This is a genomic window from Tractidigestivibacter sp. (genome assembly GCF_057241865.1).
The window spans coordinates 1-56726 of record NZ_DBHHPX010000014.1 but is presented as its reverse complement, the minus strand read 5'-3'; the positions used below and the strand labels follow the sequence as shown (position 1 = coordinate 56726).

The 56726-nt window shown below is 62.2% G+C and carries 53 protein-coding genes (1 of these 53 running past the window's edge); 28 read left to right on the top strand and 25 right to left on the bottom strand.

All coding sequences use genetic code 11. The annotated features are described in order from the left end of the window. The 3 genes from ACO59D_RS06420 to ACO59D_RS06410 form a co-directional block, all read right to left on the bottom strand. On the bottom strand, positions 1-393 hold the 5' portion of the coding sequence (locus tag ACO59D_RS06420) for a YbaK/EbsC family protein (protein ID WP_485126265.1). The gene continues 99 nt to the left of window position 1, outside the view; the window shows 393 of its 492 coding nt (coding positions 1-393); the start codon lies at positions 391-393; its stop codon lies off the left edge, out of view. Between the two features lie 77 nt (positions 394-470). Further along, positions 471-1196, bottom strand: a complete 726-nt coding sequence (locus ACO59D_RS06415) for a metallophosphoesterase family protein (protein ID WP_485126264.1) — start codon at positions 1194-1196, stop codon at positions 471-473. Then, positions 1193-3103 (bottom strand): BMP family ABC transporter substrate-binding protein, encoded by a 1911-nt coding sequence (locus ACO59D_RS06410; protein WP_485126263.1) that lies wholly within the window; start codon positions 3101-3103, stop codon positions 1193-1195. The genes ACO59D_RS06415 and ACO59D_RS06410 overlap by 4 nt, the downstream gene beginning before the upstream one ends. A 488-nt stretch (positions 3104-3591) precedes the next feature. On the opposite strand from ACO59D_RS06410, the gene ilvD reads away from it, so the two are divergent. The 8 genes from ilvD (at position 3592) to ACO59D_RS06370 (ending at position 12054) form a co-directional block, all read left to right on the top strand. Beyond that, positions 3592-5256, top strand: coding sequence for a dihydroxy-acid dehydratase (gene ilvD, locus ACO59D_RS06405; RefSeq protein ID WP_485126262.1), 1665 nt, complete (start codon positions 3592-3594; stop codon positions 5254-5256). Beyond that, a complete protein-coding gene (gene ilvB / locus ACO59D_RS06400) occupies positions 5253-7163 on the top strand; it encodes a biosynthetic-type acetolactate synthase large subunit (RefSeq protein WP_130811038.1) in 1911 nt (636 codons plus the stop codon). The genes ilvD and ilvB overlap by 4 nt, the downstream gene beginning before the upstream one ends. Then, positions 7160-7645 carry an acetolactate synthase small subunit gene (gene ilvN, locus ACO59D_RS06395; RefSeq protein ID WP_242622103.1) on the top strand — a complete coding sequence of 162 codons (486 nt, stop codon included), beginning with the start codon at positions 7160-7162 and terminating at the stop codon, positions 7643-7645. Before ilvB ends, ilvN begins: the two co-directional genes overlap by 4 nt. A gap of 89 nt (positions 7646-7734) precedes the next feature. Beyond that, positions 7735-8739 (top strand): ketol-acid reductoisomerase, encoded by a 1005-nt coding sequence (ilvC, locus tag ACO59D_RS06390; RefSeq protein WP_130811039.1) that lies wholly within the window; start codon positions 7735-7737, stop codon positions 8737-8739. Between the two features lie 101 nt (positions 8740-8840). Further along, positions 8841-9635: an SDR family NAD(P)-dependent oxidoreductase gene (locus ACO59D_RS06385; protein WP_130811040.1), complete on the top strand. Its 795-nt coding sequence runs from the start codon at positions 8841-8843 to the stop codon at positions 9633-9635. Between the two features lie 648 nt (positions 9636-10283). Next, positions 10284-10961, top strand: a complete 678-nt coding sequence (locus tag ACO59D_RS06380) for an AzlC family ABC transporter permease (protein ID WP_485126261.1) — start codon at positions 10284-10286, stop codon at positions 10959-10961. Next, positions 10958-11281 (top strand): AzlD domain-containing protein, encoded by a 324-nt coding sequence (locus ACO59D_RS06375; RefSeq protein ID WP_485126260.1) that lies wholly within the window; start codon positions 10958-10960, stop codon positions 11279-11281. Before ACO59D_RS06380 ends, ACO59D_RS06375 begins: the two co-directional genes overlap by 4 nt. A gap of 23 nt (positions 11282-11304) precedes the next feature. Further along, positions 11305-12054, top strand: coding sequence for an alpha/beta hydrolase (locus ACO59D_RS06370; protein ID WP_485126259.1), 750 nt, complete (start codon positions 11305-11307; stop codon positions 12052-12054). Here the strand turns inward: ACO59D_RS06370 and ACO59D_RS06365 are convergent. The 3 genes from ACO59D_RS06365 to ACO59D_RS06355 form a co-directional block, all read right to left on the bottom strand. Beyond that, positions 12051-13466, bottom strand: a complete 1416-nt coding sequence (locus ACO59D_RS06365; protein WP_485126258.1) for a DHA2 family efflux MFS transporter permease subunit — start codon at positions 13464-13466, stop codon at positions 12051-12053. The two genes, ACO59D_RS06370 and ACO59D_RS06365, sit on opposite strands and share 4 nt — an antisense overlap. 140 nt (positions 13467-13606) lie before the next feature. Next, entirely contained in the window at positions 13607-14308 is a 702-nt protein-coding gene (locus ACO59D_RS06360; RefSeq protein WP_485126257.1) for an MBL fold metallo-hydrolase, read from the bottom strand. Positions 14309-14346: 38 nt separating this feature from the next. Then, positions 14347-14871 carry a nitroreductase gene (locus ACO59D_RS06355; protein ID WP_130811047.1) on the bottom strand — a complete coding sequence of 175 codons (525 nt, stop codon included), beginning with the start codon at positions 14869-14871 and terminating at the stop codon, positions 14347-14349. A 992-nt stretch (positions 14872-15863) separates the two neighbouring features. Here ACO59D_RS06355 and ACO59D_RS06350 point away from each other — a divergent pair. The 6 genes from ACO59D_RS06350 (at position 15864) to ACO59D_RS06325 (ending at position 26069) form a co-directional block, all read left to right on the top strand. Further along, complete coding sequence (locus ACO59D_RS06350) at positions 15864-16436, top strand: hypothetical protein (RefSeq protein WP_485126256.1); 573 nt, start codon at positions 15864-15866, stop codon at positions 16434-16436. A 59-nt stretch (positions 16437-16495) separates the two neighbouring features. Further along, positions 16496-17053 carry a tryptophan transporter gene (locus ACO59D_RS06345; protein ID WP_485126255.1) on the top strand — a complete coding sequence of 186 codons (558 nt, stop codon included), beginning with the start codon at positions 16496-16498 and terminating at the stop codon, positions 17051-17053. A gap of 72 nt (positions 17054-17125) precedes the next feature. After that, complete coding sequence (locus ACO59D_RS06340) at positions 17126-18949, top strand: ABC transporter ATP-binding protein (RefSeq protein ID WP_485126254.1); 1824 nt, start codon at positions 17126-17128, stop codon at positions 18947-18949. Then, on the top strand, positions 18942-19688 hold the full coding sequence (locus ACO59D_RS06335) for an energy-coupling factor transporter transmembrane component T family protein (protein ID WP_130811050.1): 747 nt from the start codon (positions 18942-18944) through the stop codon (positions 19686-19688). The genes ACO59D_RS06340 and ACO59D_RS06335 overlap by 8 nt, the downstream gene beginning before the upstream one ends. 187 nt (positions 19689-19875) lie before the next feature. Beyond that, on the top strand, positions 19876-20808 hold the full coding sequence (locus tag ACO59D_RS06330) for a carbon-nitrogen hydrolase family protein (RefSeq protein WP_485126253.1): 933 nt from the start codon (positions 19876-19878) through the stop codon (positions 20806-20808). 623 nt (positions 20809-21431) lie between these two features. Beyond that, the gene (locus ACO59D_RS06325; protein WP_485126252.1) at positions 21432-26069 is read left to right on the top strand and encodes an InlB B-repeat-containing protein; all 4638 of its coding nucleotides are present in this window, start codon (positions 21432-21434) and stop codon (positions 26067-26069) included. An 86-nt stretch (positions 26070-26155) separates the two neighbouring features. Here ACO59D_RS06325 and ACO59D_RS06320 read toward each other — a convergent pair whose 3' ends face one another. Then, on the bottom strand, positions 26156-26782 hold the full coding sequence (locus ACO59D_RS06320) for a response regulator (protein ID WP_485126251.1): 627 nt from the start codon (positions 26780-26782) through the stop codon (positions 26156-26158). 2 nt (positions 26783-26784) lie between these two features. After that, on the bottom strand, positions 26785-27939 hold the full coding sequence (locus ACO59D_RS06315) for a sensor histidine kinase (protein WP_130811054.1): 1155 nt from the start codon (positions 27937-27939) through the stop codon (positions 26785-26787). An 88-nt stretch (positions 27940-28027) separates the two neighbouring features. Between ACO59D_RS06315 and ACO59D_RS06310 the strand changes: the two genes are divergently transcribed. The 3 genes from ACO59D_RS06310 to ACO59D_RS06300 are packed head-to-tail and all read left to right on the top strand — an operon-like array spanning position 28028 to position 31334. Further along, positions 28028-28981: an ABC transporter ATP-binding protein gene (locus tag ACO59D_RS06310; RefSeq protein ID WP_485126250.1), complete on the top strand. Its 954-nt coding sequence runs from the start codon at positions 28028-28030 to the stop codon at positions 28979-28981. A gap of 9 nt (positions 28982-28990) precedes the next feature. After that, positions 28991-30160, top strand: a complete 1170-nt coding sequence (locus tag ACO59D_RS06305; RefSeq protein WP_485126249.1) for an ABC transporter permease — start codon at positions 28991-28993, stop codon at positions 30158-30160. After that, entirely contained in the window at positions 30147-31334 is a 1188-nt protein-coding gene (locus tag ACO59D_RS06300; RefSeq protein ID WP_485126248.1) for an ABC transporter permease, read from the top strand. Before ACO59D_RS06305 ends, ACO59D_RS06300 begins: the two co-directional genes overlap by 14 nt. Before the next feature lie 313 nt (positions 31335-31647). Here ACO59D_RS06300 and ACO59D_RS06295 read toward each other — a convergent pair whose 3' ends face one another. Continuing rightward, entirely contained in the window at positions 31648-32469 is an 822-nt protein-coding gene (locus ACO59D_RS06295; RefSeq protein ID WP_485126247.1) for an HAD family hydrolase, read from the bottom strand. Positions 32470-32593: 124 nt separating this feature from the next. On the opposite strand from ACO59D_RS06295, the gene ACO59D_RS06290 reads away from it, so the two are divergent. The 7 genes from ACO59D_RS06290 (at position 32594) to ACO59D_RS06260 (ending at position 37795) form a co-directional block, all read left to right on the top strand. Then, on the top strand, positions 32594-33370 hold the full coding sequence (locus ACO59D_RS06290) for a GntR family transcriptional regulator (protein WP_485126246.1): 777 nt from the start codon (positions 32594-32596) through the stop codon (positions 33368-33370). A gap of 155 nt (positions 33371-33525) precedes the next feature. Further along, a complete protein-coding gene (locus ACO59D_RS06285; RefSeq protein ID WP_485126245.1) occupies positions 33526-34158 on the top strand; it encodes a TetR family transcriptional regulator in 633 nt (210 codons plus the stop codon). Between the two features lie 222 nt (positions 34159-34380). Then, a complete protein-coding gene (locus ACO59D_RS06280) occupies positions 34381-34809 on the top strand; it encodes a PTS sugar transporter subunit IIA (protein WP_485126244.1) in 429 nt (142 codons plus the stop codon). 84 nt (positions 34810-34893) lie between these two features. Then, entirely contained in the window at positions 34894-35391 is a 498-nt protein-coding gene (locus ACO59D_RS06275) for a PTS sugar transporter subunit IIB (protein ID WP_485126243.1), read from the top strand. Between the two features lie 32 nt (positions 35392-35423). Beyond that, the gene (locus tag ACO59D_RS06270; RefSeq protein ID WP_130811063.1) at positions 35424-36293 is read left to right on the top strand and encodes a PTS mannose/fructose/sorbose/N-acetylgalactosamine transporter subunit IIC; all 870 of its coding nucleotides are present in this window, start codon (positions 35424-35426) and stop codon (positions 36291-36293) included. A 2-nt stretch (positions 36294-36295) separates the two neighbouring features. Continuing rightward, positions 36296-37189, top strand: a complete 894-nt coding sequence (locus tag ACO59D_RS06265; protein ID WP_207302622.1) for a PTS system mannose/fructose/sorbose family transporter subunit IID — start codon at positions 36296-36298, stop codon at positions 37187-37189. Positions 37190-37327: 138 nt separating this feature from the next. Continuing rightward, positions 37328-37795: a hypothetical protein gene (locus ACO59D_RS06260; RefSeq protein ID WP_485126242.1), complete on the top strand. Its 468-nt coding sequence runs from the start codon at positions 37328-37330 to the stop codon at positions 37793-37795. A gap of 94 nt (positions 37796-37889) precedes the next feature. On the opposite strand, the gene ACO59D_RS06255 is transcribed toward ACO59D_RS06260, so the two are convergent. From ACO59D_RS06255 to ACO59D_RS06235, 5 genes are all read right to left on the bottom strand, one after another. Next, positions 37890-39503 carry a peptide chain release factor 3 gene (locus ACO59D_RS06255; protein WP_485126241.1) on the bottom strand — a complete coding sequence of 538 codons (1614 nt, stop codon included), beginning with the start codon at positions 39501-39503 and terminating at the stop codon, positions 37890-37892. 281 nt (positions 39504-39784) lie between these two features. Beyond that, the gene (locus ACO59D_RS06250) at positions 39785-40633 is read right to left on the bottom strand and encodes a hypothetical protein (RefSeq protein WP_485126240.1); all 849 of its coding nucleotides are present in this window, start codon (positions 40631-40633) and stop codon (positions 39785-39787) included. Next, positions 40630-40860: a hypothetical protein gene (locus ACO59D_RS06245; protein ID WP_485126239.1), complete on the bottom strand. Its 231-nt coding sequence runs from the start codon at positions 40858-40860 to the stop codon at positions 40630-40632. The genes ACO59D_RS06250 and ACO59D_RS06245 overlap by 4 nt, the downstream gene beginning before the upstream one ends. A 201-nt stretch (positions 40861-41061) precedes the next feature. Continuing rightward, entirely contained in the window at positions 41062-41418 is a 357-nt protein-coding gene (locus ACO59D_RS06240; RefSeq protein ID WP_485126238.1) for a hypothetical protein, read from the bottom strand. 631 nt (positions 41419-42049) lie between these two features. Further along, entirely contained in the window at positions 42050-42190 is a 141-nt protein-coding gene (locus tag ACO59D_RS06235; protein WP_242622105.1) for a DUF6290 family protein, read from the bottom strand. Positions 42191-42368: 178 nt separating this feature from the next. Here ACO59D_RS06235 and ACO59D_RS06230 point away from each other — a divergent pair, with 178 nt between their 5' ends. Beyond that, the gene (locus ACO59D_RS06230) at positions 42369-42614 is read left to right on the top strand and encodes a hypothetical protein (RefSeq protein WP_485126237.1); all 246 of its coding nucleotides are present in this window, start codon (positions 42369-42371) and stop codon (positions 42612-42614) included. A gap of 21 nt (positions 42615-42635) precedes the next feature. Next, positions 42636-43340 (top strand): DNA alkylation repair protein, encoded by a 705-nt coding sequence (locus ACO59D_RS06225; protein WP_485126236.1) that lies wholly within the window; start codon positions 42636-42638, stop codon positions 43338-43340. Between the two features lie 139 nt (positions 43341-43479). Here the strand turns inward: ACO59D_RS06225 and ulaA are convergent, their stop codons facing one another. From ulaA to ACO59D_RS06205, 4 genes are all read right to left on the bottom strand, one after another. Next, positions 43480-44871, bottom strand: coding sequence for a PTS ascorbate transporter subunit IIC (gene ulaA / locus ACO59D_RS06220; RefSeq protein WP_485126235.1), 1392 nt, complete (start codon positions 44869-44871; stop codon positions 43480-43482). Between the two features lie 55 nt (positions 44872-44926). After that, the gene (locus tag ACO59D_RS06215) at positions 44927-45202 is read right to left on the bottom strand and encodes a PTS sugar transporter subunit IIB (protein ID WP_130811071.1); all 276 of its coding nucleotides are present in this window, start codon (positions 45200-45202) and stop codon (positions 44927-44929) included. Between the two features lie 73 nt (positions 45203-45275). Continuing rightward, a complete protein-coding gene (locus ACO59D_RS06210) occupies positions 45276-45731 on the bottom strand; it encodes a PTS sugar transporter subunit IIA (RefSeq protein WP_130811072.1) in 456 nt (151 codons plus the stop codon). 9 nt (positions 45732-45740) lie between these two features. Next, complete coding sequence (locus tag ACO59D_RS06205; RefSeq protein ID WP_485126234.1) at positions 45741-46445, bottom strand: transaldolase; 705 nt, start codon at positions 46443-46445, stop codon at positions 45741-45743. A gap of 282 nt (positions 46446-46727) precedes the next feature. Here ACO59D_RS06205 and ACO59D_RS06200 point away from each other — a divergent pair, with 282 nt between their 5' ends. Beyond that, a complete protein-coding gene (locus ACO59D_RS06200; RefSeq protein ID WP_485126233.1) occupies positions 46728-47594 on the top strand; it encodes a DeoR/GlpR family DNA-binding transcription regulator in 867 nt (288 codons plus the stop codon). 129 nt (positions 47595-47723) lie between these two features. On the opposite strand, the gene ACO59D_RS06195 is transcribed toward ACO59D_RS06200, so the two are convergent. Then, a complete protein-coding gene (locus ACO59D_RS06195; protein WP_485126232.1) occupies positions 47724-48932 on the bottom strand; it encodes an MFS transporter in 1209 nt (402 codons plus the stop codon). Positions 48933-49352: 420 nt separating this feature from the next. Between ACO59D_RS06195 and ACO59D_RS06190 the strand changes: the two genes are divergently transcribed. Beyond that, positions 49353-49946, top strand: a complete 594-nt coding sequence (locus ACO59D_RS06190) for a DUF2798 domain-containing protein (protein WP_485126231.1) — start codon at positions 49353-49355, stop codon at positions 49944-49946. A 33-nt stretch (positions 49947-49979) separates the two neighbouring features. Here the strand turns inward: ACO59D_RS06190 and ACO59D_RS06185 are convergent, their stop codons facing one another. From ACO59D_RS06185 to ACO59D_RS06160, 6 genes are all read right to left on the bottom strand, one after another. Then, the gene (locus tag ACO59D_RS06185) at positions 49980-50348 is read right to left on the bottom strand and encodes a VOC family protein (RefSeq protein ID WP_485126230.1); all 369 of its coding nucleotides are present in this window, start codon (positions 50346-50348) and stop codon (positions 49980-49982) included. Positions 50349-51009: 661 nt separating this feature from the next. Beyond that, positions 51010-51681: a DUF3800 domain-containing protein gene (locus ACO59D_RS06180; protein WP_485126229.1), complete on the bottom strand. Its 672-nt coding sequence runs from the start codon at positions 51679-51681 to the stop codon at positions 51010-51012. 485 nt (positions 51682-52166) lie between these two features. Next, positions 52167-53621 carry a PTS transporter subunit EIIC gene (locus tag ACO59D_RS06175; RefSeq protein WP_485126228.1) on the bottom strand — a complete coding sequence of 485 codons (1455 nt, stop codon included), beginning with the start codon at positions 53619-53621 and terminating at the stop codon, positions 52167-52169. 236 nt (positions 53622-53857) lie between these two features. Then, positions 53858-54964 (bottom strand): neutral/alkaline non-lysosomal ceramidase N-terminal domain-containing protein, encoded by a 1107-nt coding sequence (locus ACO59D_RS06170; protein ID WP_485126227.1) that lies wholly within the window; start codon positions 54962-54964, stop codon positions 53858-53860. Beyond that, complete coding sequence (locus ACO59D_RS06165; RefSeq protein ID WP_485126226.1) at positions 54961-56283, bottom strand: hypothetical protein; 1323 nt, start codon at positions 56281-56283, stop codon at positions 54961-54963. The genes ACO59D_RS06170 and ACO59D_RS06165 overlap by 4 nt, the downstream gene beginning before the upstream one ends. A gap of 13 nt (positions 56284-56296) precedes the next feature. Further along, on the bottom strand, positions 56297-56671 hold the full coding sequence (locus ACO59D_RS06160) for an amidohydrolase family protein (protein ID WP_485126225.1): 375 nt from the start codon (positions 56669-56671) through the stop codon (positions 56297-56299). Between the last annotated feature and the right edge of the window lie 55 nt (positions 56672-56726).

Here is a 56726-nt window from a genome sequence, read left to right as displayed (position 1 = left end):
CGCGCTGTTCTCGCTTCCCGCTGCAGGAAACACGAGGTCAAAACGGCGCAGCGAGACGTCCGGGTACGTGCGCACGCCGGGCTTTACGGCAAACGGGCAGATGCCGCCCATGGGGTGGCCCACCACCTGGGGTAGGTCGTCGGGCGTCACGAAGCGCGGCTTTGTCCCAAACTCACGCTTGAAGGCCGAGCTCCAGAGCTTGGCGTCGTCCGCGCACACCGCGAGGACGGCGCCCTCCCCCGCCACGCATGCCATGGTCTTCGCGATGCGCGCGGGCCCGCACCCCAGGTCACGCGCCGCCAACTCGACCGTGGCGCTCGACTGGTCGAACTCGATGATCTTATCGGCAACGCCAGAGGGCGCAAGGTAAGTCTGGACGTCCTGAACTGACATGCCCAGTGTCTCCCCTCGAAAGGCGCCCATCGCCAGGCGGCGCCCAGAAGGGTAGCCCATCACCGCCTGCCGCAGAACTACCACCGCTGGCCATAGGACTGCCCTGCGCCGAGAAGTCCTTCCTCCTGCGAGGCAATGCCGTCGCTCTCGCGCAGCGCACGCCTGTTTACCAGGTGTTCCTTCCAGCCGTACGAGAGCTGCCGCGGTACGGGGGCGTCCAGCTCAACGTGGCCGAAGGCGTTCACGACTCGCGTCCCGCAGGGAAGCTCCCGCTCGCGCGAGAAGTTCGTGAGGTAGTTCGCGTGCACGTGGCCGTGGACCATAAGGGCGGGCCGCCAGCGCTCGGCCAGGTCGTTGAAGCACTCGAAGCCCCGGTGCGGCAGGTCGTCGAGGTCGCCCATGCCACGCGCAGGCGCGTGGGCGAGCAGCACGTCGAAGCCGCCTAGCAGGCGGATCCGCGACTCAACCTTACGTATGCGCTTGCGCATCTCGCGCTCGGTCGACATGTAGGTGCCATCCTTGTAGCGCATGGAGCCTCCCAGCCCCACGATGCGCAGGCCCCGATAGATGTAGACGGAGCCGTCCACGCAGATGCAGCCCAGTGGCGGCTTTCGGCGGTAGCCCTCGTCGTGGTTGCCATGGACATAGAGCACCGGGCACGAAAGCATCGTGACGAGAAACTCGAGATAATCCGCATCAAGGTCACCTGCGGCAAGGACGAGGTCGACATCCTCGAAGCGGGAGCGGCAAAACCCCTCCCAGAGGGCACGCTCCTCAACGTCGGCAACAGCGAGAATCCTCATGAGGCCAAGCCTCCGCCCACAGACGTCTCGTCAATGGGGTGCCAGTTTTCGGGAAGGGTGCCCTCTATGTTGTCGTTGAGCCAGCTCATGGACACAACGTCTTGCTCCTTCAACCTGGGCGACCCTGCCGGCTGCACCACGCCCAGCTGGCTACGAAGCTCCCCCGCAAAGGGGTCAAGCACACCTTGCTCGATGCCATGCGTGACCTGCTCGACAAGCTTACGCGAATAGTAGGGCAGGTCATCCGAGAGGCGTAGCCCGATGACCCCCGCCGACATGCCGTACCAGTAGCTTACCGCCCACGGACGCCCCTCTCCATCGGTGTCCTGCCACGAGCCGTTGAGCAGCCCCTGGACGATAAGCTCGTAGTAGCGGCCCCAGTTCCACACCGGCAGCGCGAGGTTGTGCACGCGGCCGTTCACCATCTGGTAGAGGCCCAGCGCGCAGGAATCGTCCCACGGCGCCGTGACATCAGAGCCCGACATCACGGTGACGCCCTCGTCTGCCATCCTGTGATAGAGGGAGTCGCCGCCACGCGTGGAACAGACCAGGCGAACCTTGACCTCGGGGTCCACAAGCGCCGCTCCTATGGCAAAGGCATTTATCTCGGCAACCGACCCAAACATAGGGACGTTTGCCTGGTAGCCCACGCGATGGTTGGTCGAGAAGCTCGCAGCCAGGGCGCCGGTCACAAACTTGGCCTCGTACATGCGCCCATAGTAGGAGCGCACGCGGCTGTGCGGCAGGTTGCACGAGCAGTTGAGAAAGCGCACCTGTGGGTGGGCGATGGCCGCCTTGGCTGTGCTCGTCATGAGCGTGGGCGAACAGGAGAAGATCGCCTGCGCGCCATGCTCGACGGCCACGTCGACCACGGCCGAGAAGTCGCCCGGGGAGGCGCAGGCGTCAAAGGCTGTGGTTTGGACCAGGCCATTGAAGCGCCTCTCGACCCCGAGGCGACCGGCGTCGTGGGCGCGGGCCCAACTGGAGGTTGTAAGGGGCTTCTCGTAGAGAAAGGCAAGGCGCAGCGGGTTTGCCTGCGAATAGGGCGTACGGAACGAGAGACGCGAGAGGACACCGTGCGAGGACGGCTCCGCGCTTGGCTCGCTCACGAGCACCACGTCCTCACGCGGGCCCGCCAGCGCGAGCTCTGACCACAGGCGGCCGATGCGCTCCACCACGATGGAGGGCGGCGTGTCGAGCAGCCGCTCGTCCGGGAAGTAGCTCAGGTACGCAAGGAGGGCGTCACCACAGGTGATATCAAGGTGTGAGCCGCCAGCACGCTGGTAGAGGGAGCGGAAGTACTCGTATGTCGAGGTGAGACCGCAGACGGCGTCATCGGACCAGGGCTTGTCGAGGTCACGGCCCATAAGGGTGGCAAGGCGCCGGTAGGACCCCTCGCGGGAGAACTCGATCTCATAGGTGGGCACAGCACGCCAGAACTCGAGGAACTCTCCGTAAAGGCGGCGCTCGGGAGCGTCCCACTGACGCGGGAGAAGGCGCGTGACCTCGGCCTCGATGGAGTAGGCCCCCACGTAGCTCATCACCGAGACGCGCTTGTTCCCCTCTTGGACGTAGAAGCGGTGCATGTACTCGTAGACCTTGACGGGGTCGCGGAAGCCCTCGGAGGTCTGGATGTCGTAGAGACGCGACCACTTGAAGGCGAACTCCGTGGTTGGTGCGAGCACAGGCATGAAGGTGCGCGAGAAGGTGCGCTGGCGGCCCTCGGTGCGGGTGCCGACGACCATCTCGAGCGGAATCTCCATCGTGCCCAGGCGAACCTCGCCAACCGTGTCCCCCGGCGCAAGGACGGAGTCGAGCGCGGGAAGGTAGGGGTAGACGCCAGCCGACGCGTCATGCCGCAGGTCACGCTCGCCGCGACGGAGGGCCTTTCTGTACTCCTCGCCCATGATGGCTAACGCCTCCTTTCGGGGACGGTGGCACGGGACCGGACCAGCCGGGAACCACTTGTCTAGGCAAGTATACCGTGGCCGGGTGCAGCCGAGAGGGACGACACGTGGGGCGCGGCCTCTCGTGCATTCTCGCCGGAAAAGCTGCCCCCGCGCAAGGTGTGGAATTTACCTCCTCGTTACCGTACGCACCCAACCGATGGCGTAGAATCGTCCACACAGTTTCAGAGCAAATGTGATGACAGGGCGAGTACTTGCCACGCCATCCCACAGCAAGCGGGACCGCTGAGAACCCGCGGTGGGTGGCAAGGAACATTCCCTCGAGCTGCTCGGGCGAACGCACGCCGCCTCTGGGCCACCCCCCACCAGGCGATTCGCAACTACCTCGGGCCGGAGTCCACCGTAACGGGCATCGGGAGAACGCACCACTCTCGCCTGAAGTCGCATTTCTCGCACGCAGCAGGTTGCACAGGAAGCGAGAGGTGACCATGGGACTTCGAAGCGATGCCATAAAACGGGGCTTGGCCCGTGCTCCACACAGGAGCCTGCTCAAGGCCGACGGCCTCACGGACGAGGAGCTCGACCGGCCGCTTGTGGCGGTCGTCTCGTCTCAGAACGAGGTCATCCCCGGCCACATCCACCTGGACAAGATCGCCGACGCCGTCAAGGCCGGCATCCGCATGGCGGGTGGCACCCCACTGCAGGTCAACACCATTGGCGTGTGCGACGGCATCGCCATGAACCACGAAGGCATGCGCTTCTCGCTTACCAGCCGAGAAGTGATTGCCGACTCCGTCGAGTGCGTCATCCAGGGCCACCAGTTCGACGCCATGGTCCTGATCCCCAGCTGCGACAAGGTCGTTCCCGGCATGCTCATCGCCGCCTGCCGCCTGGACATCCCCACCGTGCTGGTCTCCGGCGGCCCCATGCTTGCCGGTCGCGGTCGCCACGGCGAGCAGACCGACCTCAACACCCTCTTTGATGCCGCAGGCCAAGTCACCGCCGGCACCATGACCGAGGAGGAGATGCACTGGCTCGAGAACACCGCCTGCCCCACCTGCGGCAGCTGCTCGGGCATGTTCACCGCCAACTCCATCTGCTGCCTCTCCGAGGCCCTGGGCATTGCGCTTCCCGGCAACGGCACCATCCCCGCCGTCTACTCCGAGCGCATCCGCCTTGCTAAGCACGCCGGCATGAAGGCCATGGAGCTCCTCGAGAAGGGCATCACCGCTCGCCAGATCATCGATGAGCGTGCCGTTCGCAATGGCATGGCACTTGACCAGGCCTTTGGCGGCTCGACCAACACCATGCTTCACCTCACGGCCATCGCACACGCAGCCGGCTGCCCCGTGACCATGGACGACTGGGACAGGGCCTGCTCGGCAACGCCCAACATCGTGCGCCTGGCGCCTGCCGGCCCGCTCCACATCCAAGACCTGAACGACGTGGGCGGCGTCCCGGCAATCGTCGGCGAGCTGGGTCGCGCCGGCCTTCTCGACCTCACGGCCAACACCTGCCACGGCACCATGGGCGAGTGGGTCGAGCAGTGCCCGCCCGTCGACGGCACGGTGGTCCGCCACATCGACAACCCCTACTCCCCCGACGGCGGCCTCAAGGTCATGCACGGCTCCCTCGCGCCGGACTGCGGCGTGGTCAAGAAGAGCGCCGTCGACCCCAGCATGTACAGGCACACCGGCCCGGCGCGCGTCTTCGACTCCGAAGAGACCGCCTGCGAGGCAATCTTTGGCGGCAAGATCAATCCCGGCGACGTCGTGGTGATTCGCTACGAGGGCCCCGCCGGCGGCCCCGGCATGCGCGAGATGCTCACGCCCACCTCGGCCATCTGCGGCATGGGGCTTGCCAAGTCCGTCGCGCTCATCACGGACGGCCGCTTCTCCGGCGCGAGCAAGGGCCCCTGCGTTGGCCACGTGAGCCCCGAGGCCGCGGCCGGCGGCCCCATCGCCCTTGTGCACGAGGGCGACCAGATCGCCATCGACATCGAGGCCGGCACGCTCGACCTGCTCGTCGAGGAGGACGAGCTCGCGCATCGCCGCGCCGCCTGGGAGCCGCCCGCACCCAAGTATGCCACGGGCGTCCTCTCCCGCTACGCCAAGCTCGTCACCAGCGCAGACAAGGGGGCATACCTGTCATGACGAACACCGACAACCACGCGGCGTCCGTTGCCGAGAAGCTCGCACGCAAGCAGACCGCCATCGAAGGCAAGCCCTTTGGCATGGGCTCGCACTCCGAGTACGAGGGCAAGACCATGACCGGCGCCCAGGCGATCATCGCAAGCCTGGAGTGCGAGGGGGTCGACACGATCTTTGGCTACCCCGGCGGACAGGCGATCAAGATCTATGACGCACTCTATGATTCCAAGCGCATCCACCACGTGCTGGCCAGGCACGAGCAGGGTGCCGCACACATGGCCGATGGCTATGCCCGCGCCACGGGCAAGGTTGGCGTTGTTCTCGTCACCTCTGGCCCTGGTGCCACCAACACCGTGACCGGCATCATGACCGCCTACATGGACTCCGTGCCCATGGTGGTCATCACCGGCCAGGTCACGCGCGGCGTCATTGGCACCGACTCGTTCCAGGAATCCGACATCGTGGGCATCACCATGCCCATCGTGAAGCACTCGTTCCTGCTGCAGTCGACCGACGATCTCACGCGCACCTTCCGCGAGGCGTTCTACATCGCCTCCACCGGCCGCCCGGGACCCGTCCTCATCGATGTCCCCAGCGACCTCTCCGGCACGCAGATGGTCTTCCGCTACCCCGACTCCATGAGCATTGCCTCCTACAAGCCCACCTACCGTGGCAACGCGCGGCAGGTCAAGCAGGCAGCCCAACTCATCATGAGGGCCAAGCGCCCGCTCATCTACGCCGGCGGCGGCATCGTGACCAGCCACGCCTGCCAAGAGCTGGTCGACCTTTCCGAGACCATGGACATCCCCGTGGTGACCTCGCTCATGGGCAAGGGTGCCATGCCCTGCTCGAACACGCACAACCTGGGCCCCGTGGGCATGCACGGCTCGAAGTACGCCAACATGGCCGTCATGGAGTGCGACCTGCTCATCGCCGTGGGTGCGCGCTTCTCCGACCGCGTGACCGGCAAGGTCTCCGAGTTCGCCCCGCACGCCAAGGTCATCCACATCGATATCGACCCGGCCGAGATCGGCAAGATCGTGAACCCCACGGTGCCCATCGTGGGAGACGCCAAGGTGGTTCTCGCCTCGCTCAACGAGCGCCTGCACAAGGAGGGCGCCAAGCCCGTGGACGACGGCTGGTTTGCCGAGGTCTGCTCGTGGCGCGAGCGCTGGCCGTTCTACACCGAGGACTTCGCCAGCACTGTGGACTACCCCGACAAGATCGCGCCCGAGGTCGTGCTCTCCATGCTCTCGGACAAACTCGACCCCGAGGCATCCATCGTTACCACCGAAGTGGGCCAGCACCAGATGTGGGCGCACCAGAACATCCACCGCGAGCACGCACGCACGTTCATCTCGTCCGGCGGCGCCGGCACCATGGGCTTTGGCCTCCCTGCGGCCATTGGCGCCAAGATCGGCTGCCCCGACGACGAGGTTGTGTGCGTCGCCGGTGACGGCTCGCTCCAGATGAACGTGCAGGAGATGGCCACAGCCATCCAGGAGGGTGCACCGATCAAGGTACTGGTCATCGACAACCGCGCCCTCGGTATGGTCTACCAGTGGCAGAAGCTCTTCTACCACAAGCGCTACTCGTTTACCCAGCTACCGCCCGTCCCCGACTTCGTGAAGCTGGCGGAGGCCTACGGCTGGCACGGCAGGCAGATCTCTCGCCCGGAAGAGGTCGAGGGCGCACTGGACGAGATGCTCGCATCCAAGGGACCCTACCTTCTCGACGTCTTGATCCCTACGGACCAGACGGTCTACCCCATGGTTGCTCCCGGTGCGCCCATCGACGACATCATTGGCGCCCTGGACGTGACGCTGGGTGGCGTGCGCATAAGCGGCAAGGGCTTTGGCAAGGACGGACACCCCGCCATCACGGATGGCGAGAAGGACGGTGACGAATGATGAAGCACATCCTCTCGGTGCTGGTCGAGAACAAGCCTGGCGTGCTCTCGCGCGTCACCGGCATGATCAGCCGCCGCGGCTTCAACATTGGCTCGTTGACCGTGGCGCCCACCGAGGACGAGAGCCTCTCGCGCATGACCATCATCGTCGAGGCCGACGACGTGGGCTTCGAGCAGATCACCAAGCAGCTGCACAAGCTCGTCTCGGTCTTCAAAATCTCCGACCTCACCGAGGATGACGCCATCGAGCGCGAGCTGGTGCTCTTCAAGGTGCAGTGCACGCCGGAGCGCCGCCACGAGATCATCGAGATCGCAGGCGTCTTCCGCGCCAACATCGTGGACGTGGGCAAGAACACGCTCACGGTGGAGGCCACCGGCACCGAGAGCAAGCTCGACGCGCTTGAGGACCTCTTCCGCTCGTACGGCATTCGTCAGCTCACGCGCACCGGCAAGATCGCGATCTCGCGCGGGCATGACCAGTAGCCCAACGGCAATCCGGACACCACGCGGTTCAAACCGCCAGCTGGCGGATGAACATAGCAGGAAACGGCACAAACGAAAGGAAGTACGACATGGCCGTCACCATCTACTACGAGAAGGACTGTGACCCCTCGATCATCCAGGGCAAGAAGGTCGCCATCATCGGCTATGGCTCCCAGGGCCACGCCCATGCGCTGAACCTCATGGACTCCGGCGTCGACGTGCGCGTTGGTCTGCGTGAGGGCTCCAAGTCCGCCGAGAAGGCCCGCGAGCACGGCCTCAAGGTGACAGACATGGCGACTGCCGCCAAGGAAGCCGACGTCGTGATGATCCTGACCCCCGACGAGACCCAGCCGGCGGTCTACAAGGAATTCGTCGAGCCTAACCTCGAGCCGGGCAACACCCTGGCCTTCGCCCACGGCTTCAACATCCACTACGGCTACATCAAGGCCCCCGAGGGCGTCAACGTGATCATGGTTGCCCCCAAGGGCCCGGGCCACATCGTGCGCCGTCAGTACACCGAGGGCTCCGGCGTGCCTGACCTGGTCTGCGTTGAGACCGACGCCACCGGCGACGCGTGGGCGCTGGCCATGTCCTATGCGTGGGCGCTGGGCGGCGCTCGCTCCGGCCTCATCAAGGCGACCTTCGCCGAGGAGACCGAGGAGGACCTCTTTGGCGAGCAGGCCGTTCTCTGCGGTGGCCTGGTCGAGCTGGTCAAGGCTGGCTTCGAGACCCTCACCGAGGCAGGCTACCCCGAGGAGCTCGCCTACTTCGAGTGCTATCACGAGATGAAGATGATCGTGGACCTTATGTACGAGAAGGGCATCCACTTCATGAACTACTCCATCTCCAACACCGCCGAGTACGGCGAGTACTACGCCGGCCCGCTGGTCATCAACGACAAGTCACGCGAGGCGATGAAGCACATCCTCAAGCGCATCCAGGACGGCTCGTTCGCCCAGGAGTTCGTTGACGACTGCAACAACGGCCACAAGAAGCTGCTCGAGGAGCGCGAGAAGATCAACACCCACCCCATCGAGACCACTGGCGAGCGCGTGCGCTCCATGTTCTCCTGGCTCTCGAAGGACGAGGACTAATCGAGTAGGCCAAGCGATTCTCGCTTCCTGCGGTTGGTTGCCTCGCAGCCCTGCCGGACACGCTTCCGGCGGGGCCGCCTCTTCGATGGAAAGGCCTCGCCATGCGCATAGCGTTGATCACTGGTGCGTCAAGCGGCTTGGGGCGCGAGTATGCGCGCTGGGCAAGCGAGGAGGGCGCATACGACCAAATCTGGGCTGTGGCCAGAAGGCGCGAGCGCCTGGAGGAGCTTGCGGAGGAGCTTGCGACCCCCGTGCGGGCAGTCGCTCTCGACCTCACCGAGAAGGCATCGATTTCGCAGCTCAAGGGGCTTCTCGACCAGGAGGCGTCGCAGAGCGGGGCGCATGGCGAGAAGTTTGGCGTGGGCCTTCTCGTCAATGCGGCCGGCCTGGGGAAGTTTGGCACGTATGCAGACATGACCTGCGATGAGGTCGACACGATGGTCGACCTCAACTGCCGCGCGCTCGTCGATGTGACACAGGTGGCGCTGGGGTACATGGGGCGTGGTGGACGCATCATCCAGATCGCGTCCAGTGCGTCGTTCCAGCCGCTGCCGGGACTCAACGTGTATGCGGCGAGCAAGGCGTTTGTCCGCAGCTACTCGCGGGCGCTTCGCTTTGAGTTGCGCGGTCGCGGCATCTTTGTGACCGCCGTGTGCCCGCTGTGGGTGAAGACCGAGTTCATCGGTGTCGCAAGGCAGACGGCCAACGGGCAGACGGTGCGCCATCCCTTCCCGGTGCTGGGGGCGCGTCGGGTGGTGAGATGGTCCATGCTCGTCAATTCCGTGAACTACCCCATTGCCACCTGTTGCGTCACCGGCCTACTTATGAGGATTGCCGACAAGATCATCCCCGCACCGCTCATCATGTGGATCTGGGAGGGCGTTCGCCGGATGTGACGCCCAAAGGGCATGCTCGTACGCACTTGCTGCGCAAACGCGCACTGCGGCGTCACTTCGGCACCGGAGGGGCCCCTTCCTAGTGCGGGCTGCCGCCGGGGCCGCCACGATGACCAGGACGGCCATGTCTCCCGGCCCCGCCAGGGCCCGGCCCCATATCGCCGCCGTAGCGTGGGCCTCCCCAGCCGCGTCCCCAACCATCCCACATGGCAGGGCCTCCAAACCAGCCTCCCCACATGGGACGGCCCCAACCAAGTCCGCCAAAAAGAATCCCCCGGAACAGCCTTGCTACAAGCGCGACCAGTAAGACGACCACAACCAGAAAGAGGATCATCGAGCTCACCTCCAAGCGGCATGCAGCTGGACTACCGTGTCCGTCCCACATTGAGGTACAACTGCCGTGCCGTTGAGCGAGAAAATACCCGTCCCCCTCGCCCCAATCACCATCGCAAACGACCATCACACACCTGTCCCAACGCTCCAACGAACCTGAAGCCTGCGGAGAGGGGCTGAGACAAAGGGACCGTCCCTTTGTCTCAGTGCGGTGCAATCGCCTGCACCAATTACAGCCCAGGAGACACCGTGCAAAAAGCGCCACGGACAGCGAGAGATACAGCCCGAGAGGTTTTATTGGTTGCTTGGCCAGTCATGCTCTCGTACGTGGCAGTCGGGCTTCCCTGCGGTGTGCTTGCCGCCAAGGCGGGTATGACGCCGCTCATGAATTTTGTTCTCGCCCTCACGTACCTCTCCGGCGGCGGGCAGTTCATGATGAGCAACCTCTGGCTGGCAGGGACACCCATGGTCTCGATCATAGCCTCTGTAGCTGCCATCTCTACGCGCTTTGCGCTCTACTCGGCCTCTCTTGCCCCGTACCTTACGCGATTCGACCACAAACAGTCGCTCACCATCGCCTGCACCTATACCGAAGAGGCTTACGGCATCACGCTTTCTCGCCTGACCTCGGGTAACGCATGGACGGCGAGACACGCGCTGAGCCTTAACGTATGCGTGCAGCTCACATGGGCCATATCCTGCGCGGCTGGGGCCGCCCTGGGCTCCGCAATCGACATCCCCACCGCCATCGCTGGCTTTGCGATGACCTCGCTTTTCCTCTACCTTCTCTACGCGCAGCCCCACACCCGCGGCACTGCCTGCGCGGTGCTAGGGGCCACGACAACGGTCGCGCTCTGCAAGTGGAACGGACTGAGCGGTGTCGCCGTTCCGTTGGCTGCCCTCGTTGGTGTCGCCGCAGGAATGGCATCAGGGCTCCTGCCGCGGCAAATGCCGGCATCAAGCTCTACAAACGCCAGAGGTGACACACGGTGAGCACCGCTCAGTTCCTTGTGCTGTGGCTGTCCTCGTTCGCGTTCATTCTCGCCTGTCGCGCGGTCCCCGTGGTAGCGTTGCGCAGACGTCCCCTCTCGCCACGCGTGGTGGAGGCGCTTGGCTACATCCCGCCGGCCGCCTTTGCCGCGCTCGTCGCAAACGACTTGCTCTCCCCCACCATGTTCGACGCTGGCCTATGGACGGGCATTATGCCCATCTTGGCGGCAGACATTGTGGTCTTCGTGGCATGGCGAACCCGCTCGATGCTATGGTGCTGCGTGTCGGGAGTCCTGGCCTACGTGCTGCTCTCCCTTATATAACGCCGAGGACAGCGGAGACGGACATGGCCAAGCACACCTTTGGGGCCGAGGGCGAGAAGGTCACTGTTCACATTGCCGATCTGCCTGATCGCGCGAGCGGCTCACCAGCCCTCATCCCCATGGTCTACCTGCATGTATTTGAGGGCGATGGCACTGGTGTGTGGCAGCGCCTGGAGGAAGAGGGGGACCAGCCTCGGATAGCCCTTGCTGCGATAGCGCCCAGGAGTTGGGACAACGACCTCACGCCGTGGCCATGCCCTCCCGTCTTTCGTGGCAATCGCCCCTATGAGGGACTTGCGCTTGTGCAGCTGCACCTTCTCGAATCCCAGATTGTGCCCCAAACCCAGGCACTTCTCACGCAGCGCGGCGTAGCGCCGTCCTTCTCGGCGCTTGTCGGCTACTCGCTAGCCGGGCTCTTCTCGGTGTGGGTAGCTACACGAAGTGCGGCCTTCGAGCGCGTGGCTAGCGTGTCCGGCTCGCTTTGGTATCCGGGCTTCTCCAAATACGTCGCAGGTCACATACACCCATCCGTAAGGCGTGCATACTTCTCGCTGGGGGACAAGGAGTCCCATACGAGAAATCCCGTAATGAAGACCGTCCTTGAGAACACCCAACAGGTCGTGGAGAAGTTCGAGCAAGCCGGTGTAGACACATGCTTTGAACTCAACCCCGGCAATCACTTTGTGGACGAAGACCTGCGCACGGCGCGGGGCATCCGTTGGCTGCTAGGGGGCGGCCCTGCCGCCGCCGTCCCCACTGGCGAGAGGCCCTAGGCCGCCTGGGTCGGGCGCGACGTGACCCACGCCATCGACACCAGGGGCACCACAGCCACGCAAGCCAGAAGCAGATACGCCTCGCGCGTGCCAACCATGGTTGCCCAAGCCATGTCTGTGGCCCCTACCTGCACCGCATTGACCACCGCCGTCACCACGCTGGTACCAATGGCACCAGCCAGCTGCTGTAGCGTATTGATCACGGCATTGCCATCGGCCTTGATGGCCGCCGGCAAAAACGAGAGCGACTCGGTCATGGTGTTGCCCACCATGAGGCTCTGGCCAAAGGCAAAGCACACGTAGATGGCGATGGCAACCGCCGTTGCCAGGCTCTCGGAAAGCGCGGCGAAGAGCGCCGTGCCGAGAAGTGCGCAGGAGGCGCCCACAAGGATGGGTCTTCTCGGCCCAAAGCGGTCGAGAATCTGACCCGAGAGCGGTGCCATGCAGGCACCCACCACGCAACCGGGAAGCAGGATCGAACCGGCCTCGGTCTCGCCGGTACCCATCACGAGCTGCGAGTAGTTGGGGATGAGAAACGATAGTCCCAGCACCACAAACTGCAGGCACACCAGCGCAACCACGCCCATCACAAAGCGCCTATGCGAGAAGACCGCGAGCGAGATGAGCGGGTGCCCTGCTCGCCCTTCTCGCCGCATAAAGACGACGAGAAGCACCGTGAAGGCCACAAGCAGGCACAGCTCTGCAGGGCTTGTCCAGCCCATGCTCGACCCCAAGTCAACGGCAAAGACGAGCGAGGCGAAGGCTGCGGCGATGGCAAGCCAACCCGGGACATCAAAGGGGTCACGCGAAACCTCGTGGCTCTGGCGTATGGAGAACACGCCCAGGACGAAAGCCACGCCCAGCACGGGAAGGAGCGCTGCAAAAATCATGCGCCAGCCGAAATTCTCGGCAAGCCAGCCACCCACAGAGGGGCCGACCGCCGGCGCCATGGCCGTGACCAGCGTGCCGATACCCATCATGACGCCCATGTTCTTCTTGGGGGCCTGCTCGGTGATGACATTGAACATGAGTGGCAGCGCGATGCCTGTGCCCACGCCCTCGAGGGTGCGCCCGCACAAGAGCATGGGAAATGACCGGGCGGTAAATCCGCACATGATGCCCGCGATGTAGAAGGCCATCGCCGCAATAAAGACGCTCTTGGTTCGGAAGCGCTTGTTGAGATAGGACGACGTTGGCACGACGGTGGCAAGGACCAGGAGGTAGGACGTGGTCATCCACTGGACTGTCGAGGTGGTGATGTTGAACTCGGACATGAGCGAGGGGAACGTGACGTTCATGGCGGTCTCAACGGTGACGCCGGAAAAAGACATGATGCCTGCGGCGACAACAGACATGACGAGACGGGCATCGAGCACGTGCTCGAAGCCTTGGCTGGCAGTGCTTCCGTTCATGAGCAACTCCCTGGATTGGCTGGTCCCGACGGAGATGTCTCTGGTTCCGTGCGGGACAGAGGCACTATAGCCAAATCAGGTGGAGAGCGCTTTCAGTTTCAGACGGCACGGACTTGTGGCGAGGAGCAACCTTGGCTTCCTCAAGCCGGGTCTGGCAGCTCACAGACGTCCTCAAAGTGCGTGATGCCTGCATAGGGCGCAAGTCGCGAGTCCGACATGAAGGAGCGAGCCTCGGCACCCCTATCCCCGTAGTGCATGGGGAAGAGCGCGCGGGTGCCCACAGCTTCCATAAAGTCCTCAACACCTGCAGCGGGGTCCTTGAGGCGCGGGTCTAGCGGGACAAACGCAAGGTCAACGGGACCCGGTGCAATGCGCGCAAGCTCGCCGCGGAAGAACTGGTCCGACGCCTCGTTCTGCTCGCCTGGGCGTTCCCACTGCCACGAGTTGAGGTCGCCGGAGAAGTAAATCGAGATACCACACGCGTGGACGAGAAACGCCACGCCTTCATCGTTGGACTCGAGGGTCTCGACGGACAGCGGCGCGGGGGCGATGCCGGCCAGCGGCAGGTCATAGGCCTCGTGCGGCTCGACGGTGGTCACGTTGGCATCTACCGGAGCATCTACCGCCACGTCCTTGTCCAGCACGTAGCGCACGTCGGGAAACTGCTCGCGCAGCGGCCAGATGCAGCGCCCGTAGTGGTCAGAGTGCTCGTGCGAGACAAACACAACGAGCGGCTTGTCGCGCGGGATGCCCGGGAGCTCGCCCGTATACCAGTCAAAAAGTAGCGTGCAGGCAGAAAGCTCGACGGCAAAGCCGCTGTGGTAGATGTGCGTGACGCGCATGGTTCCCCTTTCGATGCGTATGCGCCGAAGCGGTGTAGCTACTCGGCCCAGAAGACGCGGCCACCCTTGCGCGCGGGCTGGGCCTTCTCGGCGTCGGGGTAGCCAATCACCACATGGCCAATTCCCTCATAGTCACCCTCCACGCCAAGGCGCGCGAGCAGCTCCTTGTAGCGCGGCTCCTCAAACTCCTCCTTGGCACGGTGGATCCAATGGCCACCCAACCCAAGCGACTGTGCTGTGAGCAGCATGTTCTCGATGGTAGCCGAGCCGTCGTACACGCGCGTGGGCACCGAGGCCTCGGCGAGAACCACAAGGACGACAGGTGCGCCGTAGAAGGGGTCCATGCCCTCGCGCGCACCCATGATGCGACGGTTCTCCTCGGCAAGCTCGTCACGAAGGGCGCGGTTGGTCACGGCCACGATGATTGGCGACTGCTTGCCCATGCCAGAAGGAGCCCAAAGCCCTGCCTCGATGACGCGCTCGACAAGCTCGCGTGCCACCGGAACCTGCTTGAACTTTGGTGTGCTTCGACGTTCGCGGATGCACTTCTCGACTTCGTTCATGGCTCCTCCAATGCCGACGGCTCAGTTGCAAGGTCCACGCGCGTGACGCGTGGGCCTTGCTCCCCATTTTCTTCCCAAACCAACGTTTTAGGAATCAGGACAGCCTGCCGGGGGGCACAGCGCCATCTCGCAAGGCCCCCAAACACAAAATGACGGTTGGTGGCAGTTTGTGGAAAATCCTTTATGTGAGGTTAACACGGTATCAATTCGCTGACCTGCGAATTATCAAATCTTAAAGGGATTGCTACTTGGGAGCGCCACCCAAAACTGCCACCAACCGTAAATCTGTGCCATTCGATGGGGCACTGCAGCGCTCTGCCGCACCAAATGAGGGACTCTGCCATGCATGGGACCGCCGGATGGCATGTTTTGACGGTTGGTGGCAGTTTTTCGGAGATGGTCCAAGTGTCAAGAGGTTCGATACTTGATGAATCGCAGGTCAGCGATTTGCCACTTCTGTGACTTCATATTAAGAATTTGCCACAAACTGCCACCAACCGTCAAATCGTACCAGCGGGGTCGACGGAGGCATCCCACGAAACCACCTGTCGAGCAAGAAGAGAAGGCGCGGGTCACGCAAAGCCGGAGGGGCCTCGTTCCCCGGCAAGCAGGTGGCACAGCAAGTTGCTCGGGCACCAAAACCCTGCGCCCCATCGCAGCCTCTCGCGTAACGAAGCGTTTACACAATGTGGGTTGCACATCTGGCACGCGAGGGCGTATAGTCCTCCACAACACAGGCACAAGTCGCAGTGCGACAGGGCATCTGAGAGGAGCGCCAGAGATGAACCGCATCGCCACAGTCAACGTATGCATGTCCATAAACTGGTGGTGGCGCGCTTCGCAAGCGGTCGGTCGATCGTGAGTCTCTCGCGCCATATATTCGCGACTTAGGAGGGCTCCCGGTTTGACCGGGAGCCCTCTTTCTTGTGCAGGCACATCCCATGAGCCATCCAAAGCCAGTCACAGCGCCACCAATCAGAAGGGAACCAAGCATGTCCGAGAACACCAGCACCCAGCAGGCCCGCACCATCACCTCCGAGGACCACGGCAAGCTCGACGTCCGCGCTCTTGTCCTTCTCGCCGTGCTTCTCGCGGCAGGATTCATCCTCAACTTCACGGTGGGCAAGGCCATCTCCGGCATCTCCGGAGGCATGATCAGCCCTGAGTTCATCATCTCGGCCTTCTGCCTCACCATCCTGGTCATGCGCCCCAACGTCCCGCAGGCTCTGGTCATCGGCCTCATCTCCGCTGCCGTGATCCAGATCACCACCACCTCGCCCTTTGTCGACTTCGCCGCCGAGGGCGTGGCCGCCATGCTCATGGCCGTCATCGTGAACGCCGGTATGCGTGGCAATGCCAAGAGGTTCGTCCCCGCAATCGGCACCTTCGTGACCACCGTGGTCTCCGGCGCCATCTTCATGATTATCCGCATCGCAATGGTCGGCGCCGCACAGGAGCTCGCCGCTGCCATGCTCCCTGTGGTCCTTGCGACCGGCGTCTTCAACGCCATTCTCGTCCAGGCGCTCTACGTCCCCGTGTGCAAGGCCCTCAAGGTCAACAACTAACAGTTCGTGACCACACCGCCAACCCCTGCCAGCAGCCACCTACCGAAAGGAGCCCCGCCATGTCCGAGCAGAACGCATCCCAGGCACGCACCGTTAACACCGCCGAGCGCTCCGGCAAGGCCGACGTCTCTTCCCTCGTCCTCCTTGCCGTCCTTCTCGCCGCCGGCTTCATCCTCAACATGACCGTCGGCAACGCCCTTGCCATTGTAGGCATCAAGCCGCAGTTCATCATTGCCTCCTATGCACTGGCAATCTTGCTCTCAAACGCCGGATTTGGCCAGGCAGCCATCTTTGGCCTGGTATCTGCTGCCGTCATCCAGCTCACCACCTCCATCCCCGGCCTCAACTTTGCAACCGAGCTCATCGCCGCGCTGGTGATGGCCGCGCTCATCCGTCGTCCCCTCGAGGTTGGCGGACGCAACGTTACCCCGCTTGTTGCCGCCTTTGCGACCACGCTCGTTTCCGGTGCGCTCTTCGCCGTCGCTGGCACGCTCGTCATGGGCGCAGCACTGGGCACCGTGGTCGTGAAGATTCCCATCGTCCTGGGCACCGCCGTCTTCAACGCCATCGTGGTGCAGGCGCTTTACTTCCCCCTGGAGAAGGTCCTCAAGAGGTAGTTCGGCTACCATGAGACAGCTGACAGTCCCCTCGCATGAGACAAGGGGACTGTCCCCTTGTCTCAGAAAGGTATGACAGTGCAGGAAGCAAAGCCCATCATCAAGATGACCCACGTCGCGTTCTCCTATAGCGCCCGCGCCGATGGGGACGCCGAGGACAGTGATGGCTCCGCGCTCCGCGATGTGTCGCTCAGCATCGGCGAGGGAGAGTTTGTGGGAGTCATCGGCCCCTCGGGCGCAGGCAAGTCAACGCTTGCGTCTGTGATGTCGGGTGCCATCCCCCACCACTACCACGGCACCCTCTACGGCGCCACGCTCGTGGACGGCCGCGACACCTGCGACGTCACGCTCACGGATATCTCGCAGGTGGTGGGCAGCGTCCTGCAGGACATCGACACCCAGATGGTGGCTTCGGTGGTCGAGGACGAGATGCTCTTTGGCCTGGAGAACTTCGGTGTACCCCATGACCAAATCGAGGGGCGCATCGCCCGGACGCTCGAGACCGTGGGCATCTCCGACCTGCGTGAACGCGAGATAGCCACGCTCTCGGGCGGCCAGAAGCAGAAGGTCGCCATCGCTGCCATCCTCGCCATGCGCCCGCGCGTGCTGGTACTCGACGAGCCCACGGCCGCGCTTGACCCCGCCTCTTCGACCCTCGTCTTTGACACGCTCCGCAAGGTGCGCGAGGAGGGCGTCACCGTTGTGGTCGTCGAGCAGAAGGTGGCGCTGCTCTCGGAGTACTGCAATCGCATCCTGGTGATGAGCAAGGGCTCGCTCGTACTTGACGGCACACCGCGCGAGGTCTTCTCGCACGGCGATGAGCTGCGGCGCATTGGCGTCGACAGTCCTCGCGTGGCCCGCGTGTACAACTCCCTTGCAAAGGATGGCCTGGTGGCGGGCACCACGCCGTGCCTCACGGTTTGCGAGGCGGAGGGGCTCATCACTGGCCTGGTGCAGCCCACGTCTAAGGCAAGCTGCCATGTGGCAAGCGCCGGGGAGAGCGCACGCGAAGCGAGCTTCCACGCCGGCTCCAAGCACGTGGTGACCCCACGCCCGCACGCCGAGGGTGCCAAGCCCGTGGTGAGCCTCGAAGACGTGAGCTTTGCCTACCCTGGTGGCACGGCCTCCGTCGACCACCTCGACATGCGGATCTTCCCGGGCGAGGTCGTGGGCATCGTAGGCCAGAACGGCGCCGGCAAGACCACGCTCACCAAGCTCCTCAACGGCCTTCTGCGCCCGGCGTCCGGCACCGTGCGGCTGGCCGGACTCGACACGCACGAGGTTCCCACCAGCGCCATTGCAGCGCACTGCGCCACGCTCTTCCAAAACCCGGACTATCAGCTCTGCAAGGACACCGTGCTCGACGAGGTGTCCTTTGGCCTCCTGCTGCAGGGCATAGGCGAGAAGGACGCGCACAGGCGTGCCGGAGCGGTGATCGAGCACTTTGGCCTGCCCGCAGACGAGGCGCCCTTCTCGCTTTCGCGCGGCCAGCGGCAGATGGTGGCCCTCGCCTCCGTGGTGGTGATGGAGCCGGAGGTCGTGCTTCTCGACGAACCCACAAGCGGCCTTGACTACCGCGAGTGCATGACCGTGATGGACACCGTAAGCGACATGGCAGAGCGCGGGAGCGCCGTGGTCATGGTCTGCCACGACATGGAGGTCGTCTCGGACTTTGCCGAGAGAATCGTGGTCATGGCAAACGGCAGGATCCTTGGTCGCGGGGGCACGCTCGAGATGTTCTCCAACGAGAGGCTCATGCGTGAGGCAAGTGTGAGGGCACCGCAGGTCATCGAGCTGTCGGAGCTGCTTGCACGCCAGCTTTCGCCCGAGTTTGCCGGAATCAGCCAGGTCTCTGGCATCGTCGACCTCACCGAGGAGATGGTCCGCCGTGGTTAACGTGATCGACTACGTGCCGGGCGACACCCTGCTGCATCGGTTGAACCCCGTGACCAAGCTGGGCATCGCCGCAGCAATCATCATTGCAATCTTTTTGGCAGATGCCTACCCCATGCTCTTGGGGCTTCTCGCCCTCACCTTTGCGCTGGGTGCCTACGCGCACACCACATCCAAGCTGGTCTCGCTCTTGAAGCTGCTGGTGCCGCTGGCCGTGGTCATGCTTTTGCTGCAGACCGCCTTCGTGCGCGGCGGCAGTCCCGTGTTTGCCTGGATGACCGCAGACGGCCTGGTCACCGGCAGCAAGGCATGCCTGCGCCTTCTGGGCGTGGCGCTGCCGCTCATTCTCGTGCTGAGCGTAACCAAGCTCAACGACCTCGCAAACGCCTGCGTAGAGGTGCTGCATATCCCCTATCGCTACGCGTTCACGTTCACGACCGCGCTACGCTTCGTGCCTGTCTTTAGCCAGGAGATGAACGCGATCATGGAGGCGCAGACGGCGCGCGGCGTTGAGTACGACACCAAGAATCCCATCCGCAAGCTGCAGCTCATGCTGCCACTGTGCGTGCCACTGCTGGTGAGCTCGGTGGGAAAGACCGACGCCACCGCACTTGCCGCCGAGCAGCGCGGCTTCTACCTGCGCACACGCGAGAGCAGCTTCAAGCGCTATCCCATGGTTGGCCGCGACATAGCCGTACTTGCAGCATGCGTGGCGCTCGTAGTGGCGGGTGCGCTGCTGTAAGGGCACAGGTCGGTGGGCCTTCTCGGCGCCTCGGGCCCCTCGGCAGAAGGTCGGTCTCCGCATCCCCTTGGCACCTGTTCCTCGCGGAGTGCCATCATGGCAGTCGCCATGCCCTCCCCTGCACGCCCGGTCAAGCGGCACTACAATACTGCTTGGAAGATACCCCTCCCCCGTAATGGAGACACCGATGCGAGACATCCGAGATACGTGCAAGATTGCCGTGGTGCAGTCGCGCCCGCGACCCTTCGACCGAGACGCGTGCCTGGCAGGGGCCATTGACGCAATACGTCGCGTAGCCGAGGAGCGGCCGAGCGACCTCGTGGCCTTGCCGGAGCTTCTCATCCCCGGCTATCCACATGGCCTGACCTTTGGCTTTGTGGTTGGCGCGCGCAAGGCCGGCAGCAAGGAGCTCTGGAAGCGCTATTACGACGGCTCGGTTGTGGTGGGTGGCCCCGAGACCGAGGCCATTGCTGCAGCAGCGCGCGAGACGGGCACTTGGGTGAGCGTGGGCGTCTCCGAGCGCGATGCCACATCCGACACCCTCTACAACACCAACCTGGTCTATGCTCCCGACGGTCACCTTGACGCCTGGCATCGCAAGCTCAAGCCCACCGGTGCCGAACGCCTGGTGTGGGGTGACGCGCAGGACCGCTTCTTCCCCGTGAGCCAGACTCCGTGGGGCCCCATGGGCACGCTCATCTGCTGGGAGAACTACATGCCGCTGGCGCGTGCTGCCCTGTACGAGAAGGGCGTGGCCATCTACCTTGCGCCCAACACCAACGGCAACCCCGAGTGGCAGGCAACGGTCGAGCACATCGCTATCGAGGGTCGCTGCTTTGTGGTGAACTGCGCTCCCTACCTGCTGCGCGATGACTACCCAGAAGACCTTCTCGCCACAGACGAGGTCGCACGCCTTCCCGAGGTGATATATCGTGGCGGATCGAGCGTGGTCGACCCGTTTGGCCATCCGGTATCCGGTGCCGAGCCGCTGTGGGACACCGACGGCATCCTCTACGCCACGCTCGACATGCAACAGGTACCGGCCTCCAAGTGGGAGTTTGATCCCATTGGCCACTATGCCCGGCCCGATGCGGTGCGCCTTGAGGTGAACGACATCTAGCGGGCGGCCACCCAGCGATCCTAGGATGCCGTACCCACTGGGCTCGCTGGCAGAAAAGCCCCGTCGTGCGTACCCACAAACATAGTTCTCTGCCACCCGGCGCCCCTTGGAGCCCTGCCTTGGCAAAAACGCGCAGTGGTGCGTACCCACAGCGCTGGATTTCTGACATGGTCGCAGCATTTGCCCAGTTGGGCGAGAAGGGCCTGGCAGCAGGCGGGGCTTGTGCGTACGCACGACTCGGGTTTCTCGCCAGCGGACCGCCCCAAGAGGCCCCATCCGCCAAAAAACATGGCCACAGCTAACAGCGATAGCGGCCGTGAATTTTCTTCAGGTTTGTGAGACAAGGGGACAGTCCCTTTGTCTCATGTGGCCACACATGCCTGCGTTGTGCATTTTATAATGCCGGTACATAATAAAAGTTATAAAGTTATTTATCAGTAATTTGTCTCATCTTTTAAAGTGTGAGAGGAGCCTACATGAGGAGGAAACCGGAAGAGCGACGCCGAGGCTTTGGCCTCGGTGCCCGTACGGTGAGAGTCTTTCTCACAGCTGCGCTCGTCATGTCCATGTCGCCCCTTCCCTCAACGGCCGCGTTCGCAGCGGATATGCAGGAGGAGGGTTCCGTGGAAGCACAGACTGCCCCACAGGAGGAGTCTGTCCCAAGCTTGGATGCCCCAAGCGACGACACCAACAACGCTGCAGATAGCACCAACCCTGACCAGGCAGAGCCTGCAACCGTTGCCCCCACAAGTGCCGGCGCAGCAGCAACGCCGCAGGACAGCACTTCTCAGCCGTCCCCTCGTCGCGCGCCCGCGGCGCTGACCGCCGTCTATGTTGACGGCACCAACGGCAACGATGCCAATGACGGCTCGTCGTTCGACGGCGGCGCCGTCAAGACGCTTGCGAAGGCGCTTGAGATCCAGGCGGCCAACGCGTCGGTCACCACCATTTACGTGAGGGGCAATGTCGCCCTTTCCGCGACGGCGAGCATCCCCTCGGGCGTGACGCTTTCCATCGCATCTGATGGCGCGACGATCAGCGGTAGCGGCAACAGCATCGATGGCATCGTGCTCAAGAGCGGATCCACCCTCACGGGAGCAGGCACGCTCACGATGACGGGCTTCAAGACGGCTCTCACCTCCCAGAGCGGCTCGACCATCACCGACGGCACCTACGTGTTCAAGGACAACGCAGGCTCGAACGGCACCAGGGGCATCTTCCTCGCCGGCACCGTGAGGGGCTCCTCCGGCAGGGACAAGCTCACCATCACGGCAGACGACAAGTGCAACACCAACTTCTACGCCTCGGGCATGACGTTCGAGAACTGCACGGTCAACGTGGCCTCCCAGACCCGCACTTGGTTTGACGGGCACGATGTCACCCTCAAGAACGCATCGCTGACCGTCAAGGGCTTCGGGCAGACGTTCTACGTGAACAACCTGAACATGGAAGGCTCCGACCTCACAATCAATCCGTCGTGGTACGGCGCGACGGGCATGACGATTCAGTCGTCCGCGAACATCGTGAACTCTCACATCACGGCAAACGCCGGTTCCACCGCCGGCATCTCGATTGGTGCGGCGGGCGGAACGATCAACGTCACCGACTCCACGCTCGAGTTCACCAACGGCGGCACAGGTGGCCTCAACGTGAACGCGGGCAAGGTCATCCTTACCAACTCCACCATCAAGGGTGATGGAAGGAACAGCGGCGCCCTCTTTGGCGCACAGACCAACGGCTCTATCGAGTTCAGGGAAGACTGCCTGGTCGAAACCCCTGCAGCAGGCAATGCCGACAATGGCGCCGGCCAGACGAAGAAGAACTTCATCGTGACGGGCGGCTCCTACCTCGTGAAGTACGCACCCAACTACAATAGCAGCCTTGGCAGCACCATCCCCACCAACGGCGCTGCTAACGGCGATGAGCAGCTTTCCCTGTTCACGCTGGCCGATTCCTCGGCCACGTCGTTGAGCCCTCTCAACAAGAACGGTCAGGCATACGACTACTCCGTTTCCAAGGCATCGAGCGACGGCGAGAAGCACGTCTGGGTGCCCGCTGCCAAGGTGACGTTCAAGCTTAATGCCGATGACGCGACGGAGCAGGTTTCCGCATCCTATGCGGATGGCTCGACTGCCGACCAGACGTCGCTTGCCATGCGCGGCTATGCGCTTGAGGATGCCAAGTCCGTGGCGGGCGGCTCCACTGCGCTTCCCGATGACCCCCTTGCCGCAGGCTACAAGTTCCTCGGCTGGTTCTACAAGGATGCGACAGGTGCCGAGCAGCAGTTCTCCGGAGACAATACAATCACTGCCGATATGACGGTTTACGCGAAGTGGGAAAGCGACGCGACGTCGTACGCCGTCAAGTACCATAACGAGGCCGATACCGACGTGACGTACCTCTCCACGTCCAGCAACCCTAATCGTACGATCACCGTACTTTCGGCCGACGACATCATGAAGGCCAACCCGTCATTCGCCCGCGAGGGCAAGACCTTCAAGGGCTGGACCACACAGCCCAATGGCGCTGGCGACAAGGTTGCCGTAGGCAGCACCCTCACCATCCCTGCCGGTACCGCCGTCGTTGACCTGTACGCCGAATGGGAGGACCAGACCGTAGCGGTGAAGTTCTCCGCAAACGGCGGTACCTTCTCGTCTGACAGCGTGTTCAAGCAGAACCCCGACGTGTTCGATATCCAGACCGACGAGAACGGCGGCGAGGTCGCCGTTGTCAAGAAGCAGCCCAAGGTCTCTGACAAGGTGACGCTCGATGCGCTGCTCGAGTCTTTGGGCGATGGATCTGTCTCCGCTTCCACCAAGGGCATCGCCAGCCCGGTCAAGACCAACTCTGATACCGCCTACACGGGCATTGCGACCTATAGGTATCACGTGCTTGGAAATGAGGCCGTTGAAGACACTCTCTGGGGATTCCCCTTGGGAACCTATAGCTATTACTACTGGTTCAACGACGCCGCCGGCACCGACAAGGCGACCATCGATGGCAGCGGCACACTGATCCAGGACGTGACGTACTACCTCAAGTGGGCTGTTGATCCCAACGTCGAGATAGTCGAGGCCACGAGCCAGATTCCAAGCGACATGTGGAGCGGCTCCCAGGGCAACACCACGTCCATCAGGGAGGTCACCACAGGCGAGACCTTCAGCATGACCGGTGCGGTGGATGCCCAGGGCATCGTCAGCCAGATGGATGCGCTCGAAAGCTCCATCGCCGGTGGCCTGGACGACCTCACCAAGATCACGCTCTCTGGCACCTCCTCCACCTTCACGGCGACCATCACGCTGCCTGACGGCGTCGTCGTGCCGTCCAGCCCCACGGTCACGGCGACGGGACTTGGCAGTTGCTTTGAGCTGAAGGGTGCGACCGTCGATGGCCAGAAGGTTACCGTGACGTTTGGCCTGAAGGGCACATACGAGAACTACAGGCAGCTCAAGGACGCCGTGGTCTCCACCGGCGGGGATGACACGCTCACCGCCGCGCTCCCCAAGCCCATCACGGTCACCGTCGACGGCCTCACGCTCGACGCCAGCAGTGTGACCAACGGCCAGGAACTCACGGCCACGGGCGTCGTGAGCGGCACGTTCTCCTCCTTTGCGGAGAACACCGTGACGGGCAAGGTCAAGAAGTTCGACTTCACCTGGAATGGCGAGCAGATTGCCGCCAATGCAGATCCGCGCGACACGGACATCCGACAGACTCTACTTGTCGTGAAGCCCGCAGACCAGACACTTCCCGCTGACATCCTGGTTGGAAACGACACCGAGCACGACGCCGTCTATCCGGTTCTTCCGGGACAGACGATCGATTTCACAGGCGCCATCGAGGCGTCTGTGGTGAAGGCTCAGATGAGGGGCATCGAATCGCAGTTCCCTGGAACGACGGACTATGCCGACATCAAGCTCACGGACATGTCCTCCTCCTTTACGGCCACGTTCACCATCCCCAATGGCATGACCCTCCCCGAGAACCTGACCAAGGATTCCGTCAGGCTCGAAGGATTCTCCGACACCTTCTCCGTGACTGACCTTTCTGTCAGTGGAAAGACCGTCACCGTCAAGATGATGCTCAAGGATGGCATCGAGACGTACAAAGATCTTCAGGAGGCCGTCATCGACAACCTGGGCGACACGATGAAGGTCACCCTTCCCGGCGTGAAGATCAACGACGACTTCCCCGCAGGGGATACGGCCACCGTCTCCGGTACCGTGAATGGCAACTTCAAGGCCCATGCAACGAAGACCGCGACGGGCACTACGAAGGCCTTCTCCTTCACGTGGGAGGGCGTGCAGAAGCCCGATGGCATGGACGCCACGGCCAGCTCCGTGGATGACGGCATCCTGTTCACGGCTGCGGCGGTCTCGCCCATGGAGTCCAACCTTCCGGGTGACATGCTGGTGGGTGCCAACACCGAGCACGACGCGGTCATTGAGCTCCCCCAGGGCTCCACGTTCGACCTCACGGGCGCCATCCTTGCTGCTTCCATCCAGGACCAGATGAACAAGATCGAGGCCGCGTATCCCAACACAGGCCACGATGACATCGCGCTCGATAACCTGAAGTTCTCGTTCGTAGCCACGTTCACCGTCCCCGATGGCATGACGCTGCCGGCCGACCTCGATGCGAGCAAGGTCACGGCCACAGACTTTGGAGATGGCTTCAAGGTGAGCGACGTGCAGGTGAGCGGCAGGACCGTGACCGTCACCTTTGCCCTAAGCGACCCCGACTCCATCAGGACCTACACGGACCTCGAGAGGGTCGTGGACGGTGCCGGCGCAACCGACGGCTGGATGAGGCTCACGGTTCCCGGCATCAAGATTGATAGTGACGCAACGGTAGGCTCGAACCTCACCATCGTCGGCACGGTCAGGGGCTCCTTCAGCGCCACCGCCGAATCTGCGGCTGGCACGCACAAGGCGTTCTCCTTCGTCTGGAACGCGACGCAGTGGCCCGATGGCAGGGACGCGGTGGCAACTGACGACGAGACCGTCCAGCTGACGGTGCGGCCCACCGGGGCGACCGGGCCCTCCGCACCCGGTCCCGACACGCCCGGGCCCTCCACACCCGGTCCCGACACGCCCGGGCCCGCCACGCCCTCCGCACCCGGCGGCGGCCCCGCCGTCACGCCGGCGAGGGTCCCCAACACGGGTGATGCCTCACTTTCCACCTTTGCCATCCTGGTGGCCGCAGGCCTAGGTGCCGTAGCCATTGCCGTTGGCGCACGCGCTAGGCGCAAGTCCGAATAACGCACGGGCCCAGAGCACCAGACCACAACTCCCAGGACACGTTGGTTGCCCTGGGAGTTTTTCTTTATCGCCCCGCTGTCACACCTCTATCCGCGGTAGTAGTACACGGCAATCTGCGTGCGATTGTGCAAGCCAAGCTTGGCGAGAATCGCCGAGATGTGGTTGCGCACGGTGCCCTCGCTCATGTAGAGCGTCGAGGCAACCTCGGCGTTGCTCATCCCGTCTGCAATTGCGCAGACCACCTCGCGCTCACGCTCGGTGAGACCGTGCATGTCGCGTTCCTTTCGCCGTGGCCCCGTGCCATCGGCAGAGAGCACCGCCGCACGGGCCAGCACCTCGCCCTCGAGCACGCTCTGCCCGGCCATAACCGAGCGCAGTGCGGGTGCGATAGTCGCCACGTCCTGCTTGATGAGATAGCCTCGCGCCCCAAGGCGCAGGGCACGCACGATGTAGTCATCATCGGAGAACGTGGTGAGAAAGACCACGCGCGCAGCAGGGTCTGCAACCAGGATCTTCTCGGCGGCACCCAGGCCGTCTCCGCCAGGCATCTGAATGTCCATGAGCACCACGTCGGGCGAGCATGCCGAGAAGAGCGAGACCGCCTCATCCCCGTTGGTGCCGCAGCCCACCACGTCGATGTCCTTCTCGGCACCAAGAATCGTCGCGAGAGACCTCACCACAAACTTGTCATCATCCACCACGATGATCCTCACGGTTACCTCCCCCTGGGGATGGACGCAAACACCGAGAAGCGCTGCCCGTCCGTCGCGACCGTCAGCGTACCACCCCGTCCCTCAACTCGCTCGCGCATGCCGCGAATGCCCATGCCGCATTCCTCGAGCCCAGAGGCTTCCCTCGGCACGCTGCCGTCGTTCACCACCTTGAGCTGCCAGATGCCCGGCATGCCGGTCGCCTTGACCGAGGCATGGGTGGCATGCGCATGGCGAGCGGCGTTTGTGAGCGCCTCGCGCGTGACGGCAACAAGGCATCGGCTCACTTCGGCGGGCGGCAGCGCATCGGTATCGCAACTCACCGTAACGTCTGCGATGCCGCTTTCCCGGGCAAGTCGGTTGAGTTCCACCCCAAGGTCGACAGACGAGTCGTCCAGCGCGTGCATGCTCTGCCGCATGGAGCTCATGGCCTCCCCCAGGCCCGAGGCAAGCTCGCCAAGTTCCTCGGTAGCCTGCGAATCGTCGCGGTGCACCACCTTGAGCGCCTCGACCTCGAGCACCAGCCGCGTGAGCAGGTGCCCCACGGAGTCGTGGATCTCTCGTGCGATGCGCGTGCGCTCGGCAAGCGCCGCTGCGTGTGTCTCGTGCTCGCGCGCGTCCTCAAGCTCGCGGTTCTTCTTGCTCAGGGAAAGCACCTTGTCAGAGAGGTCATCCTCAAGCCGGTGCAGCCCTTGGGAGAGCCCCACCTCGCGCCCGCAGCGCCACGACAGCGCCATGGAGCACCCCACAAAGGCGAGAAGGACGGTAGCGCGCGATACCGGAAGCGCACCCGCCACCCACGGGCATGCGGCAACGCACAGCCCAACCACCCACGTCCAACGCCAGCGAATGCGGGGCAGGTCATAGGCCACAAGCGGCAACGTTACCCAGGCGCCGGGGACGAGCGCTGCGGCCACGCACGCAGCGCAGCAGAGCCCGGCCGCAACGGCCGAAGCACACGTGTACGAAAGCTCGAATGCCGCACTTGCGCATACCGCCACGGCCACCGCGACCACAATCGCGGCAGACGCCTCGCCGGCCAGCACAACCAACGCCAGGCAGGCGAGAAACACAAGGCACTTGTCGGCGAGTCTCTCCATGAGGCAAGTATAAGGGTGGACAAGCGTGAACGCCGCGCGCCAACCCATGACAAACGTCATGGGTGTCTCGAAAACAGGTGACACCGGTCACTTCCGCCACGCGCGCCAAAACGCGAGACTTGATGCAGCACAGGAAAGGAGACCGGCCATGGAACCCCAAGTCCCTGTCGTTCGCATTACTAACCTGGTCAAGCGCTACGGCGACCTCGTTGCCGTGGACCATCTCTCGCTGGACATCGCCCAGGGCGAGGTGTTTGGCCTCCTGGGCCCCAATGGCTCGGGCAAGACCACCACCATCAACTGCATCCTGCAGCTCCTCACCCATGACCACGGTGAGATAGAGCTCTTTGGCCAGCCCATGCGACCCACAAGCTACGAGCTCAAGCGCCTCATTGGCACTGTGCCGCAGGAGGTTGCCGTCTTCGACGAGCTCACGGTGCGCGAGAACGTGGACAGCTTCTGCGCGCTCTATGTGCCCGACCGCACGCGCCGTCGCAAGCTGGTCGACCGTGCCATTGCGTTTGTGGGGCTCGAGAAGTTCGAGGGCTTTCGCCCCAAGAAGCTCTCGGGCGGGCTCCTTCGCCGCTTGAACATCGCCTGCGGCATAGCCCACCAGCCCAAGCTCATCATCATGGACGAGCCGACCGTCGCCGTGGACCCGCAGAGCAGAAACGCCATTCTCGACGGCATCGAGCGCCTGAACGCCAGGGGGGTCACGGTAATCTATACCTCGCACTACATGGAGGAAGTCGAGCGGCTGTGCAGCCGCATCACGATTATGGACCACGGGCGCAGCATGGCAAGCGGTACCACCGACGAACTCAAGGGCATGGTGGGCACAGGCGAGAAGGTCTCCATCGAGGTGGGTGCCCTGGACGAGCCCACGCTCGAGCGCGTGCGCGCCCTTCCCCACGTGCGCTCGGTGGAGCTTGCGGATGGCATGCTGCACGCACAGTGCTCCACGGGCGCCCACAACCTTGCGGACATCCTGGGCGTGCTCGGCTCCGCAGGCGTTTCCTTTGGGCGCGTGCTCTCGGAACCGCCCACCTTGAACGACGTGTTCCTCGAGATAACGGGACGCCAGCTCCGCGACGAGGCATAGGGGGCAACCATGCTCACAAGCTTTAGGACCTGTGTCATCTCCCTTGTGCGCGACCGGGCGCTGCTCGTATGGGCGCTCGCGTTTCCCATCATCTTGACCTGCATCTTCATGGGAATGTTCTCGGGACTTAACGATGCATACTCCATGGTGGGCTCTACGCTCGGCGTAGTGCGCGACGCCAACTACCAGGCCGCAACGGGACTCGACGAGACGCTTGGCGCCATCTCGGATGCAAGCTCGGAAGACCACATCGTGGACCTTGTGTACTACGACAGCGCCGGGAAGGCAGGGGACGCCGCCAACGCAGGCGATATCGACGCCTATCTCGCCGTGGACGCGGACGGCACACCCCAGCTGCACGTAAGCCCGGAGAGCATCGCCGAGAACGGCACCCTGCCGGCCTCCGTCCTCACCGAGGTGCTCGACTCGTACATGAGGGTACGCGCGTCTATCGAAAACGTGGCTGCCCAGAGGCCAGACCTCGTGCTCTCGGGTGCCGCCCAGGCAGCGTTTGGCAAGGGTGCCGTGAGCACCGTGCACCTGCAGGCAACCAAGACCACGCCCAACCCAGATGCGCGCTACTACTACGCACTTCTCGCGATGGCCGCGGGCCTGGGCGCAACGGCAGCGATGGTCTCCGTAAGGGGGCTTCTGCCCACGGCAGGGGCGCTTGGTGCGCGTCAGTCCCTTGCGGCCACACCGCGCTGGCGCATGCTCGTAGGCACGCTCCTCGGCACGTGGCTCTGCCAGTTTGCGTGCATGCTCGCCGCGCTCGCGTTCATGCGCTTTGTGGCCAAGGTTGACTTTGGGGGCAATGGCGCGCTGGTAGTGCTTGCCATCTTCGTCTCGACGCTTACGGGCTGTGCGGCCGGGGCGCTTCTCGGCACCATTCCTCGCATGGAGACCGGCATGGCCTCTGGCATCACGTGCCTGCTCTCGCTCTTCACGGGGCTGTACGGAACGGCATCCCAGAGGATTGCCGACCAGATTGAGGCCACGGCGCCCGCGCTTGCGCACGCAAACCCACTCTGGCAGATGACGAACTGCTTCTACTCGCTCCTCTACTACGACACGCTTGACGCCTTTGCCACAAGCTGCGTGACGCTCGTAGCCATGGCGGCGGTCTTTCTCGCCCTGGCATCCCTGGGCATGAGGAGGCTTTCCCATGAGCACCTTTAAGACCTATCTCAAGATCCTGTCTGCGCATAGGGTCTATATCGCTATCTACCTGGTCATGATGTCTGCCTTGGGCGTTGTCATTGGCCTTATGAGCGGCACGTCTACCGCAGAGGAGTTTCGTCCCACATCCGTAAGCGTCGCCGTGATTGACCGCGACAACACCGAGCTCTCGCAGGCGCTGGCGGTACATGTGGAAAACGGCAACAACGTCGTAGAGGTTGCCGATAAGAAGCGCGCCATCCAGGACGCAGTTGCTCGCGATACAGTCTCCTACCTGCTTGTTATTCCACAGGGATGGGGAGATGGGCTCTTGGATGCGGCAGCCGTGGGCACCGACGCCCCCTCTCTCGAGACGTACGTCTCCTACCAGTCCGGCCGTGGCAGGCTTCTCGACCTCGAGGTGACAAGCTACGCCAATGCGCTCTACGGCAATGCGGCCACACTTGGCGGCAATGCCGTAGAGATTGTGGACGCAACCGATGCCGCTTGGGAAGAGTCCGCCGAGACAAGCGTTGTCCAGCAGGCCACAACTCCCCTGCCCGAGTCCTTGCACGTTGCCGCCGAGTTCGCCTCCTATCCCCTCTTTGCCAGCGTGACTGTGTGCATTGCCGTTCTCATGGCGTCAATCAACCAGGAGCCCGTGCTGCGACGTTGGCTTGCCTCCCCGGAGCACGCACGCAATCGCAGCCTCTCCCTGCTTGCGGCATGCGTGACCGTGGCCCTTGTCGCCTGGGCGTGGAACTTTGGGCTGCAGGTCGTTGTGCTGGGGGCAGACGCGGTTCAGAGCTCTCCTGTGCAGATGGCGCTGATGGGTTTTGCCCTGCTCGTCTACTCGCTGGTCTCGGCGGCGGCAGGCTTTCTCGTGGGCCAGCTGGGGTGCAGCGAGAACGCCTCCAACGCGATTGCGAACATTTTTGGCATGCTGCTGTCATTTCTCGGCGGTGCGTGGACGGGACTGGCGATTCTTCCAGACTCCATCATTGCCATAGCGCACTTTGTTCCCTCGTACTGGACGGAGCGAGCGCTCGAGGGGGCGGCGGCCATGGGGTCCGTCTCGCTTGAGAGCGTGACGACCCTGCTGGGAGACATTGGGATCTGCGCGCTGTTTGGGGTTGCGGTTCTTCTCGTGGGGATGGCCGTGGGACGCAGCCGGGGCCGTACGCAGGCCGCGTAGAGGGGCGAGGTTGCCGGCGGTGCCACAACGCACGTGTGCGTACGCACACGTGGACGACTTTCTGCCAGTTTGGCCCTTCTTGGGACCTTGGGTGGCAACAAGCGGGAGTTGTGCGTACGCACGAAGCCCACCTGTTGACAGGTCTTTCTCAGCCAACTGGCCAAACGTGAAGCCGCTGTCAGAAAACCGCAATCGAGCGTACGCACGACGGCTATCTTCTGCCCAATCGGCCGCTCCAAGCCTCCCACCTGGCAGCAAGTCTACTTCGTGCGTACGCACGATAGCCACTTGTTGCCACGCACGCCGCCAAGCCCTACAGCTCCCCTGCCCTCAGACGCACGATCGTGCGAGCAACACCGTCCTCCTCGTTTGTCTCGCACACAAGCCCGGCACACGCCCGTGCCTCAGCCGTACCGTTCCCCATCGCCACGCCCAGGCCTGCCGCCTCAAGCATGGGCACGTCGTTTGCGGCGTCACCAAAGGCAATCGTGCGGGAGGGGTCGATGCCCCGCAGCTCACAGAGGTCGTGGATGGACATCGCCTTTGTGATGCCACCCGCATTCAGCTCGACGAGAATGTCCGAGGACGTCGACACGTGCATCGAAGGGAGCCTCTGCGAAAGCGCGTCGCGCACGGCAGGCGTCACCGCAGGGTCGCAAATGAAGAGCAGCTTGTCCACGGCTTCGTTCTGTCCAACTGCACGTGCCCCTCCCTCTTCGGAGCACGTCTTCACGATGCCCTCCTCGCGCACGATCCTGGGGTCTTCCCTCGAGTCCACAAACCAGTGACGCGCCGTGAACACGCAGCAGGTCACCGCAGATCCAAACGAGTCCTTCACGAAGTCGGCAGCCTCGCACGCCACCTCCCTGCCAAAGCCATGCTCGGCAAGCACCTCTCCCTGCTCGTCCAAAAGAAGTGCGCCGCCAAAGGCCGCAATGCAGCCGCGCACAAGGTCGTTCTCGCAAACTATGGGCTCTATGCCCTGCGGGCTTCTCGACGAGGCAAGCACGACGGTCATGCCATCTGCCGCGCACGCATTGAGCGCATCACGCACAGCCGGGCTCATTGAGTGATCGCCCTTGAGGATGGTGCCGTCTATATCCGTGAACAGCGCATCGAACTTCATGTGTGACATGCTGGGCCTCCCCTTCTCTTCACCCAGCATGCTAGCGGAGCTCGGGGGCCAATCTCGCCTTGCAAGCAAAAAAGGTATGTTAGTACCATACCAATAAAACCAATATACGAACCAGGGGGCCCTTATGAATTCTCTTGACCTTCTCGTGCACACGAGGGTCGACCCGCGCCTTCCCAAACCGCTCTGGGAACAGCTCGGTCAGGGCATCCGCCAGCTCATTGCCGCAGGAGCCCTACTCCCCGGAGACCGTCTCCCCTCGGAGCGCACGCTCGTCGAGTCCCTGAAGATCTCTCGCTCCACCGTGCGCCTGGCCCTCGCCTCACTTGAGAAGGACGGCCTCGTCTCTCGAACGCGCGGGCGAGGAACCGTTGTTTTGGATGCCGACGAATCGAGCGGCTATGGCTACAGCTTCACTGCCGAGATGCGCGCGGCAGGGCGGGAGCCCTTGTCACGCGTCCTAAGGTTTGCCTGCACGCCCGCCAACCCCAATCAGTCCGCCGCCCTCAACGTTAAGGTTGGCACGGACCTTTGGGAAGTTCGTCGTCTCCGCCTGGCAGATGGCCAGCCTATGACCTACCATCGCATTTTCATCCCCTGCGGGCTATGCCCTAGCCTGTCATCCTCAGACGCGGAAGCATCCATACAAAGGGCGCTTGCCGAGAAGAGTGGGCTGACCCCAGCCTCGATGGATGGTGCCTACGAGGCAATTCAGCTGGACGCCACAGAGGCACGCCTTCTCAAGACGCGCAGTGGTGCCCCTGCCCTGAGGCTCGTGCGGGTGAACTACACCTCGGCAGGCGTCCCTTATGAGCTCGCCTACATCACTTCGAGAGCAGATCGCTACAAGCTGGTGGTGCACTACGACGGGACATCGGCAAGCTTCCGCAAGGCGCTCTGCTAAAAGAGCGGGCCATCTCGGCACTTTTCTTGCGCGCCGCTCGTTTGGACTCGACGCCGTACAGAGGAAACCATTCGATGGACGCTTCGCGCATCGTCCGACTTGGGGTATCCTTCATCCATAAAACGCGAGGATAGCCGAGGAGACGCTGGAGCGGCATGGAGGGCACAAAGGGAAAAATCGAGAAGGCCGCCATCTCCCTCTTTAACAGCAGGGGGTATGAAAATGTCTCGCTCAGGGAGATAGCCTCCGCCGCGGGCACCACGATTGGCAACCTCACCTATCACTTTCCCAGAAAGCGTGACCTCCTGGAGAGCATCATCTCCGCACCCTTGGAAGAATACTGGGCGCTCCTCGACACCTCGCTTAAGGGCGACGAGCTACTTGAGCGCCTTGTCGTCCTCTTTGTCGAAGGAGAACGCATGGCCGAGGCCTATTCCTTCTTCTTCAAGCCTGGCGTATCCGTAAGGGTTGGGCGCAAGGCGTCGGAGAGCCTAACGGGAAGCGACCTGTCAAAAGACCTCTTGGGGTTCTTCACCTGGGGACTCCAGCGCCTCCGCAAGGATGGCTACATCAGCCCCAAGCTCTCTGACTGGAGCCTCGGCGTCATGGCCTCGACCATCACGACGGTGGAGTCAAGCTGGGTGCTCGACGCACGCGCCGACCACACGAAAAACGCCCGTCCGGTAAAGATGGCAGATGCGCTCTGTGGGATCCTCCTGCCTGCCATAGCCGATGAGCACCGTGATGCCTTCGAGCGGATGTGCCGAGAGCATGGGGTAAAGTACTAGTGTCGCCATCCCGTTGGCAGCCCTTCTCACTCATTTCTCATCGTGTGACGCCATAGCCATGGGACACGCGAGCGGGATGCCGCTCGCGGACGAAAACGTGCCTTTCGCGCGCTCCAAAACGGTTACAGTACATTGTACTGTAACCGTTTGATATAACGAAGCTACTTCGTGCGTTGCATCGTGTCGCACGAAGGACATACTCCACGCGGGAAGGGGATCCTGATGAGGTACTTACTGCTCGTGAGTCACGGAACGCTCGCCCCCGGTATCAGCAGTGTGCTCGACATGCTGGTTGGCCACCACGACAACGTCCTTGTGTGCAACATGCCGGATGGCATGGGCGCCGACGCGTTCGTGGCAGACCTCAAGGGTGTGCTAGCGCCCGTTACCACCAAAGACGAGCTCGTCGTGTTCGGCGACGTGATTGGGGGTTCCCCTCTCACCAACACCATGAACGTGATAACCGAGAAGGGGCTTCTCCCCATCACCCACGCGTTTGGAGGGATGAACCTCCCCATGGCCATCACCGCCGTCATGGGAGACGACGTCCCCACAGACGAGCTTCTGAAGCAGGTCGTCGATGAGGGCCAGGCAAGCATCCGGGAGCTGGAGCTTGACCTTGGGTCCGATGACGACGAGGAAGACCTCTAGGCTCCTCGCCCTTCTGATGGCACGAGGCAGGCCGCGCAGCCTGCTTGCACCAGCAATCGGTCAAAACGCGCGAGAGGAGAAGGCATGATTTCGTTTGTTCGCATCGATGACAGGATGATTCACGGCCAGACGGTAACCCGGTGGGCACTCGAATATCCCTGCGACGGCATCATCGCCGTCAACGACGCCGCGGCGTCGAACAAGGTGCTCAAGGCAGCCTACAAGGGGGCGGCCCCAGACAAGAAGGTCTTCATCTGGACAAAGGAGCACTTCCAGGAGAAGGCCGACACCGTGCTCTCAAGCGAGAGCCGATACTTCCTCATCACCAAGAACCCGCTCGATATGAAATGGCTCCTCTGCGACCTCGGGTTTGTCCCCTCAAACGTGAAAACAGTCATCGTTGGCCCCTGCAACGACCGTCCCAACGCGGTGAAACTCGGCAACAACCAGTCCATCACCCCTGAGGAGGCCCAGGCCCTCGAGGACATCTCGAAAAAGGGCTATGAAGTCGTCTTCGCCCTCCTGAAGGACAACTCCATCGGCCCTTGGTCCAAGTTCCGTGACCAGTTTGACCTCAAGTAAGGCAGCGGCCTGAACAGGAGAAAGGAATCGTCATGGCAATCAACGCGTTTCAAGCGGCGCTTCTCGGCATCTTCGCATGCCTCGCGTCACTGCCGGGTATGGGCGGAACGACGATAGGCAACTACACCCTCGGACGGCCGCTCGTGGGCGGACTCGTCGTGGGTTTGATTCTGGGCGACATCACGACCGGCATCATCGTGGGTGCTGCCATCCAGGTCGTCTACATCGCACTGGTCACCCCTGGCGGAACGGTCTCGGCAGACGTACGCGCAGTCACCTATATCGGAATTCCCCTTTCCATTCTCGCCATTCGTGCACAAGGGCTTGACCCCGCCAGCGCCGAGGCAGCGTCGCTTGCCGCAGCATTTGGCGCTATGGTCGGCACCCTCGGTACCGTCCTGTTCTATGGCACCGCAACGCTCAACCTCGTGTGGCAGGGCATTGGTTGGAAGGCAATGGAGTCCAACGACTGGGGCAAGATCAGGCGCACCATCCCGCTTGTTGACTGCGCCTACCCCTGGGTGTCTCACATCCTGTTCTCCTTCCTCCCCACGTTTATCATCTGCATGGCCGGCGCGGACATGGTGCAGGTCATGAAGGACTACCTGCCCATGGATGGCATTGCGATGAAGACGCTGTTCACGGTTGGTTCGCTGCTTCCCGCGGTGGGCATTGGCATCCTGTGCAAGCAGGTCATCAACAAGCCGCTTGACTGGCTCACCTTTGCCTTTGGCTTCACCCTTGCCGCCGTCCTGCACTGCAACCTCATCGCATCCGCAATCATCGCGGTGTTCTTCGCGATGATCAACTTCGAGATCCAGCAGCTTCGCACCCAGCTCAAGAGCGGCCATGTCGCCCTTGCCTCCGGTGACGACGATGACGAGGAAGAGGAGGACATCTAACCATGGCCGAGATGACTAAGAAGATTTCCGAGAAGACCCTTAGGAGGTCCTTCCGCAACTGGATCTACGGCAACCTCACCTGCTTCTCCCAAGAGCACATGCAGACCTTTGGCTACCTGTTCTCCATGCTGCCCGTCGTGGACGAGCTCTATGACACAGATGACGAGAAGGTCAAGGCACTTCGTACCTACACCACGTTCTTCAACACCGAGCCCCAGATTGGCACCATGGTCGTCGGCCTCACCGCTGGCCTCGAGGAGGCACGTGCCAACGGCGAGCCCGTTGACGACGAGACCATCAACGGCATCCGTGCCGGTCTCATGGGGCCGCTCGCCGGTCTTGGCGACTCCATCGTCGTGGGGACCTTCATCCCCATCCTTCTGGGCATCGCGCTCGGCCTGGCGCAGGGAGGATCGGCCCTTGGGCCCGTCTTCTACATCGTTGCTTGGAACGCACTCATGTACTTCGGCATGAAGTATGCCTACAAGCGCGGCTACGAGCTCGGCGGGTCTGCGGTCGAGGCGCTCGTCGGGCCACAGTCCGAGGCGCTTCGCAACTCCATCGTGATGGTGGGCACCATTGTCATTGGCGCCGTGGCAGCCACCTGGATCTCCATCGACACCGCACTGGTCCTGCCTGGCCTTGGCCCTCTGTCCCAGGTGCTCTGGTCCAGCAGCCAGACCGTGACGGCAGAGGCGCTGCAAGGCGGCTCTGTGACACTTAATGTCTTTGGTTCAGGCATCTATCCCAAACTCCTCAACTTCGTGTTCGTGTACCTGTGCTGGTGGCTGATGACCAAGAAGAAGGTTTCCGCGACCATGGTCATGCTCATCATGGTGATCATTGCCTTCGTTGGTGTGCTGATTGGGTTCTTCAACCCTGGTCTGTCCTACTAGAACGTCGCATGGCGGCGGCGCGGATTCCCCTAGGGCGTCCGCGCTGCCCATTTTTGGTCGATCCCTCGTCTGCCACAGTCTCCTTCGACGTTGTCACGCGAGGTTCTCCGCACCTGAGAGGCAGGAGGTATGGAGCGCATGGATCGCTTCAAAGGGTGCTCCCCCGAGAGACGTGCCACCCTCATTGCCGAGGCCCGGGCACAAACGGACGCCATCCAGCGACTTGAGGTCTGGGCTCGGGCGGACTACGGCCTTCTCGCCCTTGGGGTGATACTTGGTTTGTGGCGCTTCACCTACAGCGGTCCTGCGTGGGCCGGCGGCGTGGGAATCGCGCTCGCCGTGGCGGCAGGTGCCCTAGCGGCTGTCTTCTATGTAGGAATTAGGAACGCCAAGCGCAACGTAGAGCATATCCTTTGCGCAGCGGGCATTGACCTCAAGACCGGAAGGCCCATCGACGTGGCAACGGGCAAGCCCGTTGCCGCCACAACCGATACAGGAGAGGGCGCGGGCGGCGCCAGTACCCTCAAAGGCCACGCCCCCACAATGGCAGACCTCGCCCAGGCGAAGGAAGTCTTCAAGATTCTCTACGGCCGGAAACGGCAATAGAAGCGCATTGCGGACAAGCGCGAGACGGTCTCGTGCAGCCATGCGGACCGCATAATCGTTTGTGCGGCTCAAGGAGATTGTGCGGGCCAGAGCGCTAGAACGTGACGTTGCCAAACTCCGAGAGGCGCAGATTGGGGTTGTGCTCGATGGCCCAGTCGAGATTCCAATCGCTCGTAAACAGCAGCAGGCAGCCGCCGCGCATATCCTCCACGCGGCAGGTCTCGCGCGTGAGCTTGAGCGTGCGCGCGTCCAACTCGTCCGGTGCGTTCTGAATCCAGCGGATGATCGAGTAGGGCAGAGGGGTCCTGCTCACCCCAACGTGGTACTCGCTCTGAAGCCGCTGCTCAAGCACCTCGAACTGCAGCACGCCAACGGCACCCACAATCACGCTCTCGAGGCCCGTGCCCAGCTCGCGGAAGATCTGGATTGCGCCCTCCTGCGCCAGCTCCTCCATGCCCTTCACGAACTGCTTGCGCTTGAGGGTGTCCACCTGAGTGATCCGGGCGAAGTGCTCGGGCGCAAAGGTGGGGATGGGCGGGTACTGCACGCGCATGCCCGGAGCGCAGATGGTGTCGCCAATCGAGAAGAGGCCCGGGTCGAAGAGGCCCACGATGTCACCGGCGTACGCCTCGTCCACGGTGGCGCGGTCGTCGGCCATCATCGCCGTGCCGGTTGCAAGCTTGATGGTACGGTCGCCCTGCACGTGGTAGGCGTCCATGCCGCGCTCGAACCTGCCCGAGCAGATGCGCACGAACGCGATGCGGTCGCGGTGCCTGCGGTCCATGTTGGCCTGGATCTTGAAGACAAAGCCTGAGAACTCGTTGCGCGAGGGGTCCACGGGCTGCTCGCCCAGCGTGTCGGTATAGGCAAGCGGGGGCGGGGTCAGGCGCAGGAAGTCCTTGAGAAACGGCTCCACGCCAAAGTTGGTGAGGGCCGACCCAAAGAACACCGGCGTCAGGCGACCGTGCCGCACGGCATCGAGATCAAACTCGTTGTCGGCACCGTCGAGAAGCTCGATGTCGCCCATCAGGCTCTTGTGGTTCTCCTCGCCGATAAGAGAGTCGAGTGCGGGGTTGCCCAGCTCTGCCTCAATCTCGCCCACCTTCTTGGTGGCGTTCGCGTGGCCGTCGCCCTCGAAGGCGATGACGCGGCGAGAGTTGCGGTCGAAGACGCCCTTGAAGGTGCGACCGGAGCCGATGGGCCAGGTCATGGGGTAGGTGCCAATGCCCAAGACGTCCTCGATCTCCTCCATGAGGTCGAAGGGGTCGCGCGTGTCGTGGTCGAGCTTGTTCACGAAGGTGAAGATGGGGATGTGGCGCAGCGTGCAGACCTTGAAGAGCTTGATGGTCTGAGCCTCGACGCCCTTCGCACCGTCAATGACCATGACAGCGGCATCGGCAGCCATCAGCGTGCGGTAGGTGTCCTCGGAGAAGTCCTGGTGCCCGGGGGTGTCGAGGATGTTCACGCAGGTACCGTCATAGGTGAACTGCAGGACGGAGGAGGTAACGGAGATGCCGCGCTCCTTCTCGATGTCCATCCAGTCCGAGACTGCGTGACGCGCGCTGGCCTTGCCCTTGACCGAGCCGGCCGTCTGGATGCTGCCGGTGTAGAGCAGGAGCTTCTCGGTAAGCGTTGTCTTGCCGGCGTCCGGGTGCGAGATTATGGCAAAGGTGCGCCGCGAGGCCACCTGTTCCGCAATGCTAGGCATGTGCTTCCCATCTTGTTTCTATGCAACTATGCAACTGGCCTCGCGTATTGTAGCTAACGGAGGGGCATGCGCGGCCTATTGCACAAAATGATGAGAGAAGGGGGTACGGCACTCGCCTCTCATTGTAGAGACGTCTTCAAATACTTTTTCTCGTCGCAGACACTATTACGTGTCGGAAATCGCCCGACAGCCCCAGGAGAAGGGCACGACGCCGCGCCTAAAAACGCGGCGCCGGGAGTGGAAGCCTTCCGACGCCGCCATGGCACACCATCTAACGAAACTTACATCGCAAACGGGTACTCCGCGAGGGTGTCGTATGTCTTGCTGTCATAGATCTGAATGGTACCCTCGACGTTCACCAGTGCGTCCAAGTTCGCGACGTCACTCGTACTGAACCATAGGAAGGTCTCGGCGTACTTTCCAGGCTGGATGGTCTCGTAAAGCAACGGGTCGACCATCTTGCCGTCAACCGAGAACGTCCCGTACTTCCCGCTCACAGTGATAGCCTTGTCCATCTTGTTCGTAATCTTGAGCGTGTAGCCGGGGTCGTCAGCGAAGTCGGTCGTCTTGTTCACAATCTCGATGGTGCAGATGCTGTCATCTGCAAGCGTGGTACCAACTGCAACCTCGGTCTTTCCGCTCTTACCATCTGAGGTGGACGTGGGGCTGGCGCTGGTATCAGACTTGCCCGTGTCACTATCGCCGCTGCCCGGTGCGGACACTACAGCCGTGCCCATCTCAAAGATCAGCTTGGTATCGTCCTGCTCAAGCGTGAGCTCGCTTCCATCAAGCTTGGCACTTGCCGTCTGCCCCTCAACGGTGAGCAAGGCTTCGGTCGGGCTCTTCACCTCCCACGTGCCGGACGTCTCCTCCCCGAACATGTTAAGCGTAAAGCTCTTGTCCTCCTTGAACGTAAGCCCAACGCCGAGGCCAAGGTCCTCCATGGACTTGAGGTCATCCTTGCTCAGAACCTGTTCGCTATCTTCCATGCCAACGAGCTTCCAATCCCCAATGAAGTTCTTGGCAGGGTCACCGCCGCCCAATACGCCACCAAGACTGCATCCCGAAAGCACCAAGCACAGTGCAAACATTGCGCTTAGCGCCGCAACCCACTTCCTCATGGACTTCATCCACACCACTTCCCTTCTCCCTTGTGCCTATGCGCCCAGCGCGCCGCCGCAGTACCCGCAGTGCCCACGACCTTCTCGCGCTCCTTCCCCACCTGTGTGAGCGCCTCCCTGACCTTTCCCGCCAAGCGCTTCGCCTCGTGGAATCCCATCGAGTTGCGCTTCTCGATCTGGTAGTCGTCCACCCTAAACGTGATGGAGTCGTGATAGGGCACGCTCACGTGCATCATAACATGCGCACCTCATGGCAGAGGGGTAAGCGATAGAGCTTTTGGGGGCTGGCATAGGCGCTGTCGGCGACGTTCTCGCCGATAGCTGGCGGGAGGACTACCTCTGTCGTGGCCCGCTTGATACAAACACCCTTGTTGCCAAGGGACACAAGAGGGCATCGTCGCAGGGGCGATCGTCTAACACCCGCGGCGAGGACAGCATCATCTCGAAGGCTCCATCATCGCCGTAAACGAAAGGCAGTACATAATCATCGTGGAGAAGGGTGCCGTAGTCGAGGCCTGCAGCGAAGCCGGCGAGTTTGTATTCGACACCTCGATGGAGCCGAGCCTTCTCTTCAGTGGAGGCGATTCGATTTGCGAGCGCATCCGCGCGTCTTTCGAGCGCGCACGCGCCTCTCTTTTGGCGGCGACCCCGGCAATGACCAGCGGATTTACTTCTTCAACGCGAAGGAGGTCCTTGGAAACAGACGTGCGCAACTCGGCAATCAGCGGGTCGGCTGATGCCCACCGTGCGGCCCATGAAGTGCGGTGGTCAAGTTGGATTTCCGTGCTCGCCAAACTTTTCGGCTGGAGCTAACTAAGTGTCAGCAGAGACGGCCTAACTTCCTCAGCACCCTCTCAGTGGTAATCTCCTGCATGAAAATGCGATATCGCACGGTTTTTAGAACTTCGCTGCATGAAATTGGCTTATCGTAGGGCCACCTTGACACAATGACATAAAAAATGAAACTACAATTGCATGGATATGGATATTCTCATCGAAATATTTAATTTCATGCATACATAGTTTCGACTTTGATATCAGGACGCCAGAGGGACCTTACGATAGCCCGATTTTATGCAACGTTCGCCAAAAACCCGTGCGATATCGCGTTTTCATGCAGGCTAGGGTGGGCAAGCGATGCCATCAAGGGCCTCGACCCTCTGAGTGCCTATTGAGGAAAGGCAATAAGAGGCCAGGCTACGGCAGGCTCTGCGCCCGTTGAATAGGGACGTCCGCAGTCCGAATCACTCCTCTCACAGGCTCTTCGGAAGTTTCTTATAGACACCCTATTTATGACTGACACAAACAGCATCGATAATAGGTTCGTCCTGCAGTAACTCACTCTGCATCCAATGCCATGCGCTTGACCTCATTCGTGGAGTAGAGAACGCCGTTGTCGTTATTGAGCGCGTCCTCATAAGCTTGTCAATCGGCTGCGGCCTCGACCATCTCGAGCACCGCCTCCCTAACAACATCGGAAAACGTTTCCCCGACAGAATCGGCATACCCCTGAACCCACGCCTTCTCTTCCAGCTCGAAGCGAACCGTGGTGACCTCCATCGCCATTCGTATTCACCCCTCCCACAAATCGTAATTCAAGGTAATACGTTTGCACCCGTCCGCCACTCCCCCGCTAGCCTTGGCTTAAAAGATTGTGTGAACTACAAGCTCATCCGTGCCGTCCTTCTTCGCCTCCAGCCTCGTGCAGCGTGCCATACTGGGACAAAAGACAGAGGAGGAACCCATGGCGAGAAGCACGAGGATCGCAGACACCACGCGCAAGGAACGCATCCAGATCGTGTCCGAGGCACTGGCCTGGGGCGACGACTGCGGAGACTGCTCGCTCGACGCCTGCGGTATCGACAAGTTCTACCAGCCCTACATCGACGGCGAGCTCGAGCTGGCCGAACTCAACATGGTCCGCGCGAGCACGACCTACGTGCTTGGCGATGCGGGTCGAGAAGCGCGTGGCAGCAGCTGCGTGATGTAGCGTGGTCCACGGGAGGCACCCATGCAATGGGTCGAAGACAGGCTGCATGAGCTTGCCGACAAGGATGGCAAGTATCGCGAGTTCAACGCACGGGTCGTCGCCACCGCCGACCCCGCTACCATGCTCGGCGTACGGGTTCCCAGGCTCCGCCGGCTTGCCCGCGAGGTCTCTCACTCGCAGGACCGCGACGCGTTTCTCGCTGAGCTGCCCCACCGCTGGTACGAGGAGTACCTGGTCCACGCCTTCGTGCTCAACGAGACGCGCGGCCTTGCGCAGGCCACACGCCTCCTGGACGCACTTCTCCCCCATGTAGACAACTGGTGCGTGTGCGATGCGCTCAACCCTCGAGCGTTCCATGACAAGAGGGGCCTAGCCGGCCAACCCGCGGCCGCGCTCATCCCCCTCGCGCGGCGTTGGATGGCCTCAGAGCACACCTACACCAGGCGCTTTGGCATCTCGGTTCTCATGCGAGACCTTCTGGGCGAGGGCTTTGACCCCGCACAACTGCGCATGGCGATTGCCGCAGACAACGGCGAGTACTACGTGCGCATGATGATTGCCTGGTACCTGGCCGAGGCGCTCGTGTCGCACGAAGCCGAAGCCCTGGCGGCAATCGCCTTGCCCGAGGTAAGCCCGCAGCTCAGACGCATGGCCATACGCAAGGGCATCGAGAGCCTGCGCGTACCCGAAAAGACCAAGGGCACGCTGCGCCAACTGCGTGGGTAGGCGCGGAGCAACGTCACCCATAGGCTGGGAGCATCTTTGTGAGCGACGTGTCAGCAATGCGTCCTGCACAGAGAAAGGGGCGCGGATCCAGTTTCGTGGACCCACGCCCCATGCAAAGGCGATGCATCAGGTCGTTTGCCTACTCCTCTGGAGTGTGGTTGATGACGGGGCTCTTGGTCTTGATGAAGTTGGGGATGAGTGCCACGACGACCAGCACAGCGAGAATGGCATAGACGCCGGTGGGCCCAAAGGCTGCGGCGGCGCGGCCAAGGGTGATGCCAATCACGCCAAAGTCGAAGTCACCAAAGGTGGTGTTCTGGAAGCCGAAGACGCTCAGAACCGGGAGCAGGAGGGCTGGCGCGAAGGTGATGAGAAGACCGTTGACGAACGCGCCAAGGGCAGCACCCCTGCGACCGCCGGTCGCGTTGCCAAAGATGCCGGCGGTAGCGCCGCAGAAGAAGTGGGGAACCATGCCGGGGATGATGAAGACGCCCATGGTTGCGCCGACGATGAACATACCAACCACGCCGCCGATGAAGGAGGCGACAAAGCCCAGGATGACGGCAGTGGGGGCATAGGGGAAGAACACGGCGCAGTCGACCGCCGGGATGGCACCGGGGATGAGCTTGTTGGAGATGCCCTGGAAGGCAGGCACGAGGTCGGCAAGGATCATGCGGACGCCATTGTAGACAATGGCGACACCGACAGCGAAGGAGAGCGCGCAGTTAAGGGCGTAGACAACGAAGTTGTCGCCTGCAGCCAGCCCGTCAACCACAGAGGGATTGGCAACCCATGCGACAATGGCGGTAAGCAGGTAGAAAAATGCCATGGTCAGAGCAGTTGAGATGGTGGTGTCACGCAGGAAGGCAAGGCTCTCGGGAACCTCGATCTTCTCGGTGCTGGTCTCCTCGGCATCCCTCTTGAAGAGGCTGCCCACGGCAGCCGAGATGTAGTACGCAAGAGAGCCGAAGTGGCCCATGGCGATGTCATCGCCATCGGTGACCCTCTCGGTGAAGCACTGGCCAACGGCAGGAAGCATGGCGCTCACAAGGCCGAGGAACAGGCCGCCGGTAACGATAAGGGGCACATCCGCGAAGCCGGATGCCTGAAGGACGGCGGAGAGCAGGCAGGCCATGAACAGGCTGTGGTGGCCGGTAAGGAAGATGTACTTGAACTTGGTGAAGCGCGCGACGATGATGTTGACCACGTAGCCTAGGATGAGAATCATCATCGTCTGGACGCCAAGGACCGTCTGCGCCATCGAGACGATGACTTCGTTGTTGGGGACGACGCCCTGGATATGGAAGCCCGTCTCAATGAATGTCCCGAGTGGGGCAAGGTTGGTCTGGATGAGACCGGCACCGGCAGAAAGCATGAGGTAGCCGAGAATCGGTTTCATGGTGCCCGTCATGACCTTGTGGGCGGGACGCTTGAGGGCCAAAAGGCCAACGAGCGAGAACAGGCCCATGATCCATGCGGGCTTGGTGAGGATTGACTCAAAGAACTTCAACACGACAAGAACTGCGTCCATCTGCATCTCCTTTGACCGTCACTTACAATCGCAAAATCCCGAGGGCCTTTCCCGACTAGGCCTTGGCCACAGCCTCCTTGATTGCCTCGAGGGCATCTTCGCGGATCTTCTTCTTGTTCACGTAGCTGCGGACAATCACGATGTTGCCGTGCAGCTCGGGGGCAAGCTCCTTCACGGTGATGAAAAGGTCGGGGTTCGCCGAGGTGGCACCGTTCAAATCCATCGACTCAACGTCGGCCGAGATGCCCTCCTCATCGCAAATCTCCTGTACCTTGCCGGCGAGCATCAGGCTCGAGCCGATACCGTTACCGCAGACCGTAATGATGTGCATGCTTCTTCCTTTCCCTCGGGCCCACTTTCGCACGGGCCGCGTGTCCATCTCTCGGCTCTCCCCAAACCGTCCCTCAGCTCTCCCTGAAAAAGGGCTCCAACGTGGAAATCACGTCGCCTGGCGTCTCGCACGCCGCAAGCTTGGGAATGGCCTCCTCGTCATCGAAGATCTTTGCAAGCTCGGCAAGGCAGTCGAGATGCTCGCGTGGGTTTGGGGCGCAGATTCCAATGAGGACGCTCACCGGGTCGTAATCCTCGTGCCCAAACCGAACGGGCTCATCGAGCGTGAGGATGCAAATGCCCCGGTCGGAGACATTCCCGTTGGACTGGGCATGGGGCATTGCCACGCCTTCCTCAAGCACCACGTACGGGCCGAGCCTTTCGATTGAGGAGACCATCGACTCCGTGTAGCTGCGATCGCACTTTCCCGCCGCCTCGAGCAGGGCCCCGGTCTGCAGCACCGCGTCTCGCCAGTCAGCCGCGTGGGCATGACAGCGAATCACCTCAGGGGTGAGTAGGTCCTTCAACATCCCAATCACCTACGGAAGGATGCGGAAGCCCAGAGCCTGGGCATCCTTGCTGAAGCCACGCACGGTGTCGAGCGAGTACTCGAAGAGGTCCTTCCCCACGTCCCTGCGCTTTGCGAGGATGGAATTCTGCACGGTGATGACCTGGCACCCCACGGACTCTGCCTGGAAGATGTTGAGCAGCTCACGCGTACTGGCCCACAGAATCTCGCACAGGGGCTTGGGCGCGGCAAGCTTCACGGCATCGGCGACCGTCGGCATGGGGTCAACGCCAGTGTCAGCAATCCTACCGGCGAATATCGAGATGATCGACGGAACGTCGGATGACACCGCATCGATGAAGTCGGCGATCTGCTCGCTTGTAAAGAGGGTGGTGACGTTGATTTTGATGCCGTCATTCGACAGCTTGCGCACCAGCTCCTTGGTGGACTCACCCTTGGTGTTGAGGGCGGGAATCTTCACATAGACGTTGTCCGCCCACGTTGCGATTTCGCGGGCTTCCGCCTCCATGCCTTCGGGGTCATCGGCAAAGACCTCGAAGGAGACGGGAAGGTCGGTAATCTGGGCGAGCACTTCCTTGGCAAAGGCGCGGTAGTCCGACACTCCACCCTTCTTCATGAGAGAGGGGTTCGTCGTGAAGCCCTGGACGTTGCCCTCTCGATACATCTCGAGCATACCCTTGATGTCTGCTCCATCCGCAAAGACCTTGATGCTCATGCTTCCGCCTCTCATCCCGAGCTGCATGAAGTTCAGACTTTTGTTTGTAATCTATTCGTTTATGTTCTGAACTTCAATTACAAGGGTGTAGTCTACACAGATGAAAAGAATGTGATTGATTCAACGTGATATAATCTGTATACGGCTTGTTATACGTCGCGAACGGTATTATCTATGCTTTGAGGTGCGATAACCCACTACTTTCGATATCGAAACTATATGATGAGTTTAACCTGAGAGACCTCGGGCCAATTCATCGGCAAACGGAAGGACTGATGACAGGTGCCCCCTGAGGAATCCTCCCCTGCGGAAAGGCAGTCGTTCATTCTCGAATGGCTTGACTCAAACCCAAGCATAGCCGTAAGCGACATTCGAAATAGGTTTGGCGTTTCTGACGTCACCGTCCGGCACGACCTCATCGCGCTGGAGTCTGCCGGAAGGGTCAGAAGGGTCCGCGGCGGGGCCGTCTCTCTGGCTCGCACGATGCTCATGAGCTATCCAGAGGAGCGCATCAACTTCAATGTCGAAGCCAAGGATTGCATCGCGCGTTCTGCGGCAGGGCTTGTCGAAGACGGCGATGTGATAATTGCCGACATCGGCACCACCGCCTACCAGTTCGTACGCCACCTTGTCGGCAAGAAGGGCATCACGATAATCACGGGCGACCTCTCGATCGCTCATTTCGCGAGCTTCAACCTCCCCAACGCCGAAGTCATGCTTTTGGGCGGGAAGGTGCGCAAGGAGCACCTCTACCTTGCCGGTGCCATGACGCTGGACTCGATGTCAAAGCTCTACGCCGACAGGGCCTTCCTGAGTTGTGACGGCTTCCACAGGGACCACGGCTTCACCGTCGAGCACGACTTCAGCATGACGATCAAGCAGACGTACATCGCGAACTCACGCCAAAGCGTCATGATGCTCGACTCCAGCAAGTTTGGTCGCACAAGCTTCTATCGCTTCTCGGCGCTGGACGACTACGACGTCGTCATCACAGATTCCGACGAAGAGGGGTACCTCTCGGGCGCACTGAAGAAATCGGCACACGCCCCGCAGCTCGTCATCGCAAGCAAGGCGGCGTCTGACGGCCCAGGAGCCGTCCGCGGGACCACCTCCCACACCATATGGAACCCCACCGGGGTCTTCTCGTAGAACGCGATGGCCCTCTCCCTGTCCAGCGCGTGCGTGCAACGGCGGACGGACTTGGCCTGCATACCTTCCTCTACATTTCGGCACGCCTGTGCCTAGGACACCAACACGCCGGCCAAGTCTGTCACGTGCCTACTTTCGGCTGGCCAGCATCTTTGTGAACGACGTGTCAGAATGGCGCGCCCACAGGACGTAGACGAGCACGCTCGCCACACACGCCAGGGAGATGACGGCCCACATGGCCGGGTAGCCCATCCCCGTGATGAGGGACCCGGCCATGCCGCCACCCAGGCCGTAGCCAATGTCATAGCCGCAGAGGAACGTGGAGTTGGCCGAGCCGCGCGTCTCGTCGGTTGACGTGTGGACGGCCATCGACTGCAGCGACGGCTCGAGGCCGCCGAACGCGTAGCCGGCGAGCGCCGCCGAGAGGATGTAGGCCGCGGTGCTGGGCACAAACGCCAGGAGCAGGAATGCCACGAGCATGGCCGCGTTGCACGTGTAGACGAAGGCGGCTTCGCCCCTCTCGTCCACGAGCTTGCCCAGCGTAATGCGCACGAGGAGGAGCATCGCCGACATCACGAGGAAGTAGATCGAGCCCGAGGGCAGGGAGTTCTCCGCAGCAAAGATCGCCACGAAGTTCTCGAGCGCACCGAACGCGAGCATGAAGGCGAGCATGGTCACTGTGGCGGGCAGCGAGTCCCGGTTGATGATGGTGCGCAGATCGAGCCTCTTCTTGGGCACGTCGACCTTCGGCGCGCGGATAAAGGCGAAGAGCACGAGGCCCAAGCCGGCAATGGCTACCGCCACGCCATAGAGCACGTTGTAGCCAAGACCCTCCATGAGCGAGAGGCCCAGCGCCGGTGCGATGGCCGAGGCAAGCGCCGTGGCCATGCCGAAGTAGCCCATGCCCTCGGCGAAGCGCGGCCGACAGATGACATCGGAGGCCACGGTCGCCGTGGTCGAGTTGGAGAACGACAGGCCCACGCCGTGCAGCATGCGGAAGGCGATCGCCACCGAGAGCGTCGGCACCATGACGTAGCCAAGAGGCGCGAGCCCCATGAGGACAAGGCCCAGCACCAGCGCGGCCTTGCGTACGCCGTTGTCAAGCCACCACCCCACGAAGGGGCGGATCACCACGGCGATAAACGAGAAGACCGCGGCGCAGATGCCCGCAACGGCCTCGGTGCCGCCAAGGCTCTGGATGTAGAACGGGAAGGTGGACAGGCTCATGATGTGGTTGGTGAACACGCACAGGTTCACCAGGATGATGAGCACGAGATCCCGCGTCCAGAGCTTGGGCTGGGCCCCAGCCTGGACGCTCGCGTTGTTCTGTTCTGACAAAAAGATCCCTCCTAGACAGATTGAGACGTCCGTCCAGCAGGGAAGGCACCGCGGGTCATTGTCATTACGGAATGCGTCACGGCTGGGCGGCGAAGCCATCAATTGGACTTACGCCGTGGGGCAGCTCATTGACGCAGGCGATTATAGCCGAGAAATGCGTTCGAGGGGCGTGGACGCACGGACAGCCCTCTCGGCAACCAGCCGTCCCAAACCGTGTTGATTTTGTCCCCAATCCCCCACGCGGTGCTAAGGTATCTCTCGCGTGTAGCGCAAAGCTGCTGCGACCAGATGCCACACAACGCCACCAGGAGCAGCGAGAAAGTGTAGTCAGCAAAGCGTGCGGTTGCCCATCGCGGGCAGCCGCACGCTTTTTTGCTGCATACCGTACCGCGACAGGCGGTTGGGCGGAGAGGAGCAGGAATGCCAAAGAACCGTATCCAGGGAGCCATCTTCGGGGTTCTCATGTCCGTCACCATGGCCTATGGAATGGAGGTCTACAACGTGGCATGGAAGATGGGAATCCCAACCATGCCCGGGGGCTTCTCCAACATGACGAACGACGTGTTCCTCGGCGCCCTGTTCGAAGCAGCCTACATGTGGATCTTCGTCTTTTTGTTCTCGAACCTATGGGGCACGCGCGGCGGAGCGGCGCTTGCCGAGAAGCTCGTGGACCCCCAACGTGACAGCGCATTCGTCCAGGGCGCCGTTCGCTCCTGCTGCACCGCTCTCATCATGTGCCCCACGATGAGCCTTGTTGCATCCATCCTCTTCAACGTGATCCTTGGCGGTATGCCCGTGGTGCAGCTGCCTGCCACCTGGGTGGGAACACTCATCAAGAACTTCCCCATGGCGCTTCTCTGGAACCTCTTTGCGGCAGGTCCCGTATCCAGGCTTACGTTCGAGAGGCTCTTTAGCCGCGTGGGCATGAAGGGCCGTACGGCCGGGGTGGAGCTCGAGCACGAACCCCACTCCGGCCTTGCTCCGGAGTACGCTGAGGCGAACTCGCAGGACTAGGCGCTTGGCCCTCTCGACGATCGACGAGCCGCACTACTTCGCCGGCAGAACCTCAATCCACTGGCCCTCGGGGTCGGCGATGAAGTAGAGGCCCATTGCGTGGTTCTCGAACACGATGCAGCCCATCTCCTCGTGGAGGCGGTGGTAGGCGTCGTAGTCGTCCACCTCGAAGGCTATGTGGGTGTCATCGCCCCCGTTGGCGTAGGGCTCGGTGCGCCCGCGGTTCCAGGTGAGCTCCAGCTGGAAGGGGGACGCGTCGTTCTGCATGAACGTGTTGGTCCAGGAGCCGTCCGCGGGGCCCGCCTCCCTCACCACGTGAAAGCCTAGGGCCTTCTCGTAGAATGCGATGGTCTTCTCCTTGTCCAGCACGTGCGTGCATCGGTGGATGAACTTGGCCTGCATGTTTTTCCTCCCTTGGCGTCTGACATGGCCCGAGCGCTCCTTATGCGCAGGGATGTCATTACTAGTTGAATCTTAAGACCTACTACCTGTCCATACAGTACTATCTATCGAGAAATCCCAAGTGTTGGGCCATGTCGGAATGTCATCTGGAGACAGAGAATGTCATCTGGAGACAGACCATGACGAAGGAGCGAGATGCCCAGGGTAGGCAGATTTTCCACTGCCCCGCTGAGGCCACGATGAGCAAGGTCGGCGGCAAGTGCAAAGCCATCTGACACCCCGGGCGGCGCCCGGGTTTCAATGCCGGGGACAGGACAGGCCCGAGGGCCTCTCCCCGTAAGGACGCACTAATAAGTGCTGCACTTTGGAACCCGAGACCATGGCGCCCACTCCCTTCGCGCCGGCGAGCCCATTCCTCGCATTCCGACTGCGCGCGGCCATGAGGAACGGGTGGGGTGCCCGGGAAGTCGGCGCACCCCGCCCACGCACGAACCAGCCGGCGCTTGCTGACGAGAGGCACTACTCCACCTCAGTAATGTACGGGGAGCGGGAGATTGGCTCCGCACTCGCGTTTCCTCTGGTCAGAGATTTGTGGAAACTGCTCCTTCCGAGACTGGGTCTCATACTGGTACGAATCATACTCAGGCTCGTACCGGGACCGCTACATCCTCTTCGCGCGCACCTCCTTGAGGATGCCCTTCTTGAACTGCGCCCGCGAGCCGAAGAACTTCTCGTCGGTTGACGTGGTCTGCTTGTCGCGGTACCTGAGGGCAGCGAGCTCGACCGTGCAGATGTAGTCCGCCGCCTGCCCGAGGCGGTAGTCGGCGGGCGACGCCTTGCGGAAGATGACCGCGTTCCTGGAGAGCGCGTAGTCCGCTGCCTCGTGAATCGCGCGGGCGATCGAACGCTGGCCATCGTCGTAGTAGACCTTGATGTCGTCGAAGCCCTGCAGGTAGACCATGTTGTCGAACATGAACTCCACGAGCGCACGGCGCATGCCGACCGTCACGTCGTCCGGCGTGGTGAAGCCCTTGGTGTCGAGCGTCAGGCACGCATGCCGGATGGGAAGGTGGCGGAAGAAGACGCGGAAAGACGACAACAGGCGCTTCCTCGTCTCCTCGTCCATGCCCTCGTAGGCCTTCTTGCGGTAGAGCAGTGGGGTCGTGTGCACCGGGATGTCCGGCAGGCCCCTCTCGCGCAGCGACCGCTCGTAGAGCGCAATCTCGCTGTCGAGCGAGTTGCCCTGCTCGTGTAGGACGAGGGCGAGGATGTAGTATGGGGCGTCCAGGCCATCGCTTCCAGATTCGTCGATGAAGATGCTGAGCTCTCTCAAAACCGCTCCCAAAACGAAAAGAGCCGGGGAAAACGTCCCCGGCACTTGGTAGCCCTCCGCTTGCGCGGCAGTAGCCAATCACTTTATACCACGGACGGGCGGCGCTGTCGAGGGGTCGCCATCCACCCACACGGTCAGAACCTGACTTCCGCAGCAGTTTTCAGAAAACATTACCTCTGACCTGCAGGCATGTCTTAATCTCCGTGATTATTCTGCATGTGGCATTTCCCACTTGGCAGCCTTGGCCGGGCAGCGCCCGGGTTTCAATGCCGGGGACAGGACAGGCTCGAGGGCCTCTCCCCGTAAGGACGCACTAATAAGTTCTGCACTTTGGAACCCGAGACCATGGCGCCCACTCCCTTCGCGCCGGCGAGCCCATTCCTCGCATTCCGACTGCGCGCGGCCATGAGGAACGGGTGGGGTGCCCGGGAAGTCGGCGCACCCCGCCCACGCACGAACCAGCCGGCGCTTGCTGACGAGAGGCATTACTCCACCTTGAGGGTGAAGCCCTTCCCCTCTTCCTTCTTGACGCCGATAACCATAACCGCCACAAGCGCACAGACGAACGCGACGATACCGGAGACAACCAGGCCGACGAAGCCAGTGTCGATGCCAGCAGGGTTGATGAAGCTCGGGAAGCCAAGCGGGCCGGAGGCACCGAAGGAGTACAGCTTGGCACCAAAGAGGCCTGCAATGGCACCGCCGACACCAGCGGAGATAAACGTCGCCCACATGGCCTTGGGACGTGGGATGAGCAGGCCGTACAGAGCAGGCTCGTTCACGCCGAAGACAGAGGAGATCAAAGCAGGAACATTGACATCCGCATTCTCCTGTCCACTCCTCGTGCGGGCGATGATGGCGATGCAGGCACCCACGATGGCGCAGCCACCTGCATAGACCAGCGGGTTAATCGGGTCGTAGCCATAGGTGGCCACGTCGAGGAACCAAAGCGGGATGACGCCCCAGTGCAGGCCGAACATGACCAGCAAGCTCCAAAAGGTGCCGATAACGAAGCCGGCGACGGCAGGCTGGAAGTTGATGAGTGCCATGATGATTGCGGCAACGATGTTGGACAGAATGGTAGTGACAGGACCGATGATGACGAGACCGGCAATGCCGCAAACGAACAGGGTGATGATGTTAGCCAGGAACGACGCGACCAGCGCAGGCAGGGCGCCCATGAGCCACTTGTGGAACTTTGCCGCTACCCACACGATGAAGATCGCCGGGATGATGGTGCTGGAATATGCCTGCATGACCAGGGGAATTCCAAAGATGTCACCGTATACCTTGGACTCGAAGATTGTGCCGGCGCCAATCGTGTAGAGCGGGTCCACACCGGTGAGCGCGACGAGCGTCGGGTACACGAGAACGCCACCGAGCGCCATGCCCATAACGGGTTTGAGTCCGAACTTCTTGGCGGAAGTCCACCCGATGATAAGCGGGAAGTAGTAGAACACCGAGTCACCGATGGCGGAGAGCACCACATAGGTGGAGCTATCATTTGCAAGCCACCCCGCGACGGAGGCGAGGGCAAGGAGCGACTTGATGAAGCCGCCGGCCATCAGGACGCCCAACACCGGCTGCAGGATCTCGGAGATCACTCCCAGCAGGCGCGTGAAGGGGTCCTTCTTCTTGCCCCTTGCGAGGTCCTTCTCGGCATCTGGGTTGTCCTGGACCTCGGCATTCTCCTGGAAGCCGCCAACCTGAACAAGGTCCTGGTATATGGCGTCCACCGTGGCGCCAACCACGACCTGGTACTGGCCGCCGGCCTGAATCACGTCGATGACGCCCTTGGTCGCCCTAAGCCCCTCGGTGTCGGCCTTGGACTCGTCCTTCAGGTGGAAGCGCAGGCGTGTGATGCAGTGGCTCACGTCCTTGACGTTGTCCCTACCGCCAACCTTCTCGATAATGGTCTCGCAGAGAGCCTGGTACCTCATCGTTCCCTCCTCATTGAGAAGCGCATGCTGTTCGGTTGTCTTGTGGCCGATTGGTTGTGGCTCCCGTAGTCGACGTTTGGGAGAATCGCCTTTGGACCCTTGACGAAGTGCCTTGTGGTGGGTCTTGCCTCTCTCCCACCCTCTGAGTACAAGTCTACGAAGCTATTTATTCCATTGCAATTCTGTATTTACTTCTATTTATTCTGTTATTGCATCCTGAATGACTAGGGGCAGCCCTAGATGCCACCCAGAAGCTTGGAGGCCTGCACGAACTTGTCGCAGATGCGCTCAGGCTCGCCCTTGGGAACCTCGGTGTGAGCCGTCTCAAACGACAGGCCGTACTCCCATGCGGGCAGGAAGTACTCGTGGTACCCATTGGTGTAGCCAAACACCAAACCCTGTACCGGGCACTCCTCGCGCATGCGAATGCCAAAGTCGCCCCCAAACTCGCTGGGGAACACGAACAGGTGAAACCCTCCAAGCGAGATGACCTCACAGCGCAAGTCCAGATGAAAGTCATCATGCGCGACGGTGTGGTACATGGTCTGCACCACCATGCGGTCGAGAGGCACCTGCGTGATGGGTTCTATGCGGGCGATGGCCTCCGCCAGCCCACTGGAAACGCGCTCCACCTCGTCAATGCCGCGCCCCTGTCGGAAGTTCTTGTCGCTACAGTCGCCCGCGGCACCCACCACCATGGCGGGAAAGTAACCGTAGGCAGGCTCCAGCTTTTTGCTTACAAGACCTGCCAGCTCGCTGGTGAGCTCCGTGCAGTCCGGACCGGCACATGCCGAATGCACGGCCCAATTGACCAGGCCTGCGAATGGGTGCCCCTGGGCGTCGCGGAACTGAACCACAATCACCTCGTTGTCTGCCAGACGGCCGGGCACGTTACGGTTGTCATAGAAGCCCGTCACAACCTGCTTGCCCATCCAGGCCGTGGCCTCCTGGGCGTTGGCGCGGCACTCCTCAAGGCAGTCGCAGATTGTCTGGACCATCCAATCGTAGTAGCGCTGATCGAACTTGCCCGTCCACCAAGTGCGGTGATACATGGCAAGCGACGAGTGATCGTGCGTAGCGCACAGCAACACGCAGTCGCGGTCGATGCCGTAGCGCATGGCCAGAACTGTCTTCACGTCCTCGGCCATCGCCTCCTCAAACTCCAGAACGTCCGCGCTGAACACGAACAGCTCGCGGCCGCCATCCTGGAACAGGAGGGCGTTGCCGAACACGTCATCGTGCACACCTGTGGCGGGTTCCAGCCTATTGGGCAGGTCCCGGTAGCCGATGAGGTAGATGTCCCCCTCGGGCGTCAGGTCTCTTCTCGCATGACCGATTCTCATTTGGAATCTCCTTGCTCTCCAGTGCGCCCGGCTTGTGCGGCCAGGCGTGCGGCCATGCTCTGCGCCGAGGCGAGCACGTCGCGCGAAATCGCAGCGTCAGACCCGCGTCCAAACCCAGAGTTCATGGCCTCGTAGGTAATCCTGTCGTATGCCTCATCGTCGGGCAAGTACTTGGCCCCACCGTTTACCAGGGTAAATACGCCAAGCTGCACGCCCTGCTCAGCCGCGGCCCTGCGCAGCTTTGACCCCAGGAGGCTGGGGACCTCAGGCTGCAGTCCCACCAGTACCAGGTTGCCCACGCCCAAGACGCTCACCGTCGTAGGCACGGGCCCTGCCGGCCGAAAGGCAAACTCCCTAGCTGGGGCCAGCTGGTGGAAATCGGCACGCACCTGGCCAGGACAGGTTGCCTCGTGCCACTCGGCAATCGGCCCCACGCCCGGTAGAGCCGGCGCAGCAAGCGCGACATCGGCAGCCGCGCGGGCGGCCCGGGCCAGCTCGCCACCCACACGTGACACCATCGAGAAGCCCTCATCGCGTGCGTCGTGCGCCTCCAGGGAGCCATCAGCAGCGACCCACACGGTAACGGCCTGCTCTGCCGGTGCCTGGTCGGCGGCGGTGCCCACCAGGAACATGGCAACTCCGCCAAGCCCTTCCTCCAGCGCGCGAGCGGCTTCTCCCGCAATGTCGCCAGACACGGCATGTAGCCCATCGTTGCTTGCAGATCCACAGAGCACCGAGGGCTGCACGTCTGCCGAGAAGAGCGTGGCAACAACGCCCCCATCGCTCGCGTCGCGTGCCACGAGCGCTCGCACCCCATGGTCAGAAAAGCCGTTTGGATCGCGGCCCAGCCACCAACCGGCAGGCGTCTCCACGTCGCGGTTGACGTTGGCCGTGGTAGACGCCGTACCCCAGCCGAGCGTGACCTCGCGCAACGATGCGGTTGCATGCCTCACGGCAGCGGTCACTGCCAGCCCGTACGCGTCACGCAGCCTTAGGTTGCGTCCGCGCTGGGCATCATCCGCAAGGTGAGAGGGGGTTCGCACGTGTGGGGCGCTAAACGTGTGGGACACGCACACCCACAGATGCGGTCCCGTGCAGCCGGAGGCCGTCGTTGCTGCGGCACGCAGAGAGGTCATCAGATCCGGCGCGATGGACGTTGCGTCCAGCACCACGATGCACACTCGCTGCGCACCGTCCCCGGGCACCGCATCCAGCACCAACGCACGTGCGCAGAGGGAGTCGCGCACCGAGCCGAACCCGTCGAACGGAAGGATCCCGTCCAGGTCCACCACGGCCTTGCCCCCACCAGCCAGCAGCATGCTCTTCTTCCCTTCAATCGTATGGCAGGATGGACGCATTCTGCCCGCCGATGCCGTAAAGCTCCTGAGCGTTGCCGGCCAGCACTCGCTCTTTGTCAACCTCGGATATGTCCAGGTCGCGCACGAACGAGGATCCGTCCAGCAACCACTCACGCCGCACGGGATAGGACGTGCCGAACACCACGCGATCGGCGCCTATGACCCTGATGGCGCACTCCAGGGCATCCCTGCCCCAAGGCTGGGCATGTGACATCTCGAAGTACACGTGACTGCGCAGGCGCTCGGCCAGCTCGCCATCGTCCGTCTTGAAGCGCTCGACGGCATCCTTTCGCTTACTCGCGTGGGGTAGCAGCATCTGCTGGATGGCGAAGAAGCCACCACCCAGCATGGAGACCAGCTATATGAAGTCAAGACCTAGAGACTGATTTGTTCGACCGACACCG

What these genes read in the sequence shown, in the direction of transcription:
- ACO59D_RS06410 (WP_485126263.1), bottom strand. Translation starts at nt 3,103, where the DNA reads ATGGGCGAGGAGTACAGAAAGGCCCTCCGTCGCGGCGAGCGTGACCTG.
- ACO59D_RS06285 (WP_485126245.1), top strand. Translation starts at nt 33,526, where the DNA reads ATGGAGGGCACAAAGGGAAAAATCGAGAAGGCCGCCATCTCCCTCTTT.
- ilvD (WP_485126262.1), top strand. Translation starts at nt 3,592, where the DNA reads ATGGGACTTCGAAGCGATGCCATAAAACGGGGCTTGGCCCGTGCTCCA.
- ACO59D_RS06245 (WP_485126239.1), bottom strand. Translation starts at nt 40,860, where the DNA reads ATGATGCACGTGAGCGTGCCCTATCACGACTCCATCACGTTTAGGGTG.
- ACO59D_RS06300 (WP_485126248.1), top strand. Translation starts at nt 30,147, where the DNA reads ATGAGCACCTTTAAGACCTATCTCAAGATCCTGTCTGCGCATAGGGTC.
- ilvB (WP_130811038.1), top strand. Translation starts at nt 5,253, where the DNA reads ATGACGAACACCGACAACCACGCGGCGTCCGTTGCCGAGAAGCTCGCA.
- ACO59D_RS06345 (WP_485126255.1), top strand. Translation starts at nt 16,496, where the DNA reads ATGTCCGAGCAGAACGCATCCCAGGCACGCACCGTTAACACCGCCGAG.
- ACO59D_RS06295 (WP_485126247.1), bottom strand. Translation starts at nt 32,469, where the DNA reads ATGTCACACATGAAGTTCGATGCGCTGTTCACGGATATAGACGGCACC.
- ACO59D_RS06230 (WP_485126237.1), top strand. Translation starts at nt 42,369, where the DNA reads ATGGCGAGAAGCACGAGGATCGCAGACACCACGCGCAAGGAACGCATC.
- ACO59D_RS06205 (WP_485126234.1), bottom strand. Translation starts at nt 46,445, where the DNA reads ATGAGCATCAAGGTCTTTGCGGATGGAGCAGACATCAAGGGTATGCTC.
- ACO59D_RS06385 (WP_130811040.1), top strand. Translation starts at nt 8,841, where the DNA reads ATGCGCATAGCGTTGATCACTGGTGCGTCAAGCGGCTTGGGGCGCGAG.
- ACO59D_RS06310 (WP_485126250.1), top strand. Translation starts at nt 28,028, where the DNA reads ATGGAACCCCAAGTCCCTGTCGTTCGCATTACTAACCTGGTCAAGCGC.
- ACO59D_RS06165 (WP_485126226.1), bottom strand. Translation starts at nt 56,283, where the DNA reads ATGCTGCTGGCTGGTGGGGGCAAGGCCGTGGTGGACCTGGACGGGATC.
- ACO59D_RS06260 (WP_485126242.1), top strand. Translation starts at nt 37,328, where the DNA reads ATGGATCGCTTCAAAGGGTGCTCCCCCGAGAGACGTGCCACCCTCATT.
- ACO59D_RS06265 (WP_207302622.1), top strand. Translation starts at nt 36,296, where the DNA reads ATGGCCGAGATGACTAAGAAGATTTCCGAGAAGACCCTTAGGAGGTCC.
- ACO59D_RS06360 (WP_485126257.1), bottom strand. Translation starts at nt 14,308, where the DNA reads ATGCGCGTCACGCACATCTACCACAGCGGCTTTGCCGTCGAGCTTTCT.
- ilvC (WP_130811039.1), top strand. Translation starts at nt 7,735, where the DNA reads ATGGCCGTCACCATCTACTACGAGAAGGACTGTGACCCCTCGATCATC.
- ACO59D_RS06290 (WP_485126246.1), top strand. Translation starts at nt 32,594, where the DNA reads ATGAATTCTCTTGACCTTCTCGTGCACACGAGGGTCGACCCGCGCCTT.
- ulaA (WP_485126235.1), bottom strand. Translation starts at nt 44,871, where the DNA reads ATGGACGCAGTTCTTGTCGTGTTGAAGTTCTTTGAGTCAATCCTCACC.
- ACO59D_RS06350 (WP_485126256.1), top strand. Translation starts at nt 15,864, where the DNA reads ATGTCCGAGAACACCAGCACCCAGCAGGCCCGCACCATCACCTCCGAG.
- ACO59D_RS06370 (WP_485126259.1), top strand. Translation starts at nt 11,305, where the DNA reads ATGGCCAAGCACACCTTTGGGGCCGAGGGCGAGAAGGTCACTGTTCAC.
- ACO59D_RS06280 (WP_485126244.1), top strand. Translation starts at nt 34,381, where the DNA reads ATGAGGTACTTACTGCTCGTGAGTCACGGAACGCTCGCCCCCGGTATC.
- ACO59D_RS06210 (WP_130811072.1), bottom strand. Translation starts at nt 45,731, where the DNA reads ATGTTGAAGGACCTACTCACCCCTGAGGTGATTCGCTGTCATGCCCAC.
- ACO59D_RS06380 (WP_485126261.1), top strand. Translation starts at nt 10,284, where the DNA reads ATGCTCTCGTACGTGGCAGTCGGGCTTCCCTGCGGTGTGCTTGCCGCC.
- ACO59D_RS06415 (WP_485126264.1), bottom strand. Translation starts at nt 1,196, where the DNA reads ATGAGGATTCTCGCTGTTGCCGACGTTGAGGAGCGTGCCCTCTGGGAG.
- ACO59D_RS06235 (WP_242622105.1), bottom strand. Translation starts at nt 42,190, where the DNA reads ATGGCGATGGAGGTCACCACGGTTCGCTTCGAGCTGGAAGAGAAGGCG.
- ACO59D_RS06170 (WP_485126227.1), bottom strand. Translation starts at nt 54,964, where the DNA reads ATGAGAATCGGTCATGCGAGAAGAGACCTGACGCCCGAGGGGGACATC.
- ACO59D_RS06190 (WP_485126231.1), top strand. Translation starts at nt 49,353, where the DNA reads ATGCCAAAGAACCGTATCCAGGGAGCCATCTTCGGGGTTCTCATGTCC.
- ACO59D_RS06175 (WP_485126228.1), bottom strand. Translation starts at nt 53,621, where the DNA reads ATGAGGTACCAGGCTCTCTGCGAGACCATTATCGAGAAGGTTGGCGGT.
- ACO59D_RS06315 (WP_130811054.1), bottom strand. Translation starts at nt 27,939, where the DNA reads ATGACGTTTGTCATGGGTTGGCGCGCGGCGTTCACGCTTGTCCACCCT.
- ACO59D_RS06305 (WP_485126249.1), top strand. Translation starts at nt 28,991, where the DNA reads ATGCTCACAAGCTTTAGGACCTGTGTCATCTCCCTTGTGCGCGACCGG.
- ACO59D_RS06365 (WP_485126258.1), bottom strand. Translation starts at nt 13,466, where the DNA reads ATGAACGGAAGCACTGCCAGCCAAGGCTTCGAGCACGTGCTCGATGCC.
- ACO59D_RS06160 (WP_485126225.1), bottom strand. Translation starts at nt 56,671, where the DNA reads ATGCTGGGTGGTGGCTTCTTCGCCATCCAGCAGATGCTGCTACCCCAC.
- ACO59D_RS06330 (WP_485126253.1), top strand. Translation starts at nt 19,876, where the DNA reads ATGCGAGACATCCGAGATACGTGCAAGATTGCCGTGGTGCAGTCGCGC.
- ilvN (WP_242622103.1), top strand. Translation starts at nt 7,160, where the DNA reads ATGATGAAGCACATCCTCTCGGTGCTGGTCGAGAACAAGCCTGGCGTG.
- ACO59D_RS06185 (WP_485126230.1), bottom strand. Translation starts at nt 50,348, where the DNA reads ATGCAGGCCAAGTTCATCCACCGATGCACGCACGTGCTGGACAAGGAG.
- ACO59D_RS06255 (WP_485126241.1), bottom strand. Translation starts at nt 39,503, where the DNA reads ATGCCTAGCATTGCGGAACAGGTGGCCTCGCGGCGCACCTTTGCCATA.
- ACO59D_RS06270 (WP_130811063.1), top strand. Translation starts at nt 35,424, where the DNA reads ATGGCAATCAACGCGTTTCAAGCGGCGCTTCTCGGCATCTTCGCATGC.
- ACO59D_RS06340 (WP_485126254.1), top strand. Translation starts at nt 17,126, where the DNA reads ATGACAGTGCAGGAAGCAAAGCCCATCATCAAGATGACCCACGTCGCG.
- ACO59D_RS06355 (WP_130811047.1), bottom strand. Translation starts at nt 14,871, where the DNA reads ATGAACGAAGTCGAGAAGTGCATCCGCGAACGTCGAAGCACACCAAAG.
- ACO59D_RS06225 (WP_485126236.1), top strand. Translation starts at nt 42,636, where the DNA reads ATGCAATGGGTCGAAGACAGGCTGCATGAGCTTGCCGACAAGGATGGC.
- ACO59D_RS06250 (WP_485126240.1), bottom strand. Translation starts at nt 40,633, where the DNA reads ATGAAGTCCATGAGGAAGTGGGTTGCGGCGCTAAGCGCAATGTTTGCA.
- ACO59D_RS06275 (WP_485126243.1), top strand. Translation starts at nt 34,894, where the DNA reads ATGATTTCGTTTGTTCGCATCGATGACAGGATGATTCACGGCCAGACG.
- ACO59D_RS06215 (WP_130811071.1), bottom strand. Translation starts at nt 45,202, where the DNA reads ATGCACATCATTACGGTCTGCGGTAACGGTATCGGCTCGAGCCTGATG.